General features: G+C 72.4%; 38 protein-coding genes and 1 pseudogene. 13 read left to right on the forward strand and 26 right to left on the reverse strand.

Annotation, left to right across the window (positions count from 1 at the left end; all coding sequences use genetic code 11):
• Window positions 1–255 precede the first annotated feature (255 nt).
• Genes ACZ61E_RS24715 through ACZ61E_RS24725 form a run of 3 tightly spaced genes read left to right on the forward strand, consistent with a single transcriptional unit; the run spans window position 256 to window position 7,180 of the window.
• Window positions 256–1,434, forward strand: a complete 1,179-nt coding sequence (locus tag ACZ61E_RS24715) for an ATP-binding protein (RefSeq protein ID WP_469702041.1) — start codon at window positions 256–258, stop codon at window positions 1,432–1,434.
• Between the two features lie 14 nt (window positions 1,435–1,448).
• On the forward strand, window positions 1,449–5,231 hold the full coding sequence (locus ACZ61E_RS24720) for a vWA domain-containing protein (protein WP_469702091.1): 3,783 nt from the start codon (window positions 1,449–1,451) through the stop codon (window positions 5,229–5,231).
• Window positions 5,228–7,180, forward strand: a complete 1,953-nt coding sequence (locus tag ACZ61E_RS24725; RefSeq protein ID WP_469702042.1) for a hypothetical protein — start codon at window positions 5,228–5,230, stop codon at window positions 7,178–7,180. The genes ACZ61E_RS24720 and ACZ61E_RS24725 overlap by 4 nt, the downstream gene beginning before the upstream one ends.
• Before the next feature lie 88 nt (window positions 7,181–7,268).
• On the opposite strand, the gene ACZ61E_RS24730 is transcribed toward ACZ61E_RS24725, so the two are convergent.
• The 15 genes and pseudogenes from ACZ61E_RS24730 to ACZ61E_RS24800 all read right to left on the reverse strand — a co-directional run bounded on the left by ACZ61E_RS24730 (window position 7,269) and on the right by ACZ61E_RS24800 (window position 24,879).
• The gene (locus ACZ61E_RS24730; protein ID WP_469702043.1) at window positions 7,269–8,783 is read right to left on the reverse strand and encodes a PH domain-containing protein; all 1,515 of its coding nucleotides are present in this window, start codon (window positions 8,781–8,783) and stop codon (window positions 7,269–7,271) included.
• Window positions 8,780–9,277, reverse strand: a complete 498-nt coding sequence (locus tag ACZ61E_RS24735; protein ID WP_469702044.1) for a PH domain-containing protein — start codon at window positions 9,275–9,277, stop codon at window positions 8,780–8,782. Before ACZ61E_RS24735 ends, ACZ61E_RS24730 begins: the two co-directional genes overlap by 4 nt.
• A gap of 4 nt (window positions 9,278–9,281) precedes the next feature.
• Complete coding sequence (gene pgi / locus ACZ61E_RS24740) at window positions 9,282–10,961, reverse strand: glucose-6-phosphate isomerase (protein ID WP_469702045.1); 1,680 nt, start codon at window positions 10,959–10,961, stop codon at window positions 9,282–9,284.
• Window positions 10,962–11,030: 69 nt separating this feature from the next.
• Window positions 11,031–12,212, reverse strand: coding sequence for an MFS transporter (locus ACZ61E_RS24745; protein WP_469702092.1), 1,182 nt, complete (start codon window positions 12,210–12,212; stop codon window positions 11,031–11,033).
• 193 nt (window positions 12,213–12,405) lie between these two features.
• Complete coding sequence (locus tag ACZ61E_RS24750) at window positions 12,406–12,741, reverse strand: RNA polymerase-binding protein RbpA (RefSeq protein WP_003957010.1); 336 nt, start codon at window positions 12,739–12,741, stop codon at window positions 12,406–12,408.
• A gap of 179 nt (window positions 12,742–12,920) precedes the next feature.
• Window positions 12,921–13,157, reverse strand: coding sequence for a preprotein translocase subunit SecG (gene secG, locus ACZ61E_RS24755; RefSeq protein WP_469702046.1), 237 nt, complete (start codon window positions 13,155–13,157; stop codon window positions 12,921–12,923).
• Between the two features lie 155 nt (window positions 13,158–13,312).
• On the reverse strand, window positions 13,313–14,113 hold the full coding sequence (tpiA, locus tag ACZ61E_RS24760; RefSeq protein WP_469702047.1) for a triose-phosphate isomerase: 801 nt from the start codon (window positions 14,111–14,113) through the stop codon (window positions 13,313–13,315).
• Between the two features lie 7 nt (window positions 14,114–14,120).
• A complete protein-coding gene (locus ACZ61E_RS24765) occupies window positions 14,121–15,332 on the reverse strand; it encodes a phosphoglycerate kinase (RefSeq protein WP_469702048.1) in 1,212 nt (403 codons plus the stop codon).
• Between the two features lie 158 nt (window positions 15,333–15,490).
• A complete protein-coding gene (gene gap / locus ACZ61E_RS24770; protein ID WP_469702049.1) occupies window positions 15,491–16,495 on the reverse strand; it encodes a type I glyceraldehyde-3-phosphate dehydrogenase in 1,005 nt (334 codons plus the stop codon).
• A 305-nt stretch (window positions 16,496–16,800) separates the two neighbouring features.
• Window positions 16,801–18,996: pseudogene (locus tag ACZ61E_RS24775) on the reverse strand (M14 family metallopeptidase); the annotation flags it as partial.
• A gap of 188 nt (window positions 18,997–19,184) precedes the next feature.
• A complete protein-coding gene (whiA, locus tag ACZ61E_RS24780) occupies window positions 19,185–20,174 on the reverse strand; it encodes a DNA-binding protein WhiA (protein WP_023542507.1) in 990 nt (329 codons plus the stop codon).
• Entirely contained in the window at window positions 20,165–21,199 is a 1,035-nt protein-coding gene (locus ACZ61E_RS24785; protein WP_469702050.1) for a gluconeogenesis factor YvcK family protein, read from the reverse strand. Before ACZ61E_RS24785 ends, whiA begins: the two co-directional genes overlap by 10 nt.
• Entirely contained in the window at window positions 21,196–22,236 is a 1,041-nt protein-coding gene (gene rapZ / locus ACZ61E_RS24790; protein ID WP_469702051.1) for an RNase adapter RapZ, read from the reverse strand. Before rapZ ends, ACZ61E_RS24785 begins: the two co-directional genes overlap by 4 nt.
• Entirely contained in the window at window positions 22,229–24,346 is a 2,118-nt protein-coding gene (gene uvrC / locus ACZ61E_RS24795) for an excinuclease ABC subunit UvrC (RefSeq protein WP_469702052.1), read from the reverse strand. Before uvrC ends, rapZ begins: the two co-directional genes overlap by 8 nt.
• Window positions 24,347–24,450: 104 nt before the next feature.
• Window positions 24,451–24,879: a Rieske (2Fe-2S) protein gene (locus tag ACZ61E_RS24800; RefSeq protein ID WP_469702053.1), complete on the reverse strand. Its 429-nt coding sequence runs from the start codon at window positions 24,877–24,879 to the stop codon at window positions 24,451–24,453.
• 144 nt (window positions 24,880–25,023) lie between these two features.
• Between ACZ61E_RS24800 and ACZ61E_RS24805 the strand changes: the two genes are divergently transcribed.
• Window positions 25,024–25,950, forward strand: coding sequence for a carbohydrate kinase family protein (locus ACZ61E_RS24805; protein WP_469702054.1), 927 nt, complete (start codon window positions 25,024–25,026; stop codon window positions 25,948–25,950).
• On the opposite strand, the gene ACZ61E_RS24810 is transcribed toward ACZ61E_RS24805, so the two are convergent.
• The 4 genes from ACZ61E_RS24810 to uvrA all read right to left on the reverse strand — a co-directional run bounded on the left by ACZ61E_RS24810 (window position 25,898) and on the right by uvrA (window position 35,639).
• Entirely contained in the window at window positions 25,898–30,538 is a 4,641-nt protein-coding gene (locus ACZ61E_RS24810; protein WP_469702055.1) for a non-ribosomal peptide synthetase, read from the reverse strand. The genes ACZ61E_RS24805 and ACZ61E_RS24810 overlap by 53 nt on opposite strands.
• Window positions 30,539–30,634: 96 nt before the next feature.
• Window positions 30,635–32,269 (reverse strand): amino acid adenylation domain-containing protein, encoded by a 1,635-nt coding sequence (locus ACZ61E_RS24815; protein ID WP_469702056.1) that lies wholly within the window; start codon window positions 32,267–32,269, stop codon window positions 30,635–30,637.
• Window positions 32,270–32,300: 31 nt separating this feature from the next.
• Complete coding sequence (locus tag ACZ61E_RS24820; RefSeq protein WP_469702057.1) at window positions 32,301–32,546, reverse strand: acyl carrier protein; 246 nt, start codon at window positions 32,544–32,546, stop codon at window positions 32,301–32,303.
• 105 nt (window positions 32,547–32,651) lie between these two features.
• A complete protein-coding gene (uvrA, locus tag ACZ61E_RS24825; protein ID WP_469702058.1) occupies window positions 32,652–35,639 on the reverse strand; it encodes an excinuclease ABC subunit UvrA in 2,988 nt (995 codons plus the stop codon).
• Window positions 35,640–35,868: 229 nt separating this feature from the next.
• Here uvrA and ACZ61E_RS24830 point away from each other — a divergent pair, with 229 nt between their 5' ends.
• Window positions 35,869–36,555, forward strand: coding sequence for a maleylpyruvate isomerase family mycothiol-dependent enzyme (locus ACZ61E_RS24830; protein ID WP_469702059.1), 687 nt, complete (start codon window positions 35,869–35,871; stop codon window positions 36,553–36,555).
• A 10-nt stretch (window positions 36,556–36,565) separates the two neighbouring features.
• Entirely contained in the window at window positions 36,566–37,222 is a 657-nt protein-coding gene (locus ACZ61E_RS24835) for an MBL fold metallo-hydrolase (protein WP_469702060.1), read from the forward strand.
• Window positions 37,223–37,247: 25 nt separating this feature from the next.
• Here ACZ61E_RS24835 and ACZ61E_RS24840 read toward each other — a convergent pair whose 3' ends face one another.
• From ACZ61E_RS24840 to ACZ61E_RS24860, 5 genes are all read right to left on the reverse strand, one after another.
• On the reverse strand, window positions 37,248–38,261 hold the full coding sequence (locus tag ACZ61E_RS24840; RefSeq protein WP_469702061.1) for a TerC family protein: 1,014 nt from the start codon (window positions 38,259–38,261) through the stop codon (window positions 37,248–37,250).
• A gap of 217 nt (window positions 38,262–38,478) precedes the next feature.
• Window positions 38,479–40,509 (reverse strand): TerD family protein, encoded by a 2,031-nt coding sequence (locus tag ACZ61E_RS24845; protein WP_469702062.1) that lies wholly within the window; start codon window positions 40,507–40,509, stop codon window positions 38,479–38,481.
• Window positions 40,510–40,691: 182 nt separating this feature from the next.
• Entirely contained in the window at window positions 40,692–41,258 is a 567-nt protein-coding gene (locus ACZ61E_RS24850) for a TerD family protein (RefSeq protein WP_031231966.1), read from the reverse strand.
• 184 nt (window positions 41,259–41,442) lie between these two features.
• Window positions 41,443–43,563, reverse strand: coding sequence for an excinuclease ABC subunit UvrB (uvrB, locus tag ACZ61E_RS24855; protein WP_469702063.1), 2,121 nt, complete (start codon window positions 43,561–43,563; stop codon window positions 41,443–41,445).
• A gap of 40 nt (window positions 43,564–43,603) precedes the next feature.
• Window positions 43,604–44,518, reverse strand: a complete 915-nt coding sequence (locus ACZ61E_RS24860; protein WP_469702064.1) for an MHYT domain-containing protein — start codon at window positions 44,516–44,518, stop codon at window positions 43,604–43,606.
• 236 nt (window positions 44,519–44,754) lie between these two features.
• Between ACZ61E_RS24860 and ACZ61E_RS24865 the strand changes: the two genes are divergently transcribed.
• From ACZ61E_RS24865 to ACZ61E_RS24880, 4 genes are all read left to right on the forward strand, one after another.
• Entirely contained in the window at window positions 44,755–45,663 is a 909-nt protein-coding gene (locus ACZ61E_RS24865; protein ID WP_469702065.1) for a glycerophosphodiester phosphodiesterase, read from the forward strand.
• A gap of 49 nt (window positions 45,664–45,712) precedes the next feature.
• The gene (locus ACZ61E_RS24870; protein ID WP_469702066.1) at window positions 45,713–46,255 is read left to right on the forward strand and encodes a methylated-DNA--[protein]-cysteine S-methyltransferase; all 543 of its coding nucleotides are present in this window, start codon (window positions 45,713–45,715) and stop codon (window positions 46,253–46,255) included.
• Between the two features lie 125 nt (window positions 46,256–46,380).
• Complete coding sequence (locus ACZ61E_RS24875; protein ID WP_469702067.1) at window positions 46,381–47,289, forward strand: pseudouridine-5'-phosphate glycosidase; 909 nt, start codon at window positions 46,381–46,383, stop codon at window positions 47,287–47,289.
• A 71-nt stretch (window positions 47,290–47,360) separates the two neighbouring features.
• Complete coding sequence (locus ACZ61E_RS24880) at window positions 47,361–48,242, forward strand: carbohydrate kinase family protein (RefSeq protein ID WP_469702093.1); 882 nt, start codon at window positions 47,361–47,363, stop codon at window positions 48,240–48,242.
• A gap of 287 nt (window positions 48,243–48,529) precedes the next feature.
• Here the strand turns inward: ACZ61E_RS24880 and ACZ61E_RS24885 are convergent, their stop codons facing one another.
• Both ACZ61E_RS24885 and ACZ61E_RS24890 read right to left on the reverse strand, forming a co-directional pair.
• Window positions 48,530–49,171, reverse strand: coding sequence for a nucleoside/nucleotide kinase family protein (locus ACZ61E_RS24885; RefSeq protein ID WP_469702068.1), 642 nt, complete (start codon window positions 49,169–49,171; stop codon window positions 48,530–48,532).
• A gap of 67 nt (window positions 49,172–49,238) precedes the next feature.
• The gene (locus tag ACZ61E_RS24890) at window positions 49,239–50,693 is read right to left on the reverse strand and encodes an amidohydrolase (RefSeq protein WP_469702069.1); all 1,455 of its coding nucleotides are present in this window, start codon (window positions 50,691–50,693) and stop codon (window positions 49,239–49,241) included.
• 161 nt (window positions 50,694–50,854) lie between these two features.
• Between ACZ61E_RS24890 and ACZ61E_RS24895 the strand changes: the two genes are divergently transcribed.
• The 3 genes from ACZ61E_RS24895 to ACZ61E_RS24905 all read left to right on the forward strand — a co-directional run bounded on the left by ACZ61E_RS24895 (window position 50,855) and on the right by ACZ61E_RS24905 (window position 53,356).
• Window positions 50,855–51,364: a DUF3574 domain-containing protein gene (locus tag ACZ61E_RS24895; RefSeq protein WP_469702070.1), complete on the forward strand. Its 510-nt coding sequence runs from the start codon at window positions 50,855–50,857 to the stop codon at window positions 51,362–51,364.
• A gap of 116 nt (window positions 51,365–51,480) precedes the next feature.
• Entirely contained in the window at window positions 51,481–52,020 is a 540-nt protein-coding gene (locus ACZ61E_RS24900) for a hypothetical protein (RefSeq protein ID WP_469702071.1), read from the forward strand.
• A gap of 160 nt (window positions 52,021–52,180) precedes the next feature.
• Window positions 52,181–53,356 carry a S1 family peptidase gene (locus ACZ61E_RS24905; RefSeq protein WP_469702072.1) on the forward strand — a complete coding sequence of 392 codons (1,176 nt, stop codon included), beginning with the start codon at window positions 52,181–52,183 and terminating at the stop codon, window positions 53,354–53,356.
• Window positions 53,357–53,469 lie beyond the last annotated feature (113 nt).

A 53,469-nucleotide genomic window follows, 5' to 3' on the forward strand; every position in this document is an offset into this window, starting at 1 on the left:
GACGGCCAGGGGGGGGGGGGGCTCCCCCCTCCCCTCCCCCCCCCTCCCCCCCCCCCCCCCCCCCCCCCCCCCCCCCCCCCCCGGCCGGGGCGGCGCGCCCCCCCGGCACCCCGAACGGTCACACCCCACTCCCCCGCTCGACACCGCACGACATCCGGGACCGGCACTCCGGCCCGGCCGGAACCCATCACCCCGCGGGACACGGCGCCGTGCCGCGCGCCACGCCCCGCCCCTCGACGAACAAGGAATCAGCGCATGACGACCCGGACAGACACCCTGACAGCGAGCCGGGAGACCGCCCCCGCGACCCGGCAGTCGCTGCCGGCCGAGGAGCGGTACGCCACCGAACTCGCCTTCCTCGCCGCGTACGACGACGGCCCGCGCCCGCCCGGCTGGGCACTGACGCCGCGCGCCGTGGTCACCTTCATCTGCGGCAGCGACGGCGAAGCCCTGCGGCTCCCCGGCACGCACGCCGGACTGCCCGCCCGGCTGACCGTCCCGGCCAAGTTCATCGGCGAACGCGCCCTGGTGGAACGGTGCGTGGTCACCCTCGTCGGTGAACGCGGTCTGCTGCTGGTCGGCGAGCCGGGCACCGCGAAGTCGATGCTCTCCGAGCTGCTGAGCGCCGCCGTGAGCGGCACCAGCGCCCTCACCGTGCAGGGCACCGCCGGCACCACGGAGGACGCCTTCCGCTACGGCTGGAACTACGCGCTGCTGCTCGCCCAGGGCCCCACACCGCAGGCGCTGGTCGCCTCCCCGGTGCTCACGGCCATGCGGACCGGCCGGGTCGCCCGGATCGAGGAGATCACCCGCTGTCTGCCGGAAGTGCAGGACGCGCTCGTGTCGATCCTCTCCGACCGGCGGCTCAGCGTGCCCGAACTCGCGGGGACGGACGACGCGCAGGCCGCGGCCGTCCCCGGTTTCAGCGTGATAGCGACGGCCAACCTCCGGGACCGGGGCGTCTCGGAGATGTCGGCCGCGCTCAAGCGGCGCTTCAACTTCGAGACGATCCACCCCATCGCCGACGCCGACGCCGAGACCGCGCTCGTACGGGATCGGGCGACGGCCGCCGTGGAGCGGGCGGGCACGGCGTACGCGGTCGACGACGCCGTACTGGACGTGCTGGTGACCGTCTTCCGCGATCTGCGGAACGGACGCTCGGCCGAGGGCTGGGACGTGGAGCGGCCCGGCACGGTGATGTCCACCGCCGAGGCCGTGCAGGTCGCCGCCTCGCTCGGGGTGGCGGCGGCCTATCTGCCCGGCGGGGATCCGCTCGACCTGGTGCCGGGCCATCTGCTCGGTGTGGTCCTCAAGGACGACCAGACGGACCACGGGCGGCTGCTGGGTTACTGGGACGGTCCGGTACGGCGCCGCGCCGAGGACGGCGCGGCGATGTGGCGCCGCCTCTGGGACCTGCGGGAGAACCTGCGTTGAGCGCCGCCCCGGCGGTGGACGCCACCGCACACGACACCACCGCACACGGCAGCGGCGGCGACCCGCGGGAGGCGGTGGACGCGCTCGCGGGCTCGCTGGAGCCGTATCTGCTCGGGATACGGCACCACAGCCCCGCGCTGGCCGCCGCGCTGCCCGCGTTGCTGGACGCCTCCGGCGCCGACGTGCTCTGCGTCGAGTTGCCGGCAGACTTCCAGCCGTGGCTGGCCCATCTCGCCGACCGGGGCACCGTGGCGCCGGTGGCGCTCGCCGGGGCCGATCCCGACGGGCGGCTCGGCTTCTACCCGTTCGCCGACTTCTCACCGGAGCTCGCCGCCGTCCGCTGGGCCAGGGACCACGACGTCGAAGTGCGCTGCTGCGACCTGCCGTTGTCCGATCCGGGCTGGACGGCGACGGGGCCGGACACCGGCCGTGACGACGGTCCGGGGTTCGCCGCCGCGCTCGGCTCCGCTGGCACCGGCCGCGAGGGGGACGACCTCTGGGACCGGACGGTCGAGGTCCGGGCGCCCGGCTGTGAACCGGAGGCCGTACGGCGCGCCGCGCTCGGCGTGGGCTGGGCGCTGCGCCGCGACGCGTCGGCGCGGGGCGGGGTGGCCGCGTCCGACCTCGCCCGTGAGGCGCACATGCGCCGTGTGATCGCCGAGGCCGCGGGCGGCAGCCGCCGGGTGGCGGTGGTCGTCGGCGCCTTCCACGCACCGGCGCTCCTGACACCGCGCGGGGAGTTCCCGACCGGGACCGGCGGGGCCGACGGGACCGGCGGGCAGTGCGGGACGAGCATGCAGGGCCGGACCGGCGACGCGGAAGGGGAGGCCCGCAGCGGCGGGGCTCCCGCGCCCGGCCCGCTCGCGGCGGCCGGGCGCGGCGGGCGGAGCGGTCCGTCGCCGAAGGCCGGTGGCGGGGCAGGGGCCGGTGACGCCGTCACCGCTCCCGTCACCTCTCTCGTGCCGTACACCTTCGCCCTGCTCGACTCCCGTTCCGGCTACCCCGCCGGGATACGGGATCCGCGCTGGCAGCAGGCCGTCTTCACGGCCGGCGGGGTGCCCGAGCGGGTGCGTGACGCCGCGGCGACCGCCATCACCGGGCTCTGCCGGACGCTGCGGTCCGCCGGGCACACCGCCGGCACCGGCGAGGCCGTGGAGACGCTGCGCCTCGCCGACGACCTCGCACGGCTGAGGTCGCTGCCCGCCCCGGGGCGCGGCGAGCTGCTGGAGGCGGTCACGACCGTTCTCGGCCAGGGCGAACCGCTGGGCCGCGGCCGGGCCCTGGCACGGGCCCTCGAAACGGTCCTGGTGGGTACCGACCGGGGCCGTGTCGCGCCCGGTACGCCCCGTTCCGGCCTGGGCCCGGCCGTGGAGGCCGAACTGACCGCGCTGCGGCTCCCGGGCCCGGAGAGCCCCGAGTCCCGGGAGGTACGTCTCGACCCGCTCCGGTCGGAGCTGGACGGCCGCCGCGAGGTCCTGCTGAACCGCCTCGACGTGTGCGACGTCGGCTACTGCACCCCGGGTGAGGTGGCCCGTACGGGAGATTCCACCGGACTGAGCACCCGGTGGCAGGCGTCGTGGACACCGGTCGTCCCGGCCCGGCTCGATCTGGTGGGCGTCCGCGGCGTGACCGCAGCCGTCGCCGCGGCCGGAAAGCTGCGCGAGACCGCTCACGCGCGGTACGCGGAGGGCGGGCCCACCGCCGCGTCGATACTCACCGGGCTGCGCGACGCGGCCCGGTGCGATCTGCCGGAGCTGGTCGCCGAACGTCTCGACGAGGCCGCCGACGTACTGCCGTCCTCGGCCGCGCTGCCCGAACTCCTCACGGCACTCGACCTGTTGCACTCCCTGCGGCAGGGGCATCTGCCGGGCACCACCACCGGCACCCGGCGCGCCGCCGCCGAACTCGCCGTGGTGCTGCTGGAGGCCGCCGTACGGGGGCTTCCCGGTCTCGCGGGCAGTGACGACCCGCAGGACGCCGCCGCCCTGGTCGCTCTCGCCACCCGGGCCGGCGAACACCGCCTCGGTCTGCGGATGGACGACGCGCTGGGCACCCTCGCGGCGTCCGGTTCACCGGTCATCCAGGGAGCCGCGGCGGCGACGCGTGTCCTGCTCGACCTCGACGCGCCGTCCGCCATGGGCGACCGGGTCGCGAGCTGGATCGACCGGGCATCCGGGCCGGACGAACGCCGCCGTCTCTCCGGGCTGCTCACCGGTCTGCTGACGGCCGCCGGACCGCTCCTCCAGTCGGCCGAGGCCGCTCTCGCACCGCTGTTGGACCGGATCGACGCCCTCCCCGACCAGGGTTTCCTCCACCGGCTCCCGGCGCTGCGCGGTGGGTTCGACGTCCTCACGCCCGCCGACCGGGGCCGGCTGCTCCGTACGGTCACCGAACGCCTCGGCGACCGCCCGGACCTGACACTGAGCGCGCCACCGGAACTGGTCGCGCTCTGGACGGCGGCGGACGCCGCGGGACTCGCCGCGCTGACCGCGCTGAAGCTGCCCGTCCCGGTCCTGCCCGAGAGGGCGCCGTCGGGGACGGCTCCGGAGTCCGCGTCCGGGCCGCCGCCACAGGGCACGCCGGAGGAGCCGTCGCGGTCGGCGTCGCCGCTTCCTTCGACGGGACCCGTACCCGCGCGTACCCGCGGCCCCGTGGACGAGACCCGGCGTCTCTCGCCCGCCGACCGCTGGCGGCTGCTCCTCGGCAGGGAGAGCGACCGGCTGCCCGACGACGCCCGCCGCTACGCGTACGCGCTGGACGAGCTGTACGGCGCCGGGCGTGGCGAGGGCTCCGCGGACATCGCGTCGGGGCCGCCCGGCGCGGGCGGCGACGCGGGCGGCCGGGGCAGGTCCTTCCCCACCGCCCGCGAATGGGCGGAGGAACTCGACGCCCTGTTCGCGACGGACGTGCGCGAGGAGGTCCTCGCCAGGGCGGCGGACGCCGGCCGTACGGAGGTGATCGCGGAACTCGACCCCGCGCACGTCAGACCGTCGATCGAACTGCTCACCTCGGTCCTCTCGCTGGCCGGGGGCATGCCCGAACAGCAGCTGGCGAAGCTCCGGCCGCTCGTGCGCCGGCTGGTCGACGAGCTGGCGAAGGAGCTCGCCACCCGGCTGCGACCGACCCTCACCGGTCTGGCCGGCCCCCGCCCGACGCGCCGCTCCGGCGGGAAGCTCGATCTGCCGCGCACGCTGCGGGCCAACCTGGCCCACACGCGCCGTCTCGACGACGGGCGGACCGTCGTCATCCCGGAGAATCCGGTGTTCGGCACCCGCACGAGCCGTGAGTCGGACTGGCGGCTGATCCTCGTGGTGGACGTCTCCGGATCGATGGAGGCGTCTGTCATCTGGTCGGCGCTGACCGCCGCCGTCCTGGGCGGCGTGCCCACCCTCTCCACCCACTTCCTCACCTTCTCCACCGAGGTGATCGACCTGACGGACCGGGTCGCCGACCCGCTGTCGCTGCTCCTGGAGGTACGGGTGGGCGGCGGTACGCACATCGCGGCCGGGCTCGCCCACGCCCGTTCCCTGGTGACGGTGCCGAGCCGCACCCTCGTCGTGGTCGTCAGCGACTTCGAGGAGGGCTACGGGGTGGGCGGGCTGCTCGGTGAGGTCCGTTCACTCGCCGCGTCCGGCGTCCATCTCATGGGCTGCGCGGCGCTGGACGACACCGGCGCACCGCGCTACTCGGTGCCGGTCGCGCAGCAGCTCGTGGCGGCCGGGATGCCGGTCGCCGCCCTCAGCCCTCTCGCCCTCGCCCGCTGGGTGGGCGACCGACTCCGCGGGGAGAACCGATGACGCCGTCCGTCCAGACCGTCGTGCTGCCACCGGTCGCCGCGGAGGTGGTTGCCGGTGCGGTGGAGGGTCTGACCTCCCGGCTGAGCAGGAAGCTCGACGCGGCGATCGAGCGGTTCGGCGCCGTGCCGCCGACCACGGCCGACCCCGACGGCGGGGGTGACGGCGGCATCAGTGTGAGATGCGGCGAGGACGCGGTGGTCGTGCTCTCCCCCGGCCCGTCCGGGACGGTCAGCGATCCCGCCCAGGCGCGGTGCAGCTGTCTGCTCGCGCCGCGCTGTCTGCATCTGGCGGCCGTCCTCGGGGCGTGCCCGGTGGCCGATCCGCTGGACGCGCCCGAAACGGCCGCCGGGGACACCGAGGGCACCGGAGGCGCGGGAGTCACCGGAGGGGACGGCGCCGCGACGCCGGTCGGCGCCGGTGCCGGTGCCGGAACACCGGCGCCCGGCGAGCCCGGAGCGTCCGTGGCTCCCAACGGGCCCGCCGCACCGCCCGCCCCTCTCAGCCCCGCCCGGATCGCCGCAGCGGCCGGGCTGTGGTCAGCCGCGACGGCCGTGCTCGCGGCCGGTGTCCCCGCCGCGGGCGCGATACCGCAGGCGGAGCTGTTGCGCGCCGCCCACACCGCCCGGCTGGCCGGACTGCACCGTGCCGAGGCCGCCGCCCTGCGCGTGGTGCGCGGCCTGCGCGAAGCGCGGGCGGGCCACGCGGGGCACCGGCTGGCCGACCTGGTCTCGGCCCTGCGTGAACTCCTGCTGACCACCGGCCTGTTGGCGGCGGGCGACGGCTCCCCCGAACTCATCGGCACCGCCCGGCGCGGCTACCGGCCGGGGGGCGCGCTGCGGGTCCACGGCGTCTGCCGGGAGCCCGTGATCAGCGCCACCGGGTACGGGGGCGTGGTCACCCATCTGCTCGGCGAGGACAACCGCTGGTTCTCGGTCGCCGACGTCAGACCCGGCGGTTCGGCGCGTGCGCGAGGCGCGGCGACGGCCCCGGTCTCCGTCGGTGCGACGGTCCTCGACCACGCCCGGCTCTCGCGCGGCGGTCTGCTGATCAACGGGGCGACGGTCTCGCACGACGGCCGGCTCGGCTCCGGCAAGGGGGTCAGGTCGAGCCCGGTCGCCGGTCTGCCCTGGTCGTCCGGACCTGCCGCCGCGCTGTTCGCCCGCCGGCCGGCCGAGACCGTGGCCGGGCTGCTCTCGGCCGGGGACGGCACGGAGGAGGAGCGGGCCGCGCGGATCGGCGAACTGATCGGCTGCGACCTGGTGATCACGGGAGCCGTGGGGGATCAGCTGCTCGCCCGTGAACTCCCGCGTCCGGACGCCGGCACGGCGAGGGGGCCGCTGATCCGGCTGATGGCCGCACACCCGCATCCGGACCTCGCCCACACGGCCAATCTGCGGCGGCTCGCCACCCGCCCCGGTCTCCGTGTCCGGGTGGTGGGCCGGATCGACCCCGATCGCGCCGCCACGCTGCGGCCCCTGGCCGCCGGGCCGGTGCCGGGCGCCGAGGCGACCCTGCGGCTGCCCGAGGAGTGGCTGGACCGCGCCGACCTCGGCTACGACCGTCTTCAGGGGGCGCATCTCCCGCCGGCCGACCTCTGCCCCCCGACGGAGCCGGAGTCCACGGGGCCCGACGTGCTGGCCGACTCCCCCGTCTGGCGGGTCCGACGTCTGACCGAACTCGCCGTCACCGGCGGGCGCCGGGCGGTCGCCGAGTCGGCCCGTGACGGTGGCTCGCGCGGTGACGCCGCCGCACTGCGGGCCACGGGGTTCCACACCGCCGCCGAGCTGAGCGGGACCCTGAGCTCCGAGGCGGACCGCCGCACCCGCGACACCTTCGGCCGGATCCGCGACGACGGGGCGGACCGCTACGCGTCCGCGTGGCTCGCCGCAGCTTTCCATCTCACCAGTACGGAGCGGGCGTTGGTCGAGGCGAGCTGGGCCGGGCGGTAGTACCACCGGGCGGTGGCAGCACCGGGCGGGCCGCCTCGCGGCCCGCCCGGCGAGCGACCTGAGAGGGGCGGCGCCCCGAGGCCCCCCGCTACTTCTCCAGGAACGGTTCCAGCAGCCCCGGCACGGCCCGCGCCGCGAACTCCAGCCCCTCGCCCTCCGCGGCGTCGTACACGTCGTACGCCCCGGCTCCCGCCGCCGTCGTCGCCGTGAGCGTCAAGAGCCCGGCCCGGCGCTGGAAGTACGACTGCTTGACCGTCCAGCCGATCACACCGCCGCGCTGAAGGGCGACGGTGGAACGGCGGACCGTGCCCGAACGAGCCACCAGATAGCCGTCGCTGAGGCCGTGGCCGAGACTGCGGTACGCGTCCAGCGCGAGCAGCACCGCGAGGGGCAGCAGCACCACCGCGCAGCCGGCGGCGACGGCGAGCAGTACGTCGCTGAGGAGCAGCCCGGGAATCAGCAGGAGAAGCACCGGCGCCAGCGCGGAGCCCACCGCCCAGCGCAGCCGTCTGCCGCGCGCGGCGGGCGGGTGCGCGGTCAGCCCGGCCGCACCGGTCGGGGACGTGGTCTCGCGCAGGACCCGCGCGGCCACCTCGTCGGCGGCGGCCCTAGGCGCGGCCGGCAGCAGTGTCCTGAGGTCGGTGTGCTTGTCGTCGTCGTCCTGGGTCAGCCCCGTGGCGACGGCGTCGACACGTGCGGCGCCGACGAGCCGCACGCCCAGCGGCTCGACCAGTTCCACGCCCCGCAGCCGGCGTTCCTCCATGGAGACGGAGCGTGCGGTGAGGAGACCCCGCCGGACCCGCAGGGTGCCGCCGGGCTCGCGATCCAGCCGGTAGTTCCACCACATCTCGACCCAGAGGCCGAGCGAGCCGGCTATGCCGGCGAGGAGTGCCGCGACCACGAGCACCAGGACCATCATGGGGATCGACGTGTCGCGGAACCGGTCGCCGATCCAGTCGATCACCTCGTGCTGCACCCCGAACCACTCGCTGACCTGCATCACACCGCCCGCCGCCGCCCCGCCCAGCAGGGGCGCGACGAAGGAGAGGGGCGCGTACCGGATCCAGCGGGGGTCGAGGACGGCCAATGTGCCGTCCCCGTGGGCTCCGGCGGTGCCGGAGGGGGTGCGGTCCAGCAGTTCCGTACGGAGCCGTTCGCCCTCCGCGCGGGTGACCGGGTCGAGTTCCAGGGTGGATTCGCCGCCGGTGTGCTCCCCCGTCCCGATCCGGACCTTCACCAGGCCGAGTATCCGCAGCAGGGGATTGGCCGTGAGATCGACGCTCCTGATCCGTTCGCGGCCCAGTGAGCGGCGTTTGACCAGGAGCAGCCCGGTGTGGAGTTCGGCCCGGTCGGGGCCGATGCGGTAGCGGGTCCGGCGCCAGCGGACGTAGTCGCCGCCGATGCCGCAGACGATCAGCAGGAGGGCCGCGGGCAGTACCCAGGCGAGCGCGCGGCCCACCCCCGTACCGCCGGACAGGCCGACCGCGGTGGGCACTCCCGCGCCCGTCGCCACGCCGGTCATGACGGCGGCGGTGACCAGCAGGGTCCGCCGGTCGAGCTTGCGCCACTCCTCACCGGGCGCGGGGTCGGCCGCCGTGCTCACGTCGCGTCCCCGGGCGTGGCCCGGGTGATGTGGGTGAGCCGCTCGGCCAGTTCGGCGGCCAGCTCATGGCCCAGCCCCTCGATCCGTACGGCTCCCTTGGAGGACGCGGTGGTGACGATGACGGTGGAGAGCTTGAACAGCTGCTCCAGCGGCCCCCGTACGGTGTCGACGGTCTGGATCCTGGACATCGGCGCGATCCGCCACTCCTGCCAGAAGTAGCCGGTGCGGACGTAGACCGCCTCGTCCGTCACCTCCCAGCGGTGCACCCGGAACCACCAGACCGGCATGACCACCGCGCAGGCGAGGCCGAGCACGGCCAGGACGGCGGCGGGCCCCAGCAGCCAGACACGCGCCGGGGCTATGAGCGCGCCCAGCACCGCGAGGACGGCGACCGGCGCCAGGGTGAGCAGCAGCCACTGCGCCCGCCACCAGGCGACCGCCCTCTCGTTCAGCGTGTTGTTGGGCGGCCTGAGCCGCCGCTCCCCCTCCGTCATCGGCTCAACGCCCCCGCAGCGCCCGGTACTTCTCGACCAGCTCCGCCGTCGAGGCGTCCAGCGGCCTGTCGGCCTCGCTCTCCCGTCCGCCGTCGATCTGGGTGAGGATCGGCTCGATCTCCTTGGCGAGGACCTTGCCCAGCTCCACACCCCACTGGTCGAAGGAGTCGATGTTCCACACCGCCCCCTGGACGAAGACCTTGTGCTCGTAGAGCGCGATGAGCTGGCCGAGCACGGAGGGGGTCAGCGACTCGGCGAGGACGGTGGTGGTCGGGTGGTTGCCCCGGAACGTCTTGTGCGGCACGAGGTCGTCGGGGACGCCCTCGGCCCGGACCTCGTCCGGTGTCCTGCCGAAGGCGAGCGCCTGGGTCTGGGCGAAGAAGTTGGCCATCAGCAGGTCGTGCTGGGCGACCAGCCGGTGCGGGAGGTCGTCGACGGGCCGGCCGAAGCCGATGAAGTCGGCGGGGATCATCTTCGTGCCCTGGTGGATCAACTGGTAGTACGCGTGCTGGCCGTTGGTGCCGGGGGTGCCCCAGACAACCGGTCCCGTCTGCCACTCCACGGGCTCGCCGTCGCGGTCCACGGACTTGCCGTTGGACTCCATGTCGAGCTGCTGGAGATACGCGGTGAACCGGGACAGGTAGTGGCTGTACGGCAGGACGGCGTGCGACTGGGCGTCGAAGAACGCCCCGTACCAGACCCCCAGCAGGCCGAGCAGCAGAGGCGCGTTGGACTCGGCGGGCGCGGTGCGGAAGTGCTCGTCCACGAGGTGGAAGCCGTCGAGCATCTCGCGGAAACGCTCGGGTCCGACGGCGATCATCAGGGAGAGCCCGATCGCGGAGTCGAACGAGTACCGGCCGCCGACCCAGTCCCAGAACTCGAACATGTTGGCGGTGTCGATGCCGAAGTCGGCGACCTTCTCGGCGTTCGTGGAGAGCGCGACGAAGTGTCTGGCCACCGCGTCCTGATCGCTCCCGAGCTCGGTCAGCAGCCAGTTGCGGGCCGAAGTGGCGTTGGTGATGGTCTCGATGGTGGTGAAGGTCTTGGACGCGATGACGAACAGTGTCTCGGCGGCGTCCAGATCGCGTACGGCCTCGTGCAGGTCGGCGCCGTCGACGTTCGACACGAAACGGACCGTCAGATCGCGGTCGGTGAAGGACCTGAGCGCCTCGTAGGCCATCGCGGGGCCGAGATCGGAGCCGCCGATCCCGACGTTGACGACGTTACGGATGGGGCGGCCCGTGTGGCCGAGCCATTCGCCCGCCCTGACCTTCTCGGCGAAGGCGGCCATCTTGTCGAGGACGGCGTGCACACCGGGCACGACGTTCTCACCGTCGACCTCGACGACCGCGTCGCGCGGGGCGCGCAGCGCGGTGTGCAGCACCGCCCGGTCCTCGGTGGTGTTGATCCTCTCACCGCGGAACATCGCGTCCCGCAGCTCGGCGACGCCGGTGGCCGCCGCCAGTTCACGCAGCAGCGTGAGCGTCTCGTCCGTCACCAGATGCTTGGAGTAGTCCAGGTAGAGGTCACCGACCTGGAGCGTGTAACGGGTGCCGCGCGCCGGGTCATCGGCGAACAGCTCCCGCAGACCCGTCTCCCCCAGCTGCTCACGATGCTTTCCCAGGGCGCTCCACTGGGGCGTCCGGTTGAGCCTGGCGCGGCCATCTGCCTTGTTCTCGGACATCTTGCTTCAGCCCACTTCTTCTCGTACGTGACTGCCTGCGTGAGTGCGGTGCCCAGCTGCCCTCCCAACCTAATTGATCAGAGCGCCGAGCGACGCGACACCGAGCGTGAAGGCACCGGCCGCCAGCAGCGCGGGCGCGTTGAGCCCCCAGGCCCCCGCCACCAGCCCGCCGAGCAGCGCGCCGAACGGTGCCCCGGCGACGGCGAGCGTACGGAAGGCGGAGCTGATCCGGCCGAGCATCCCGGCGGGGCTGCGCTCCTGGACCAGCGTCGCCTGGTTCACGTTCCAGACCATGCCCATGACCGCGAAGACCGCCATGGCCGCGATCGCCGCCGTGAGTTCACGGACGGTCCCGAGCACGGTCAGCGCACAGATCTGGACGATCCCGGCGACCAGGACGCCGCGTATCCGCCCGATCCGGGCCGAGAGCCGCGGTGCGACCAGTCCGCCGACGACACTGCCGGCGCCGAACGCCGTGATGACCGCCGCGTATCCGCCGCTGCCCGCGTCCAGCCAGCCGGTGACGTGCAGGACCAGGGTCGCGATCAGGGCGCCCATGCCGACGTTCGACAGGGCGGTCGCGACGGACAGGCCGCGCAGCGCGCGGTCCCGCCACAGGGCGCGCATGCCTTCGGCCATCTCCGCGCGCAGCGTGCCGCCGGCCGCCTTCGGTGCCCTGGCCGGTGCCTCGGTCCGCAGGGAGGCGATGAGCAGCGCGCCGACGGCATAGGTGGCGGCGTTGGCCGCGAACGGCGCGGAGGCGCCGAGGACCAGCAGGGCGGGCACCAGCGGAGCCGCGAGGAAGCCGCCGGCGACCTGCTGTCCGGTCATCAGGCGGGCGTTGGCGGCGGCCAGCGTGTCCCGGGGGACGACGGCGGGCAGCAGGGCCGTGGCCGCGTTGTCGAAGAGTGTCTGGAAGGTCGTCAGCAGGAAGGCGAGGACGAGCAGCAGGGCGATCGTGCCCTGTCCCAGCGCGACGGCGAGTGCGAAGCCGGCCATCAGCACACCGCGCGCCAGGTCGACGGCCCACATCGCGCGCCGTTGGTCGACGCGGTCCGCGACGGCGCCGCCCAGCAGGCCGAACAGCAGCCAGGGCACATAGCCGCAGGCGGTCACCGAGGCGATGAGCAGCGGATCGCCGGTGAGCGAGGCCGCGAGCAGCGGCAGCGCGGCGGTCCGCAGCGAGTCCCCGAACCGGGAGACGACGGCGGCGCCCCAGAGCCGTCCGAATCCCCCGCGCCACGCGGGCACCCGTGCCCGCGCCGCGGTCTTCTCCGCCGGCGCCGCTCCGTCCGTCGCCGGCCCGCTCGCCGCCGCCTCGTCCGTCGTCACAACTCTCCCTTTCGGTCCTCCTGTCCGGACCGTAGGGGATGGCACTGACAACCGGCCGTCGCCGAGAACGGCTCCGGCCGGACACCCCTGGGGTGTCCGGCCGGATCAATTCCTAGATCTCGCCGCGCAGTTTGGCGAGGGCCTCGGCGAGGATCGCCTCGCCGTCGGCGTCGCTGCGCCGCTCCCTCACATAGGCGAGGTGGGTCTTGTACGGCTCTGTGCGCGGTGGGTCGGGCGGGTTGTCCCGGTCCTGCCCGGCCGGGAAGCCGCACCGCGGGCAGTCCCACGTGTCCGGAACCTGTGCGTCGCTGGCGAAGCTCGGCTGCGTCTCGTGCCCGTTGGAGCACCAGAAGGAGATGCGCAGGCGTGGCGCGGACTCGCCACGCTCGGCCTCACCCATCGGCCCCGCTCCGACCCGGCTTCCCCGGATCGCGTTGCCACTTGCCACGGTCGTAACTCCCTGCGTGAATGGTGCCGCAAGCATCAAGCGTCGAGAGGCAGCTCCGCTGCGAGCGCCCCAGTCTACGTATGGCCCAACGCGCGTCCAGTGAGTGGAGTTACACCCCCACCGCCGGGACGCAGGGCCTCATGATAGGCCGCACCCCCGGCGCCGTACCGTACGACTGGTCAGTTGTCCAGCTTCATCAGCAGACCGAGCACGACAATGCAAGCGAACCAGGCCATACCGACCACGATGGTGATGCGGTCGAGGTTGCGCTCGGCGACCGAGGAACCACCGACGGACGACTGCATACCGCCACCGAACATGTCGGAAAGGCCGCCGCCCTTCCCCTTGTGCATCAGCACCAGCAGCATCAGCAGCAGGCTGAAGACGATCAGGGCGATCGAGAACCCCATAATCACGGCTGGACCCTACTTTCCGGAATTCTCTCGAAATGAATTAAATTCGGCATTTGACCGCGTTGAACAGGACCGCGACGGACAACGGGGGCCGGCGGCACGGGTGAGATGCCGACTCGGCCCCCGTCAGGGTACGACGGATCCGCGCCGTCGCATACTTACTGGTCGCGGAACCTGACGATCTTGACGAACTCCTCGGCGTCCAGCGCCGCACCGCCGACAAGGGCGCCGTCCACATCGGGCTGCGCCATGATCGCGGCGACATTCCCGGACTTCACCGAGCCGCCGTACTGAATGCGCACCTGGTCGGCCAGTTCCTGTGAGTACAGCTCCGCGAGCCGGGCGCGGATCGCTCCGCACACCTCCTGCGCGTCCTCGGGGGTGGCGACCTCGCCGGTGCCGATGGCCCACACCGGCTCGTAGGCGATCACGACGGACTCGGCCTGGTCGGCCGGGACCTCCTTGAGACCGCCGTCGAGCTGCGCGAGCGTGTACGGGACCTGCTCGCCCGCCTTGCGGACGTCCAGGCCCTCGCCGACGCAGAGGATCGGGGTCAGGCCGTGCTTGTACGCGGCCCGCACCTTGGCGTTGCACAGCTCGTCGGTCTCGGCGTGGTACTGACGTCGCTCGCTGTGACCGACGGCCACGTACGTGCACTTCAGCTTGGCCAGCATCGGCCCGGAGACCTCGCCGGTGTAGGCGCCGGAGTCGTGCGAGGAGATGTCCTGGGCGCCGTACTTGATCTTGAGCTTGTCGCCGTCGACCAGCGTCTGCACGGAGCGCAGATCGGTGAACGGCACCAGGACGGCCGTCTCGACCGCGTCGTGGTCCTTGTCACTCAGGGCGAACGCGAGCTTCTGGACGTGCGCGATGGCCTCGAGGTGGTTGAGGTTCATCTTCCAGTTGCCCGCCATCAGCGGGGTACGGGCGTTCTTCTCGGTCGGGGTTTCAGCTGCCATCAGTAGGTCAGTCCTCCAGTGCGGCGAGGCCGGGAAGCGTCTTGCCTTCGAGGTATTCGAGGCTCGCGCCGCCACCGGTCGAAATGTGGCCGAATGCGTTTTCGTCGAATCCGAGGATCCGGACGGCGGCGGCGGAGTCGCCGCCACCGACGACCGTGAAGGCGTCGGAGTCGATCAGGGCCTGGGCGACGGCCCGGGTGCCCTCGGCGTAGTCGGGGTGCTCGAAGACACCCATGGGGCCGTTCCAGAAGACGGTCGCCGCGTCGGCGAGCTTGGACGCGTACAGCCGGTTGGTCTCCGGGCCGTTGTCCAGGCCCATCGCGTCCGCCGGGATGGCGTCGACGGTGACCGTCTCCGGGTTGGCCGGCGCCTTCGTCCTGAGGTCCGGGAAGGAGGGCGCGACGAGTACGTCGACCGGCAGGACGAACTCCACGCCCCGCTCGTCGGCGCGCTTCAGATACTCCTGGACCGCGGGGATCTGGTCCTCCTGGAGCAGCGAGGCGCCGACCTCGTGGCCCTGGGCCTTGAGGAAGGTGTACGCCATGCCGCCGCCGATCAGGATGCGGTCGGCCTTCTCCAGGAGGTGGTCGATGACGCCGAGCTTGTCGGAGACCTTGGCGCCGCCGAGGACGACCGCGTACGGCCGCTTCACGTCCTCGGTCAGCTTCTTGAGCACGCCGACCTCGGTGGCGATGAGCCCGCCCGCCGCGTGCGGCAGCCGGGCCGGCAGGTCGAAGACCGAGGCGTGCTTGCGGTGCACGGCGCCGAAGCCGTCGCCGACGTAGAGGTCGGCGAGTTCGGCGAGCCGGTCGGCGAAGGCGCCGCGCTCGGCGTCGTCCTTCGACGTCTCACCGGCGTTGAAGCGCAGGTTCTCGACGACGGCGACCTGTCCGTCCCCGAGCGCGGCGACGACGGCCTTCGCGGAGTCGCCGACGGTGTCGGTCGCGAACGCGACGTCGGCGTCCAGGAGTTCACCCAGACGAGCGGCGGCGGGGGCCAGCGAGAAGGCGGGGTCGGGCGCGCCCTTCGGACGGCCGAGGTGGGACGCCACGATCACCCGGGCGCCGGCCCCGGCGAGCCTGGCGACGGTCGGCAGCACGGCGCGGATCCGGCCGTCGTCCGTGATGGTGGTGCCGTCGAGCGGCACGTTGAGGTCGGCGCGGACGAAGACACGCTTGCCGGCGACCCCTTCGTCGAGAAGTTCGTCGGTCGTCTTCATGTATCAGTGACTCCTTGAGAGCGGCTCCACGTCCCGCGACGTAGCGAGCACACAGAAGCGCGAGCACACACAGCACACAGACGACAGGGCCCGGTCAGCGCCACGTCGCGCCGCACGAGCCCTGTCGTTCACATCGGGAGTTGTCTACCGGACCGGCGTCAGAGCTGACCGCCGACGAAGGTGGTCAGGTCGACCAGACGGTTGGAGTAACCCCACTCGTTGTCGTACCAGCCGATGACCTTCACGCTCTTGCCCTGGACCATGGTCAGGGAGGAGTCGAAGGTGCAGGAGGCCGGCCAGTTGACGATGTCCGAGGAGACGATCGGGTCCTCGGTGTACTCCAGCAGGCCCTTGAGCTGCCCCTCGGCGGCCTTCTGGAACGCGGCGTTGACCTCGTCCCTGGTCACCTCGCGCTCCAGCTCGACGACCAGGTCGGTGACGGAGCCGGTCGGGACCGGGACGCGCATCGCGATGCCGTCGAGCTTGCCCTCCAGCTCCGGGATCACCAGGGCGGTCGCCTTGGCGGCACCCGTGGTGGTCGGGATGATGTTCTCGGCGGCGGCACGGGCGCGGCGCAGGTCCTTGTGCGGGAAGTCCAGGATGCGCTGGTCGTTGGTGTACGCGTGGACCGTCGTCATCAGGCCCTTGACGATGCCGAAGTTCTCCAGGAGGACCTTGGCCATCGGCGCCACACAGTTGGTGGTGCAGGAGGCGTTGGAGATGACGTGGTGGTTGGCCGCGTCGTACTTGTCCTGGTTGACGCCCATCACGACCGTGATGTCCTCGTCCTTGGCCGGAGCCGAGATGAGGACCTTCTTGGCGCCGCCCGCGATGTGCTTCTCGGCGTCGGCCTTCTTGGTGAAGATGCCGGTCGACTCGACGACGATGTCGACGCCCAGCTCACCCCAGGGGATGTCGGCCGGGTTGCGCTCGGAGAGCACCTTGAACGTCTTGCCGTCGACCGTGATCGTGTCGGCGGTGTGGCTCACCTCTGCCTTGAGGCGACCCATGATCGTGTCGTACTTCAGCAGATGAGCGGTGGTCGCGGTGTCACCCAGGTCGTTGACAGCCACGATCTCGATGTCGGCACCCTGCTCCAGCAGCGCGCGGAAGTAGCTGCGACCGATGCGGCCAAAGCCGTTGATGCCTACGCGGATCGTCACGAACCGATCTCCTCGTTGGTACGCCGGGTTTCGACGCCGGCGAGTGCGTATGGGATGTCCCCGACCACTTATGACCCTACCTCCCCCCGGACTCCTCGGTGACATCGACCGGGCGGTACGGACCGGCGCCGCCCCGTACCGCCCGGTAGGGGTAGGGGGCGGCGCGGGCGGGGTCAGCCGCGCAGGGCCCGCAGCGCCTTTCCGAGCAGCGCCGCGCGCCGCTCCGCGTCCGTGACCTGCTCCAGCCCGAAGCCGAGCAGGACGGTGTCCCTCGTGGTGACCGCCGCCGCGCCGGTCCCGGTGTCGTACGTCCCGGCCGCCACACTGGCGAACTGCGGGAAGAGGTCCGGGGCGAGCACGGAGGAGGTGACGGTGTACGCACCGGCCTGGTCCAGCGGGTTGCCGGGCACCGCGCCGAGCGGTCCCGACGTCCCGAGGAGGGCGCCGGCCCCGGTGAAGGCGGTGACGCCGGCCGCGGAGGTCCGCCCGTACGCGCCGAGGTAGTACTGGCTGAAGTCGTTCGTACGGGTACGCCCGACCTGCGCGTTGCCGCCCGCCTGCTCGCCCGCCTCGATCAGCTTGCCGCCCTCGTTGAGGTAGTCGCGGACCGCCGGCTGGGTGTCACCGCCCGGGGCGACGGCGCCGGTGTGGTGGACGACGGTGGCGAAGTGGCCCAGGACGCCCAGGTGGTGGGGTGCGCCCTGTTCGGCGACGTCCCAGACGGCGGCGGTACGGCCGTTGGCGCGCAGCGCGTCGACGTACGCCTGCGCGTACTGCGCGGGCGCGCCCTCCTCGGCGACGACGAGGGTGTCGGCCCTGGGGCGTTCGGCGACGGTGTAGGTGAAGCGCTCGCTGGTGGTGGGCTTTCCGCTCTTCGTGCGGCCGGTGAACCAGACCTCGACGCGGTCGCCCGGGCCGGCGTCCTCGACCTCGGCGCGGTACTCGTCGAAGTGGAGGTTGTCCTCACCGCCGTAGGTCTCGCCGCCCCGCCAGGCGCGGAGCCTCTCGTCGTGTGTCCGGCCGCCGTTGACGCGGTAGTTCAGCTCTTTCTGCCGTACCGACTTGCGGGCCGTGACGGCGACCTCTTGGTCGGCGCCGCGTCCGTAGGAGGTGGTGAAGGTGTCGGGGGTGAAGTCGGGTGCGCTCAGTCCGACGGGGGACGACGGCCGGTCGGGGTGCGACGCGGTCTCGGCGACGGAGAGCGCGAAGGGGATGTTCTTGGCGAACTCCGCCTGGATCAGCTCCTCGTCGTCGGGGAAGTTGAAGCCGGACCGGCAGTCGTCCGCTTCCCAGGCGTCGTCGGGGATGCTGTCTGAGACCGTCTCGCAGGTGGTCATCTCCGGGGTGAACATCATGATCCCGTTGACGTTGGCGCCGTGTCCGTCGGCCTCGCCGTTGGTGGTGTACAGCTCGGAGGAGACCTGGGGGTAGTAGCCGGGGACGGCGGGGTTCTCGGGGGTGCCGGCGAGCGACCGGTAGAGGACGTCGTCGGGGGTCGGGGTGGCGACCTGCCAGCCCACGCCGTAGAGGAGCAGTTCGGCGGCGGAGTGGTAGTTGATGCCGTAGTCGAACCCGACGCGCTTCTGGAGGCTGTCGATCGCCCGGGTCTCCGGCTCGGAGCCGGGGGACGCGCCCCGGTAGGTCTCACTGGTGGACAGCGGGGACGAACCCTCGTTGTCGTAGCCCCACTTGTAGGTGAAGTTCCGGTTGAGGTCGATGCCGTCGCCGCGGGAGATGACGCCGTCGCCGTTGACGTCGCGGAGGTTCTTGCGCCAGAGGCGGTTGGCGTCGGCGGCGTGTGTCCAGTCGTAGCCGTCGGGGTTGGCCGACAGGACGAACCACAGCTCGGTGGAGTCGACGATCTTCGTGATCCGCCGGTCCTTGCCGTAGTTGTCCAGATAGTGGTGCATCAACCGCCGTGTCATCTCGGGAGTGATCCACTCCCGGGCGTGCTGGTTGGACATGTAGAGCACGGAGGGCCTGGCGCCGTCCTTGCTCCTGGCCGCGCCCTTGGTGAGCTTGAGGGCGAGGATGTCCTTGCCCTGGACCGTCCTGCCGATGGAGACGACCTTGGTGAGCCCCGGGTGGGCGGCGGCGGTCTCCCGTATCTCCTCCTGGAGATTGCCCGGACCGCTGTACGGGCGGTAGACACCGTCCCCGGCCGCCCTGAGCCGGGATTCCGCTTGCGGGTCGACCGTGCGCTCGGCGACCCCGACGCCCCGGGTCTCCAGATCGCGCGCCTGGTCGTCGGTGAGGAACAGCTGCACCTTCGCCCTGCCGCCGGGCGGGACGGATTCGCCCAGCTCATGGGCGTCCTGGCCGGCCGCGAGCAGCAGCGACACCTGGTCGGCGGTGACCTGTGCGTCGAAGACCTTCAGGGTGTCAGCGGCCGGGGCCGGGGACTCCCCGGCCGCGGTCCCGGCGTGTGCGCCGGGCGCCGCCGTTATTCCGCTCAGCAACAGCGCGCCCGCCGCGAGGATCGATCTCGCTCCGCGTCTCATGTGCCCCCCTTGCCATGGTCCGTCACAGGCGTGACGGGACGCCGCCAGGCTCGCCAAGCCGCATGGTCATGTCAAGAGCGCGTCGGGGGCACGAGAAATGCCGCTGCCGGCCCCCGTGGGGTACCGGCAGCGGCATCGGCGCGGCCCGGTCCGGGCGCGGCGCATCCTCCGTACGGAAGGGGGGCCGGTCAGCCGACGAGACCGTCCGCCATCTCCTCCGAGAGCGTCGACTCGGTCCCCGGAATGCCCAGGTCCTGGGCCTTCTTGTCCGCCATCGCCAGCAGCCTGCGGATCCGTCCGGCCACCGCGTCCTTGGTGAGGGCCGGGTCGGCGAGCGCGCCCAGTTCCTCCAGCGACGCCTGCTTGTGCTCCATCCGCAGCCGGCCGGCGGCGGCGAGGTGCTCGGGCACCTCCTCGCCCAGGATCTCCAGCGCCCGCTGCACCCGGGCCCCGGCCGCCACGGCCGCGCGTGCCGAACGGCGCAGGTTCGCGTCGTCGAAGTTGGCGAGCCGGTTGGCCGTCGCGCGGACCTCGCGGCGCATCCGCCGCTCCTCCCACGCCAGCACCGACTCGTGCGCCCCGAGCCGCGTCAGGAGCGCGCCGATCGCGTCGCCGTCCCGTACGACGACCCGGTCCACACCCCGGACCTCGCGGGCCTTGGACGGAATCTGGAGCCTGCGGGCCGCGCCGACGAGCGCGAGGGCCGCCTCCGGCCCGGGGCAGGTCACCTCCAGCGAGGAGGAGCGCCCCGGCTCGGTGAGCGAGCCGTGCGCGAGGAACGCGCCCCGCCAGGCCGCCTCGGCGTCGCAGGTCGCGCCGGAGACCACCTGGGGAGGCAGTCCGCGGATCGGCCGGCCCCGGCCGTCGACCAGACCGGTCTGACGGGCCAGCTGGTCACCGCCGGTGATCACCCGTACGACGTAGCGGCTGCCGCGGCGGAGTCCGCCCGGGGCCATCACGACGAGCTCCGAGTTGTGCCCGAAGATCTCCAGGATGTCCTTGCGGAGCCGGCGCGCGGCGATGCTGGTGTCCAGCTCCGCCTCGATCACAATGCGTCCGCTCACGAGGTGGAGACCACCCGCGAACCGGAGAATCGCCGAGACTTCCGCCTTCCTGCAGCACGTACGGGTGACGGGAAGCCGGGCGATCTCGTCCTTCACCGCTGCCGTCATCGCCATGGGCCGATCCTTCCATGCATCCGGAAAATACGGTCGTACGCGGCGGCCAACAGCTCCGGGTCGTGCTTCGGAACCCCGTCCGGCCGGGCCACGGGAGCCAGCTCGACCGCGGCACCGAGCCGTCGCGCGGCATCGGAGAGTGATTCGCTGTCGGGCACGGCGGCCTCGTCGGCAAGCACCACGTCCAGGGCGAGTTTAGGGGCGTGTCGTCCCAAAACCTCCAAATGACGCTGCGGTGAGAAGCCATCGGTTTCGCCGGGTTGCGGCGCGAGGTTGAGCGAGAGGACCCGGCGGGCCTTCGTCTCGACGAGCGCGTCGAGCAGCTCGGGCACGAGCAGATGGGGAATCACGGAGGAGAACCAGGAGCCGGGGCCGAGCACCACCCAGTCGGCGTCCAGGACGGCGGCGACGGCCTCGGGCACCGCCGGCGGGTCGTTCGGCACGAGATGCACGGACTGCACCTCGCCACGGGTCAGGGCGACCGTGGCCTGTCCGCGTACGGTCTCTATGTCGTCCGGGCGGGCCGGGTCGTGGCCCCGTACGAGCGCCTGGAGCTCCAGCGGCACCGCCGACATCGGCAGCACCCTGCCGTGGGCGCCGAGGAGCTTGCCGACCAGGTCCAGGGCCAGCACGTGGTCGCCGAGCTGTTCCCAGAGGGCGACGATCAGCAGATTGCCGACGGCGTGCTCGTGCAGGTCGCCCTTGGACTGGAAGCGGTGCTGGATGACACGGGCCCAGGTCTGGCCCCAGTCGTCGTCGCCGCACAGCGCGGCCAGCGCCTTGCGCAGATCGCCGGGCGGCAGCACGCCCAGCTCCTCGCGGAGCCGGCCGCTGGAGCCGCCGTCGTCGGCGACCGTGACGACCGCCGTGAGGTCGCCGGTGATCCGGCGCAGCGCCGTCAGGGAGGCCGACAGCCCCATCCCGCCGCCGAGTGCGACGACCTTGGGCTGGGCGCCGCGCCCACGCCCGGCCAGCGTCGGCGCGGTCCTGCGCAGCCGACGCAGCCGGAAGTTGCGTCCGGTCACTCGCGCCCCATGTCCCGGTGGACGACCACGGTCTCCATTCCCTCGGCGGCCAGCCGGGCGCCGAGCTTCTCCGACATGGCGACGGAGCGGTGCTTGCCGCCGGTGCAGCCGACGGCGACGGTCACATAGCGCTTGCCCTCACGGCGGTAGCCGGTGGCGATCAGCTCCAGCAGTTCCGTGTAGCGGTCGAGGAACTCCTTGGCTCCCGGCTGGTTGAAGACATAGCCGGACACCTCCTCGTTGAGGCCGGTGAAGGGGCGCAGCTCGGGGACCCAGTGCGGGTTCGGCAGGAAGCGGCAGTCGACGACGAGGTCGGCGTCGACGGGCAGGCCGTACTTGTAGCCGAACGACATGACGGTGGCCCGCAGCTCCGGCTCCTCGTCGCCGGCGAACTGGGCGTCCATCTTGGCGCGCAGCTCGTGGACGTTGAGGCTGGAGGTGTCGATCACCAGGTCGGCGTCGCCGCGCAGCTCGCGCAGCAGGTCGCGCTCGGCCTCGATGCCGTCGACGATCCGGCCGTCACCCTGGAGGGGGTGCGGGCGGCGTACGGACTCGAAGCGGCGGACCAGGGCCTCGTCGGAGGACTCCAGGAAGACGATCCGCCGGGTCACCTGCTTGGCGTCGAGGTCGGCCAGGGACTCACGGAGGTTGTCGAAGAAGCGACGGCCCCGTACGTCGACGACCACGGCGATCCGTGCCACGTTGCCCTGCGAGCGGGCACCGAGCTCCACCATCGTGGGGATGAGGGCGGGCGGCAGGTTGTCCACGACGAACCAGCCCAGGTCCTCCAGGCACTTGGCGGCCGTGCTGCGGCCCGCTCCCGACATGCCGGAGATGATCACCAGCTCGGGGATGGCGGACTCGGGGGCGCTCCCCTCGGGGACGGCGGGGCCGCCCGCCGGGCCGGCCCCCGCGCCGGACCGACCCGCGGTCGCCCCGGTGGTCCCCCCGCCGGTCCTCTCGGCCGCCGCCCGCGCGGCCTTCTCGGGCTCACCCGTACTCACGTCCGCCACTCCGTCCCGGTCTCGCTCAGTCATGCGTGCTGCCCCCGTCGTCTTCCATGATCTCTCCTGTCGCCGTGTTCACAGCGGGCGCGGCGGGTGCCGCCTGCGCGAGGGCCACGGCCACGGACTCGGCCGTCTTGCGGCCGAGCCCCGGCACCTCACAGATCTGCTCGATTGTGGCCTGCCGGAGCTTCTTCACCGAGCCGAAATGCTTGATGAGCGCCTGCTTCCGGGTCTCGCCGAGGCCGGGCACGTCGTCCAGCGGGCTGCTTCGAATGCGTTTCGCCCGTTTCGCCCGCTGATAGGTGATGGCGAAGCGGTGGGCCTCGTCGCGGACGCGCTGGAGGAGGTACAGGCCCTCGCTGGAGCGGGGCAGCACCACGGGATCGTCGTCGTCGGGCACCCAGACCTCTTCGAGGCGCTTGGCGAGGCCGCAGACGGCGACGTCGTCGATGCCCAGTTCGTCCATGGCGCGCTTGGCGGCGGCGACCTGGGGCTGCCCGCCGTCCACGACGACCAGCTGGGGCGGGTAGGCGAAACGCCTGGGCCTGCCGTCGTCGTCCTTCAGGGAAGGCCCGGAGCGCCCGTTCCGGCCGTCCTCGCGGTCCGCGCCGGTCGCCTCCGTCGCCCCGGTCGCGCCGTCCGCCCCGGTCGCGCCGTTCCCCGCGGGTGAGTCCGGGTCCGGGCCCGGGTCGGCGGGTCCCTCCGCCTCCTCCGTCCACTCCCCCGTCCGCTCCTTCTCGGCGAGGTAGCGCCTGAACCGCCGGCCGATCACCTCGTGCATGGAGCGGACGTCGTCCTGGCCCTCGAAGCCCTTGATCTGGAAGCGGCGGTACTCGCCCTTGCGGGCGAGGCCGTCCTCGAAGACGACCATCGACGCGACGACGTCGTCACCCTGGAGGTGCGAGATGTCGAAGCACTCGATGCGCAGTGGCACGCTGTCCAGCCCGAGGGCCTCGGCGATCTCCTCCAGGGCGCGGGAGCGCGTGGTCAGGTCGCTCGCCCGCTTCGTCTTGTGCAGGACGAGGGACTGCCGGGCGTTGCGCCCCACCGTCGCCATCAGGTCCTTCTTGTCACCGCGCTGCGGGACGCGCAGCGACACCTGCGAACCCCGGCGCTCGCTCAGCCACTGGCCGAGCGCCTCCGTCGCCCGGGGGTCCTCCGGCAGGGCCGGGACGAGCACCTCCTTGGGAACGGAGTCGCCGATCTCCTCCCCGTACAACTGCTGGAGCGCGTGCTCGACGAGACCCGCCGTGTCGACCTCCTCGACCTTGTCCGTGACCCAGCCGCGCTGGCCGCGGACACGTCCGCCGCGGACGTGGAAGATCTGTACGGCCGCCTCCAGTTCGTCCTCGGCCACCGCGATCAGATCGGCGTCGGTGGCGTCGGCGAGGACGACGGCGTTCTTCTCCATCGCCCGGCGCAGCGCCCCTATGTCGTCGCGCAGCCGGCCCGCCTTCTCGTACTCCATGTCCTCGGCGGCGATCGCCATCCGCTGCTCCAGGCGGCGGATGTAGGCGCCGGTGCGGCCGGCCATGAAGTCGCAGAACTCCTCGGCCAGTTCACGGTGCTCGTCCGGGGTGACACGCCCGACGCAGGGCGCCGAGCACTTGCCGATGTAGCCGAGGAGGCAGGGGCGTCCGGTGCGCTCCGCGTTCTTGAACACCCCGGCGGAGCAGGTGCGTACGGGAAAGACACGGAGCATCAGGTCGACGGTCTCGCGGATGGCCCAGGCGTGGCCGTACGGACCGAAGTAGCGCACGCCCTTCTTCTTGGCGCCGCGCATCACCTGCACGCAGGGGAACTCCTCGTTCAGCGTGACCGCGAGATACGGATAGCTCTTGTCGTCGCGGTACTTGACGTTGAACCGGGGGTCGTACTCCTTGATCCACGAGTACTCCAGCTGGAGCGCCTCGACCTCCGTGGAGACGACGGTCCACTCGACGGACGCGGCCGTGGTGACCATCGTGCGGGTGCGCGGGTGGAGGTTCGCGAGGTCCTGGAAGTAGCTGGAGAGCCGCGGGCGCAGGCTCTTGGCCTTCCCGACGTAGATCACCCGGCGGTGATCGTCGCGGAATTTGTAGACCCCCGGGGAGTCGGGGATCTGTCCCGGCTTGGGACGGTAGCTGGAGGGGTCGGCCATGTCCTCCACCCTACTTGCGGGCACGGACAGTCAGGCCGTGGCGGGTGGGAGCGGGGAGGTGTCACGGGGGTGCGCGCGGAGCGTTCCGGGGCCCGCGACGGGTGTCAGGCGTCGGGGCCCGCGACGAGCCTGCCGCCCTTGACGGCTATCGGCACCTCGGGCAGCGGCTCCGTCGCCGGGCCCTTGGTCGCCTCGCCCGTCGTGACGTCGAACCGGCTGCCGTGGCAGGGGCAGTTGCCCTCGGTGCCCTCCACCTTGTCGAGCGCGCAGCCCGCGTGGGTGCACTGCGCCCTGAACGCCTTGTACTGGCCCTCGGCGGGACAGCTCACCACCAGACGCTCCTCGCGGAAGAGCTTGACGCCGCCGACCGGCACGGCGTCGGCCGCGCCGAGGTCGACCGGGGCCGTCGGGGTCGGCTCCACGGCACTGCCCAGCTCCGAGTCGGTGGAGCAGGCCGCCGCGCCGACGCCGGCCGCACCGGCCAGTGCGACCCCCTTCAGGACGGTACGACGGGGGGTGGGCCGGGCGGGCATGGTGCCTCCACTCGTAAGAAGGACGGCTCGGAAGGACGGCGCTGCGCCCGACCCTACCCAGCGCGGTCGCGGGACAGTCCTCCGGTACCGGCCCGGCCGCTCACACGCTGTCCCTCGCGAGCACGACGGGTTACCTTCGGCGGTGTGATCGTCGTCGCCGGAGAGGCCCTGATCGACCTCGTGCCGCTGACCGCCGCCGGGAACCCGGGCGCACCGCGCGGGGAGACCGGGGAGTCGCTGGAGCCCCTGCTGCCCCGGCTCGGCGGCGGCCCGTACAACACCGCCGTCGCCCTCGGCAGGCTCGGCACCCCGACCGCGTTCTGCTCGCGCGTCTCCACGGACGGCTTCGGAACGGCCCTGTTGGACGGTCTGCGGTCGGCGCGCGTCGACACCTCCCTCGTACAGCGCGGCCCCGAACCGACGACGCTCGCCGTCGCCTCGGTGGGAAGCGACGGTTCGGCAGGCTACGGCTTCTACGCGCGGGGCACCGCCGACCGGCTCTTCGAGCTGCCGGCCCGACTGCCGCCGTCGGCGCGGGCGCTCGCCCTCGGCACCTGTTCGCTGGTACTCGAACCGGGCGCGAGCGCCTACGAGGCACTGCTGCGGCGGGAGGCGGACCGCGGGGTCTTCACGCTGCTCGACCCGAACGTCCGGCCACCGGTGATCGCCGACGCCGACGCCTACCGCGCCCGTTTCGCGACATGGCTGCCGTACGTGTCGCTGCTGAAGCTCTCCGAGGAGGACGCGCGGTGGCTCGGGGGTGTGCCGCGCGGTCCCGCGGCCGTGGTGCTGACGCGGGGCCGCGACGGGCTGACCGTACGGACACGGGCCGGGGCGGAACTCACCGTGCCCGCCGCCCCGGCGGAGGTCGTCGACACGATCGGCGCGGGCGACACGGTCAACGCCGCGCTGCTGCACCGGCTGGCGGCCCTGGACGCCCTGTCGGAACGGGCGCTGGAGGCGCTCGGCGAGGACGGCTGGCGGGACGTCCTCGGCTTCGCCGCGCGTGCCGCCGCCGTCACCTGCTCCCGCACCGGCGCTGAGCCTCCTTACGAGGACGAGCTGCCGTAGCGGGCGACGGCGGAGCCGGCTGTGGCTTCGCCCCCGCGGCGGCGAGCCGGCCGGCGGCACCCCGGGCGGCCGGTGGCGGCAGGAATCCCGTTCGGGTGAAGTACTCCACGTACGTGGCGAAGAGCGCCTCGTCGATGTCGCGGCAGCGGATCCCGGTGCCTTCCAGCGCCCGCCGGGTGTCCTGCGCGTCGAAGAGCACGCTGCCCTCCGAGCCCCCGCCGCGCGTCTCGGCGGCCATGGCCGCGAGCAGCGGGAAGGCCGCGTTGCCGGGGTCCGCCTCGGTGGCGGCGAGCCAGTCGGCGGCCGGGACGTCGTCGACGGCGTGGCCCCGTGCGCGCAGCCGCGCCACGGCGGTGTCCATGCGCAGTGGCCGCTCCCCCGCGATGTGGAAGGTCCGCCCCGGCGAACGGTGCTGGCGCGAGAGGGCGACCACGGCGGCGCTGACGTAGTCCACCGGCACGAGGTCGAAGGCGGTGTCGATGTCCGAGGGGGCCACGCCCGCCTGGAGGCAGCCCTTGAGCAGCAGCCACATGAAGTCGCCCGTCTGGCACACGCCGGTGGCCGAGTCGCCGGTGATCCGGGTCGGCCGGTAGACGGTGACCGGCAGCCCCCGGGCGCGCGCGGCCTCGGCAAGCCGCTCCGCGGCCCACTTGCTCTGTGTGTAGCCGTGCTCCAGGGCCGAGGGCGGTCCGGTCGGGTCCAGGGGGCGTACGGGCCGTACGGCGCCGCCGGGACCCTCGCCCGCGCCGTCGGGACCGCCGCTGCCGCCTCCGTACACACCGACGGTCGAGACATGGTGGACGGGCACGGTGCGGTGAAGGGCGGCCAGCCGCAGGATCTCCTGTGTGCCGTACACGTTGGCGTCCCGCAGCTGTTCGTAGGAGAAGACCAGGTTGACGGCGGCCCCGGCGTGGTAGACGGCGTCGACGGTGCGGGCGAGCCGGTCGAAGGCGGCGGTGGACAGGCCGAGCCGGGGCCGGGCGAGATCACCCGTGACGACGGTGACGCGGTGCTCCGTCGACGGATCGGTGAGGCCGTACGACTCACGGGCGGAGCGCAGCCTCTTCTCCGCGTTCGCCCGGTCGCTGCCGCGCACCAGACAGTGGACGGTCGCACGGGTCTGCCGGAGCAGCTCCCTCAGGAGGAAGGCGCCGAGGAAGCCGGTGGCGCCGGTGAGGAGTACGTGGTCCGGGTCGGGGACGACGGCGCGGACGTCGGCCGCGGCAACGATGTCGGGATCGAGCCGGACGTCACCGCCGATGTCGGGGGTCCGTGCCGTCCGCCCGGCGTCGTCCACGAGAGCGGCGAGGCCGGCGACGGTGGGTGAGGTGAAGACCGAGCGCAGCGGCACCTGTACGTCCAGCTCCTCACGGAGCGCGAGGACGAGCCGGGTCGCCAGTAGGGAGTCGCCGCCGAGCGTGAAGAAGTCATCGTGCGCGCCGATGGGGTCGGGGACGGGTCCGAGCAACCGCGACCACAGGTGCGCGATCCGTTCCTGCGTGGCGGTGAGGGCGGCGGTGGCCCGCCCGGTGCCGCTGCCGCCGGCCCTGTCGTCGCGGTCCTCGCCCGGGACGGGGCCGGTCCCGGCGAGCGCCGCGCGGTCCACCTTGCCGCTCGCCGTGAGCGGGAAGCGGTCGACCGGTACACAGCGCGCCGGCACCAGCGGGGCGGGCAGCCGGGTGCGCAGCGCACGCCGTATCTCCTCGGGCCCGGCCGGACTCCGGTCAGCGGCGATGTAGTACGCGAGGAGCCGCTTCCCGGCTCCGGGGCCGAGGTCCTGGGCCACGACGGCCGCGTCGGCCACGCCGGGCTGGGCGCGTACGGCCGCCTCCACCTCACCGGTCTCCACCCGGTGGCCGCGGATCTTGACCTGGCCGTCGCTCCGGCCGAGGTACTGGATCCGGCCGTCGGGCAGCAGCCGGGCAAGGTCGCCGGTGCGGTAGAGGCGGCCACCCGCCCCTGGGTCCGCGGCCGCGCCGGCGCGGGAGCGGATGGCGGGGATGCCGGCCGCCACGAACTTCTCCGCGGTCAGCTCCGGGCGTCCCACATAGCCGCGGGCCACCACCGGTCCGCCCACGCAGATCTCCCCCACGGCGCCCGGCGGCACCGGCCGCAGCCGCTCATCCAGCAGCAGGACGGTCGCGCCGTCGACGGGCCGTCCGATGCTCGGCAGATCGGGCCAGGAGGCCGGGTCGGGCCCGAGGCGGTCCGCCGTCACGACATGTGTCTCGGACGGGCCGTACTGGTTCTCCAGGGTGGCCGAGGTGAGCGAGCCGAAGAACCGCCGCAGCGCGGGCGTGACATGGAGCTGTTCGCCCGCCGTGAGCACCTCCCTGAGGGAGTCGCAGCGCCGGCCGGTGGCGCACGCGTACTCCACCAGTTGCTGGAGTGCGACGAACGGCAGGAACAGCCGCTCGATCCGCTCCGACCCGATCAGGTCGAGCAGTTGGTGCGGGTCCCTGCGGACCTGTTCGTCCACCAGGACGAGCGCGCCCCCGGCCGCCCAGGTGGCGAAGATCTCCTGGAACGCGACGTCGAAGCCCAGGGGCGCGAACTGAAGGGTGCGCGCCCCCACGCGGGTGTCGGGGTCCGTCGCAGACCGGCGGCGCTGCCACTCGACCAGGTTGGCCAGCGGACCGTGCTCCATGGCGACGCCCTTGGGCTCCCCCGTGGAGCCCGAGGTGTAGATGACGTACACGAGGTCGTCGGCGCCCACCGGAACGACCGGTGCGGCAGGCCCGGCCGCGGGTCCGTCCGGCCACTGCTCCGGCGGACCGTCGACGAGCAACGCCTCGACCCCCGGGGGCAGTCCGGCCGGCCGGCACCGCCGCTGGGTGAGCAGGACGTCGATCCCGCTGTCCCGCACGGTGAACGCGATCCGCTCGGCCGGGTGCTCCGGGTCGATCGGCACACAGCTGCCGCCCGCCTTCAGCACCCCGAGTACCGCCACCGGCAGATCCTCCGTCCGCCCCACGCAGACGCCGACCGGGCGGCGTACGGCGCCCCGCGCGACAAGGAGCGCGGCGACCCGGTCGGCGGCGGCGTCCAGCTCCGCGTACGACAGGGTCCGCCCCCGGGTGACGACGGCGGGCGCGTCCGGTGTCAGCCTGGCCGCGCGTGCGAACGCCTCGTGGACGAGCGGGACTTGGTGCGGGGGCGGCGCGCCGTGCGCCCACTCGGTGAGCGCGAGCCGCTCCTCGTCGGCCGGCAGGACCGCGAGATCCTGGAGGGCGGTGTCCGGCCGGGCGACGGCGTCGGCGACGAGCGTACGGAACCGGGCCGCCAGGCGCTGCGCCGTCGCGTGGTCGAAGAGGTCGGCGGAGTACTCCCACCGCCCGTGGTACCCGTCGCCGTCCGGGACCAGGTGCAGGAACACGTCGTACTTGGCGGTGCCGCCGTGCACCTGGAAGCGCTCGGACTCGACGCCCGGCAGGGTCAGCGCCGACGGCGGCGCGTCGTCGACCGCGAACACCACCTGGAACAGCGGGAACCGGCTGAGCGTGCGCTCGACGCCCAGCTCGCGCACCAGATGGCTGTACGGCACGTCCTTGTGCCGGACGGCCGATCGCACCCGCTGCTTCGTCTCCACGACCAGGTCCGTGAACGACCGGTCGTGGCGCGGCCGTCCGCGCAGCGGCAGCACATCGGTGAGACAGGCGATCAGGTCCTCGATCTCCGGCTCGTCGCGGCGCGACACCGGTGTGCCGATGACCAGGTCCTCCTGGCCGCTGTGCCGGCCGATCAGCGCGGTGAGCGCGGCGGCCAGCACGACGAAGCGGGTCGTGCGCAGCCGGGCGGCGAGGCCGCGTACCAGCGATCCCGTGGCGGCGTCGAGGGTGAAGTCGACCTGACCGCCGTGGTGGCTCAGGGCCGGCGGGCGCGGCCGGTCGGCGGGGAAGGACGACTCGTCGGGCGCGCCGGCCAGTTCGGCCCGCCAGTGCCCGATCAGCCGCGCGCGGTGGTCGCCGCCTGTGCCGCGCTGGCGCCTGGCGTACGGCCCCGACTGGAGGGGCAGTTCGGGCAGCCGGGGCGCCCTGCGTTCGGTCTCGGCGCGGTACAGCTCACTGAACTCCCGGTCGAGGAGGCCGAAGCACCAGCCGTCGATCACGGCGTGGTGGATCGCGACGGCGAGTACGGACTCGCCGTCGGCGACGGCGGGCGGACCGTCGCCGCCGCTGCGGTCCTCACCGCCGTTCCCGCCGTTCCGGTCCGTCCGGTCCGTCCGGTCGGTGGTCACCAGCAACGTGGCCTTCAGCAGCGGCGGTTCGGCGAGGTCCGTCTGCCGGGTGACCGCCTCCCTCAGCGCCGTCTCCCGCTCGTCCGCGGTGATCCGCCGTACGTCGACGGGAATCCGCATCGGCGGCAGGACGATCTGCCGCGGGTCGCCGTCCACGAGCGTCAGCCGGCTGCGCAGCGCCTCGTGCCGGGCCACGATGCCGGTCAGCGCGGCCTCGACGGCAACGATGTCGACCGGCCCCCGCAGCCGGTGGACCCACGATTCCAGATAGCGGGACGTGCCCTGCTGGTACTGGTCGTTGAGCCAGATCGACTCCTGCTCGAACGACATCGGATAGGTACGCGGTTCCATCGCTTCTCGCTTCGTGGTGCGAACGACTGGGACGGACCTCTGGGGGGTGGCGAAGGAGGCCGGTACGGCGATATTCAGACACCGATCATGCGTCGCTCAGCCCGGCAGGTCCAACAGAGCGGCGATGTCGATCTTTCCGTTGGGCGTCCGGGGGAAAGAGCCGATGCGCCGGACCCGGTCGGGCACCTGGGCACGCGGAAGCACGGCCGAGAGCGCCTTGCGCACGGCGTCCGGCTCCGCGGTGCCGCCGGCCGCGCCGCCGGCCGTCCCGTCCTCCCCGGAGGACGACCGCGTCCCGGCGAGCGGTTCCTCGGTGTAGAACATCGCGAGGCGCTCGAACGCACCGCTCTCACCGGCCACGGGAAGCACGGCGCACTCGCGGACCCCCGGCAGCCGGAGGGCCGCGGCCTCCGTCTCGGCGGGCTCCACACGGTGCCCGGCGATCTTGATCTGCCGGTCGGCCCGGCCGTGGAAGTGCAGCACCCCGTCGCCGTCCAGCCTGCCGAGATCGCCGGTGCGGTAGATCCTCCGGGGGCCGGTGCCGGGGTCGAACACGGCGAAGCTCTCCGCCGTGGCCCGCTCGTCGCCGAGGTAACCGCCGGCCAGCCCCTCCCCGGAGACACAGATCTCGCCGAGCGCGCCGCGCGGGACCTCGCGGGCGCCGTCGAGGATGTGAAGCGTGGTGCCGGGGACGGCCGTGCCGAGCGGGATGCCGTACTCGGCCTCGCAGTCGGCCGGTCGGATCCGGTGGGTGGTGACGAAGACGCAGCACTCGACCGGGCCGTAGCCGTTGAGCAGCGTGATCCCGGGGTGGCGGGCGAGGAAGGCCCGGACGTGCGGGGCGGAGAGCCGCTCACCGCCGGTGAACACCTGGCGCAGTCCGGTGAAGCAGTCGGGGTCCTCGTCCACGAAGAGGTTGAAGAGCGCGGCGGTGAGCCAGACGGTGTCGAGGCCCGTGGACCGGACGAGTTCGGCGAGGTCGTCGGGGAGGAAGTAGTCGCCGTCGACGAGCACGACCGTGCCGCCGGTGGTCAGCATGCCCCACAGTTCGAGGGTGAACGCGTCCCAGGAGACGGGGGCGGCCTGGGTCATCACACGGCCGGGGCCGAAGTCGGCGAAGCCGTCCGGGCCGAAGAGCCGGGTGGTGGCGCGGTGCGGGGAGAGCACGCCCTTGGGGGTGCCGGTGGTGCCCGACGTGAAGAACACGGTGGCCGGCGCGGCGCCGTCGGGCTTCGGCGCCTGCGCGGGCTCGGAGTCGGGCTCGGAGTCGGGCTCGGAGTCGGGCGCCGGGGCGCGGACGGCCGCCTCGCTCAGCTCCTCGTCGGGCGGACTCCAGACGGCGCGCCCGCCGATGGCCGCGCCGGCGGACGGGGCCTCGGCCGCCGGCCGGCCCACCACGACGGGCGGCGCCAGCATGCCGAGCACGGTGCGCAGCCGGTCGGCGGGGAGTTTCGGGTCCAGCGCCGCGTAGGCGGCGCCGAGCCGGAGTACGGCGAGGAGCACGGCGACCAGCCGCGGGGAACGCGGCAGCAGCACGGGCACCAGCTGTCCTGGGCCCACACCGAGGCGGCCGAGTTCCACGGTGTACGCCCGCGCCGCCAGGTCGAGCGTCCGGTAGCTGACATGCCGGCCCTCGAAGACGAGTGCCGTGGCGTCCGGCCGGAGCCGGGCCTGTGAGGCGACGGCCTCATGGATGAGCCGCACCTCGGGGATGCGGGACGAGCGGGCCACGCGAGCCATGAGAAGTCGGTCCCCGTCCCCGTCAGACGGCTTCGCCACTGGCGATCACAGCGGCGGTGAAGTCGGCGACCGTGTCGCTGTCGAAGACCGTGTCGGGAGAGACCCTGATGCCCAGCTCTCTCTTGACGCGGGTGCATATTCGTACCGCTTGGAGGGATGTGCCGCCGAAGTCGTAGAAGCTGTCGGACGGCTTCAACTCATCGGCTTCGAGGACTTCTGCCATGATCCGGACGACGGAGTCGCTGTCGCCGCGCTGCTGCTCGGACACCTTCATCTCTCATCCTGCCGATTGATGGAAGGTGCCCATTCTGACCCAGATCTGGCGCGTGAGTCGGGCCGAGGCGCCGCACGGCGACACCTCGGCCCGCCGGGGTCAGGACTTGCGTGACCGTGCCGCGGTCTTCTTGGCCGGGGCCGTGCCCGCGGCGGACTTCGCCGTGCCCGCCGCGGCCCTCTTGGCCGCCGTCTTGCGGGCCGGCGGCTTCGTCCGGGCGGAGGGGGCCGCGTCGCTGATCCGCTCCGCGTCCAGGATCTCCCGGAGGAACTTGCCGGTGTGGCTGGTCGCCACTCCGGCCACCTGCTCCGGTGTGCCCTCGGCGACGACGAGCCCGCCGCCGCTGCCGCCCTCGGGACCCATGTCGATGACCCAGTCCGCCGTCTTGATGACATCCAGGTTGTGCTCGATGACGATCACCGTGTTGCCCTTGTCGACCAGTCCCGACAGCACCGTGATCAGCTTGCTGATGTCGTCGAAGTGGAGACCGGTGGTGGGCTCGTCCAGCACGTACACCGTGCGGCCCGTGGACCGCTTCTGGAGCTCGCTGGCCAGCTTCACGCGCTGCGCCTCGCCGCCCGAGAGGGTCGGCGCGGACTGACCGAGCCGCACATAGCCCAGACCCACCTCGTTGAGCGTCTTGAGATGGCGCGAGATCGTCGGGACGGCCTCGAAGAAGTCGAGCCCCTCCTCGATGGGCATGTCCAGCACCTCGGCGATGGACTTGCCCTTGTAGTGGACCTCCAGGGTCTCCCGGTTGTAGCGCGCGCCGTGGCAGACCTCGCACGGGACGTACACGTCGGGCAGGAAGTTCATCTCGATCTTGATCGTGCCGTCGCCCGCGCAGTTCTCGCAGCGGCCGCCCTTGACGTTGAAGGAGAAGCGTCCCGGCAGATAGCCGCGGACCTTCGCCTCCATCGTCTCGGCGAAGAGCTTGCGCACATGGTCGAAGACACCGGTGTAGGTGGCCGGGTTGGACCGGGGCGTACGGCCGATGGGCGACTGGTCGACATGCACGACCTTGTCGACCAGGTCGTCCCCGTCGACCCGGGTGTGGCGCCCCGGCACCGACTTGGCGCCGTTCAGCTCGCGGGCCAGGTGCGTGTAGAGGATGTCGTTGACCAGGGTCGACTTGCCGGATCCGGAGACACCCGTGACCGCGGTGAACAGGCCGAGCGGGAACGACACGTCGATGTCCCGCAGGTTGTTCTCCCGCGCTCCGTGGACGGTGAGCCCGCGCCCGGGGTCGACCGGCCTGCGGACGTCCGGGGTCGGGATGACCTTCTCGCGGGCGAGGTACTGCCCGGTGATCGACTCCTCGTTGGCCAGCAGCCCCTTCAAGGGGCCCGAGTGGACGACCTTGCCGCCGTGCTCGCCGGCGCCCGGGCCGATGTCGACGATCCAGTCGGCCACCTTGATGGTGTCCTCGTCGTGCTCCACGACGATCAGGGTGTTGCCCATGTCGCGCAGCCGGATGAGGGTCTCGATCAGCCGGTGATTGTCGCGCTGGTGCAGACCGATCGACGGCTCGTCCAGCACGTAGAGGACGCCGACCAGACCGGAGCCGATCTGGGTGGCGAGCCGGATGCGCTGTGCCTCGCCGCCGGAGAGGGTGCCGGCCGCGCGGTTGAGCGAGAGATAGTCCAGACCGACGTCGACCAGGAACCGCAGCCGTTCGTTGACCTCCTTGAGGACCCGCTCGGCGATCTTCTTGTCCCTGGCGTTCAGCGTCATCTTGCCGAGGAAGTCGGCGCACTCGCTGATGGACATCGCGGAGATGTCGGCGATGGACCTGTCCATGACCGTGACCGCCAGGACGAGCGGCTTGAGGCGGGTGCCCCGGCAGGTGGGGCAGGGCACCTCGCGCATGTACCCCTCGAAGCGCTCCCTGCTGGTGTCGCTCTCCGCCTCCGAGTGCCGCCGCTTGACGAAGGAGACGGCGCCTTCGAACGCCGGGGTCGTGTAGGCCCTCTCGCGGCCGTACCGGTTCCGGTACCGCACCTCGACCTGGGTCTTGTGGCCGTACAGCAGGGCCTTCTTGGCACGCTGCGGCAGTCCGGCCCACGGGATGTCCGTACGGAAGCCGACGGCCTGCGCCAGCCCCCCGATCATCCGGCCGAAGTACTCCTTCGTGTGGCCGTGCGACCAGGGGTGGATCGCGCCCTCGTCGAGCGACTTCTCCTCGTCGGGGACGATCAGCTCCGCGTCGACCTCCATGCGGGTGCCGATGCCCGTGCAGTCCGGGCAGGCGCCGAAGGGCGAGTTGAAGGAGAAGGAGCGGGGCTCCAGCTCCTCGAAGGACAGGTCGTCGTACGGGCAGTAGAGATGCTCCGAGTACATCCGCTCGCGCTCGGGGTCGTCCTCCGGGAGGTCGACGAAGTCCAGGACCACCATGCCGCCGGAGAGTCCGAGCGCGGTCTCGACCGAGTCGGTCAGCCGGCGCTTGGCGCTGCCCTTGACCGTGAGGCGGTCGACGACCACCTCGATGGTGTGCTTCTCCTGCTTCTTCAGCTTCGGCGGCTCGCTGAGCTGGATGGTCCGCCCGTCGACGCGAGCCCGGCTGTACCCCTTGGTCTGGAGGTCGGAGAACAGGTCGACGAACTCCCCCTTGCGCTCCCTGATCAGCGGCGACAGCACCTGGAAGCGGCTGCCCTCGGGCAGCTCCAGGACCTTGTCGACGATGGCCTGCGGCGACTGGCGGGCGATCGGCCGGCCGCACTCGGGGCAGTGCGGCTTGCCGATACGGGCGAAGAGCAGCCGGAGGTAGTCGTAGACCTCGGTGATCGTGCCGACCGTCGACCGGGGGTTGCGGGACGTCGACTTCTGGTCGATGGAGACGGCCGGCGAGAGACCCTCGATGAAGTCGACGTCGGGCTTGTCCATCTGGCCGAGGAACTGCCGGGCGTAGGAGGACAGCGACTCGACATAGCGACGCTGTCCCTCGGCGAAGATCGTGTCGAACGCGAGGGAGGACTTGCCCGACCCGGAGAGCCCGGTGAAGACGATCAGGGAGTCACGGGGGAGGTCGAGCGAGACGTTCTTGAGATTGTGTTCGCGAGCGCCACGGACGATGAGACGGTCGGCCACGCCGGTCCGCACCTTTCTAGAGAGAAGCAGGGGCGGAGCCCCCGTCCCAGGGTAATGGGGGTCGCCAGAGCGATGGACTGCCAAACGGGGAGACCCGGGTCACTGGGGCACCGGGCTGCGAGGGCTCCCCAACCAGGATGCCTCCGACGAGCCTATAGCACGCGCATTCGATTTACGGCCGCCGGTCGCCACCTTCACCCGAAGGAGTGGTGGGGCTATCGTCGGCCCCATGCTCGATCATGTGCGCGACCTGGAATCCCTACGCGAAGCGACCGAGCGGCTCCTCGGCGCGGTCACCCGACTGGACAACGCCTCCGCCGCCGAGGCGTCACGGCTGCCGGGCTGGAGCCGCGGCCATGTACTGGCCCATATCGCCAGGAACGGTGACGCACTGGTCAATGTGCTCGAAGGGCGGCCGATGTATCCGGACGCGGTCACCCGCGACGCCGACATCGAGCGCGACGCCCCCCGGCCCCTCGACGCACAGCTCGCCGACGTACGCGCCACCGCCGACCGCTTCCAGCGCGTGGCCGCCGTCCCCGCCGACTGGACCCGTACCGTCGCGCTCCGCAACGGTGTGACCGACGTGGCCGCCCGGGTCCCGTTCCGCAGGCTCGTCGAGGTCGAGCTGCACCATGTCGACCTGGGCATCGGCCTGGAAATCGAAGACCTCCCGGGCGGATTCGTCCACCGCGAGATCGACTTCCTGACCGAGCGCTTCGCCGGGCACCCGGACGTACCTCCGCTGACCCTGACCACGCCCGAGGGTGCCACCTGGCGCACCGGCCGCGCCGACGGCACCCCGGCCGCCGTCACCGGCCCCGCGCCCGACCTCATGGGCTGGCTCGCCGGCCGCCGGGACGGGGCGGCCCTCAGTACGCCGGAGGCCACCCTGCCCGTACTGCCCCCGCTATAGGCTGGACCGTATGACTTACAGCGGAGCCGTGAAGCTCGACGGACCGGCCGACGTGCACGAGTTGACCGACCTGATGATCTCCAAGGTCGCCGTCGGCCCGATGAACAACAACGCCTATCTGCTGCGCTGCCGGGCCACCGGGGAGCAGTTGCTGATCGACGCGGCGAACGACGCGGCGACGCTGCTGACGCTGATCGGTGGCGACGGCATCGCGTCCGTCGTCACCACCCACCGGCACGGCGACCACTGGCAGGCACTGGCCGAGATCGTGGCGGCCACCGGCGCCGTGACGTACGCCGGGCGGTACGACGCCGAGGGGATCCCGGTCCCGACCGACGTCCTGGTCGAGGACGGCGACACGATCCGGTTCGGCCGCGTCGAGCTGACCGCCCGGCATCTCGTCGGCCATACGCCGGGCTCGATCGCCCTGGTCTACGACGACCCGCACGGCCACCCGCACCTCTTCACCGGCGACTGCCTCTTCCCCGGCGGTGTGGGCAACACCCACCAGGACCCGGACGCCTTCGCCAGCCTGCTCGGCGACGTCGAGACGAAGCTCTTCGACCGGCTGCCGGACGAGACCTGGGTGTATCCGGGACACGGCGACGACACCACGCTCGGCAGCGAGCGCCCGCAGCTTCCGGCCTGGCGCGAACGCGGCTGGTAGCGGCGGGCGCTCGCGCGCCGTGGCGTCAGGCCCCGATGCCGGTCTTGTCCGCGCCGTCCCTGTGGTCGCCGTCCCCGCCCTCGGCAGCCTCGCGCTCCGCCTGCTTCCTGGAGGCGATCAGGCTGGTGATCGTGGTGATGATCAGCACGCCGCAGATCACGGCGAGCGAGAACGGGATCGAGATCTCGGGGACATGGACCCCGCTCTCGTGCAGCGCGTGCAGCACCAGCTTGACGCCGATGAAGCCGAGGATCACCGACAGGCCGTAACTGAGGTGGACCAGCTTCTTGAGCAGGCCGCCGATCAGGAAGTACAGCTGCCGCAGACCCATCAGGGCGAAGGCGTTGGCGGTGAAGACGATGTACGGGTCCTGGGTCAGGCCGAAGATCGCGGGGATCGAGTCCAGCGCGAACAGCACGTCGGTGGTGCCGATGGCGAGCATGACCACCATCAGCGGGGTCAGCACGCGCTTGCCGTTGTTCCGGATGAACAGCTTCGTACCGTGGTACCTGTCGGCGACACCGAAGCGGTTCTCGATCGACTTCAGGAGGCGGTTCTCCTCGAACTCGTCCTCCTCCTCGTCGGAGCGCGCCTCCTGGATGAGCTTCCAGGCGGTGTAGATCAGGAACGCGCCGAAGATGTAGAAGACCCACGAGAAGCTGGCGATGATCGCCGCGCCCGCCGCGATGAAGATCGCCCGCAGCACGAGGGCGATGAGCACACCGACGAGCAGCACCCGCTGCTGGAGGTGTGAGGGCACCGAGAACTTCGCCATGATCAGGACGAAGACGAAGAGATTGTCGACACTGAGCGACTTCTCGGTGATGAATCCGGCGAAGAACTCGCCCGAGGCCTGGCTGTCGCCGAACACCAGCAGCCCGATGCCGAACAGCACCGCGAGGACGATCCAGACGATCGTCCAGGTTCCGGCTTCCTTGATCGACACGTCATGGGGCTTGCGCCCGATGAAGAAGTCGACCGCGATCAGGGCACACAGACCAAGAATGGTCAGCACCCACAGGGTCAATGAAACGTCCACTGTGCCTCCGGCTTCGTACGGCTACTGATCAGCGTCGTCGCTGCCGGAGGTCTCTTCCACCCGAGACTGTCTCGTCTCTGCGCGGGCCGACGCCCCGGGACCGATGGCGGTCCGTATTGACGGGTACGTCGCGGTGCGGGAGTACTCCCCTCCGTTCAATGCAGAGTACAGGAAAACCCAAGAGATGGTAAAAGACCAGGTCAAGTGAGGCCAGGGGTCAGCGGCGCCAGGCCCGGCGCGCCTCGGCGACCTGTTCGAGAACCCGCCGCAGTATCTGGGTGCCGGGCGGCATCGTCAGCGGCTCGAACGTCCACGCGTGCCCCACCCAGGGGTCGGCGAGGTGGTCGTCGGCGACCGGCGTGATGCGCAGCAGCGACCGCCAGAGCGGGTCGAGCACCGGGCCGTAGGCGGTGGCGTCCTCCCGGTCGGCGACCATCATCAGATGGACCCCGACGGCCGGGCCCTCGTCGGCGAGGTAGCGCAGCTGGGTGACCGCGCGGTCGTCGAAGCCGTGCGGGAAGTCGTTGACGATGAGCAGTTGCTCGGCGGTGTCGAGACCGGGCGGCAGGGAGTCGGCCGCGCCGCCCCTGATCGCCATCTGCACCAGGTCCACGCGCTGGGTGAGCTGAGCGAGGACGGCGGCGACGCCTCCGGCACCGGTCGCCGGCGGCTGGCCGAGCACGCCTGCGGCCACCAGCGGGGCGAGCGAGCCCGCGGCCGAGCCCGCCGCGTCGATCACATGGACGGTGAACTCGCCCGGCGGGTACGCCGCGAGGAGCCGGGCCGCGTGACCGACCGCGTTGTCCATGGCGAGTGCCCGCAACTGACCCTCGTCCAGCATCAGGGCGGCCTCGGAGCCCGACCGGCCGCTGTCGATCCACAGACCGCGCTCCAGCGGGAGCCTGACCAGCATGGGGATGCGCAGGTCGGTGCGCTCGGGCAGGTGCAGATCGCCGAGGCGCAGCGCCATCGGGTTGTCCATCGGAACGCGGTAGGCGTGCCAGACGGGGTTGTCCCAGCGGGCGTACGCGGGCGGCAGTGCGGGCTCGACGACCTCGGATTCGGCGGCGAGCTGGCCGAGGTCGCGGTCGAGGGCCTCGCGGGCCTGATCGGTGAGCCGGTCGCGCTTGGCGCGGGCGGCCTCGCGGGCCGCGTCGCCGGTGCCGCCGATCCGGCTGCGCGGGTCGGACAGGACACGGTCCAGCTCCTGGTCCATGCGGGACTCGGCGAAGTCGACGGCGCTGCGGTAGGCGGCGGTGGCGCGGGCCAGGTCCTCGAACATGCCCCACACCTGGTTGTACAGGCGCTCCTCCATCGACCAGCCGGTCGCGTCGCCCGCGACGGGGCGCGGCGGCTCGCCGGGCTGGGCCGGGGGTGACGCGGGCGGCGGGGTGGGCGGGGCTGTGTTCTGCCGGCGCGGGTGGGTGTAGTTGACCCGTCCGCCGGCGGCGCCGTGGGCGGCGGCGGCCGGCTGCTGTCCCTGGCCGTCGGCGGTGCCGCCCGGCTGTGGGCCGGGGGTGCCGGGCAGTTGGTGCGGTGCGACGCCGGGGCCGGGTGTCGCACCCGCGCCCGGCGAGGGTGCCGCTCCCGCGGCGCCGCCGGCGGTCTGGCCGGGCTGGGCGGCCGCGGCCGTTCCGTCGGCGCGCACCCGTACACCGTCCGGTGTGCCGGTCAGGGGGGCCTGGATCGCGCTGGACATGTGCCGGGCCACCGCTTCCTGGATCCCGGCGGCGAACTCGCGGGCCTGCGGCACGCCCTGGTCGCCGAACAGCTCGGCGAGCCCGCCCGCGTAACCCTGGCCGACCGCGCGGACCTTCCAGGCGCCCTGTCTGCGGTAGAGCTCCAGGGCGATGACGGCGGACTCGGCCTCCAGGCCGGTGATGGTGAAGCTGGCGATCTCCGTGCCGTCGGTGGCGGTGACGGCGGCGAACGGGGAGGCGGTGGTGCCGAACCTGGCCGGTCCGCCACCCCCCTCGGGGAGCGCGAGCAGGACGTGCACGAGATGCGCGCGGTCGGGCACGGCCTCCAGGTCGACGTGGAACCGCAGCCCGGCGGCGGCCTGCCGGGACACCTCGATGCCGGGGAGGGTGGGCGAGCCCGGGTGGGCGATCCACTCGGCGCCGAGGACGGTGCCCCGCTCGTCGCCGAGGGTGGCGCACGCGAGGACGGGCGCTCCGGCCGTCACCCGGATCTCCAGTCGGCTGTGGGGCAAGGGATGGTTCTGCCCCCGGACCAGTTCGGCAGTCATCGCCTCTGTCCCCTCGTCGGTCACGCGTGGTGCCCCGTAGTGATGTCGTTGCGTGGTGGTGCGTGGTGATACGTGGTGCGTGACGCGGGGCGGCGCGCCGCCCCGCCGGGCCGTCCGTCAAGCGGTGCAGCTCCCGGCGGCCTTGCCTCCGGGAGCTGCGCGTGCGCTGGCGGGAGCCGCGCCTACAGGTGCGGCAGGATCGCCGGCATCAGGTCCTGGAACGTGCGGCCGTTGGCCGGGTTGCCCAGGGCGGTCATCTGCCAGCCGGCGCCGGCGCGGTGCACCTTCGCCATGATCTGCGCGGTGTACTGACCGCCGCCGTCGAGCGTGTAGCGGGCGAGCTCGTCGCCGTTGGTCTCGTCGACGATGCGGCAGAAGGCGTTCTGCACCTCCTGGAACGTCTGGCCGGTGAACGAGTTCACCGTGAAGACGATCTGGTCGATGTGCACCGGGACCCGCTGGAGATCGACGAGGATCGCCTCGTCGTCGCCGCCCTGTCCGGCGCCGCCGACGAGGTTGTCACCGGTGTGCCGTACGGAGCCGTCGTCGCTGACAAGGTGACGGAAGAAGACGACGTCGACCGGCTGCTTGTCGGCGAAGAGCACGGCCGACGCGTCCAGGTCGATCTCGCGGGTGCGGGACCCGAACAGGCCACGGCGCGGGGCGGCTTGCCAGCCGAGCCCCATGCGCACCGCGGTCAGCGTGCCGCCGCCCCTCTTCTCCAGGCTGATGGCCTGACCCTTGGTCAGGTTGACCCCAGGGCCCCCGGGCGCACTGCCCTTGGATACGTCCACCACGCGCTGTCCCCTCTCGGAAGTTCCCCCGCAACCGTCCATGTGTGCGGTTGTCCAGTACCCTACGCAGTCACTCGGACAGCGCAGGAGACTTCGGCCGTTTTTGTGTCGGTCTTGCAACACACCACGGCCCACCGCGTCAGGCGAGCCCCACTTCCCTCATCTGCCGCAGCTCCTTCTTCAGTTCGCCCACTTCGTCGCGGAGTCGCGCGGCCACCTCGAACTGGAGATCCGCGGCCGCCGCGCGCATGCGTTCGGTCATCTCCTCGATGATCCCGGCCAGTTCGGCCGCGGGCCGGTCGGTGGCCACGGCGGCCTGCTTGCCGGCCTTGCCGGACCGGGCGGAGAGCGACGGGACCGGTGCCTTCGCGGGCCTGCCCTCCTTGCCCTGGCGGTAGCCGGTGCCGAGCAGTGCCTCGGTGTCGACCTCCTCGCGCGCGATGGTCGCGACGATGTCGTTGATCTTCTTGCGCAGCGGCTGCGGGTCGAGACCGCGCTCGGTGTTGTACGCGATCTGCTTCTCGCGTCGGCGGTTGGTCTCGTCGATGGCCTGCTCCATCGCCGGGGTGATCTTGTCCGCGTACATGTGGACCTGGCCCGAGACGTTCCGCGCCGCGCGGCCGATCGTCTGGATCAGCGACGTCCCCGAGCGCAGGAAGCCCTGCTTGTCGGCGTCGAGGATCGCCACGAGCGACACCTCGGGAAGGTCGAGACCCTCACGCAGGAGGTTGATGCCGACCAGGACGTCGTACTCCCCCGCGCGCAGCTCGCGCAGCAGCTCGATACGGCGCAGGGTGTCGACGTCGCTGTGCAGATAGCGGACCTGCACGCCCAGTTCGAGGAAGTAGTCGGTCAGGTCCTCGGCCATCTTCTTGGTGAGGGTGGTGACCAGGACGCGCTCGTCCTTCTCGGTGCGGGCGCGGATCTCGTGCACCAGGTCGTCGATCTGGCCCTCGGTGGGCTTGACGACGACCTCCGGGTCGACGAGCCCGGTGGGGCGGATGATCTGCTCCACATGGCCGTCGCCGCGGGAGAGTTCGTATTTGCCCGGGGTGGCCGACAGATAGACGGTCTGGCCCACGCGCTCCTGGAACTCCTCCCACTTCAGCGGGCGGTTGTCGAGCGCGGAGGGCAGCCGGAAGCCGTGGTCGACCAGGGTGCGCTTGCGGGACGCGTCGCCCTCGTACATCGCGCCGATCTGCGGGACGGTGACGTGCGACTCGTCGATGACCAGCAGGAAGTCCTCGGGGAAGTAGTCGAGGAGGGTGTTGGGCGCGGTGCCCGGCGAGCGGTCGTCGAAGTGCATCGAGTAGTTCTCGATACCGGAGCAGGAGCCGATCTGGCGCATCATCTCGATGTCGTACGTGGTGCGCATGCGCAGCCGCTGGGACTCCAGGAGCTTGCCCTGTCTGTCCAGCTCGGCCAGGCGCTCCTCCAGCTCGCGCTCGATGCCGTTGACCGCCTTCTCCATGCGCTCCGGGCCCGCCACGTAGTGGCTGGCGGGGAAGACGTAGAGCTCCCGGTCGTCGCTGATGATCTCGCCGGTCAGGGGATGCAGCGTGGACAGGGCCTCGATCTCGTCACCGAACATCTCGATGCGGACGGCCAGCTCCTCGTAGACCGGGAAGATCTCGATGGTGTCGCCGCGGACCCGGAAGGTGCCGCGGGTGAACGCCATGTCGTTGCGCGTGTACTGGATGTCGACGAAGCGGCGCAGCAGCTCGTCCCGGTCGTACTCCTCGCCGACCCTCAGCGGCACCATCCGGTCCACGTACTCCTGCGGCGTACCGAGGCCGTAGATGCAGGAGACGGAGGCGACCACGACCACGTCACGGCGGGTGAGCAGCGAATTCGTCGCCGAATGGCGCAGCCGCTCCACCTCGTCGTTGATCGAGGAGTCCTTCTCGATGTAGGTGTCCGACTGGGGGACGTACGCCTCGGGCTGGTAGTAGTCGTAGTACGAGACGAAGTACTCGACGGCGTTGTTGGGCAGCAGCTCGCGGAACTCGTTCGCCAGCTGGGCCGCCAGCGTCTTGTTCGGAGCCATCACCAGGGTCGGGCGCTGGAGCTTCTCGATCATCCAGGCCGTGGTGGCCGACTTGCCGGTGCCGGTGGCGCCGAGCAGCACGACATCCTTCTCGCCCGCGCGGATGCGGCGCTCCAGGTCCGCGATCGCCGTCGGCTGGTCGCCGCTGGGCTCGTAGGAGCTGATGACCTCAAAAGGCGCCGAAGTACGTTCGATCTTGGAAACTGGCCGCATGCATCCACCGTACGACCACCCACTGACAGTCGGGTGTGGATCACCAGTCGTGGACGCCCCGCGACCCGCCCCCGGACGGCCCGGAGACCGCCTCGTCGGCGGTCGCCCCGTACCGGGGCTCCGGGCGGGTCCGCTGGGCCGGTACGCCGGGCAGGGGGCGCTCCTGGCGCCCCCGCCCGCCGGGCGGCACCGGTCCGGGCCGTTCCTGGCGGCCCGTGACCATCAGCGGGTCGAAGATCACGACGACGGCCGCGAGCAGCAGGAAGACGCCGGGGCCCACCAGCATCGGCCCGAGGAGCGTCGCGGCCGGTTCGGCTCCCTCGGCCCCCTCGGCGACGGCGCCGGGCGCACGCAGATGGACATGGACGGCTGCCATGCCCATGTAGTGCATGCCGGTCACGGCGATGCCCATCGCCACGCTGGCCGCCAGGCTCATCAGGAGGCTGTGGAGGGACGTGGCGGCCCAGAGCGCCGTGGTGGCCGCGACGACGGCGATCACGACGGAGCCGACGACGGTCGGGGTGTCGTACTCGACGTGGCCCTCCAGCCGGATTCCGGCCATTCCGAGGTAGTGCATGCTCGCGATGCCGAGGCCGGTGACGGTACCGCCGGTGATCAGGGCCATGGTGGTGGTGCCGCGGTATCCCACGATGAAGAGGCCGACGCCGACCATGACGATCGCGAGGGCGAGGCTGGCGAAGGTCGTGGCCGGGTCGTAGGCGACCGGGGTCTCCGCCACCGCGAAGCCCATCATGGCGATGAAGTGCATCGTCCAGACGCCCGAGCCGATGGCGACGGCGGCGAGCCCGAGCCAGCCGGCCCTGCGTCCCGGTTCCGGTGTGTGCAGGGATCTGATGGCGCAGCGCAGGCCCAGCGCGCCGCCGAGGCAGGCCATGAGGAAGGCCGCCACGGGGGTGATCAGGCCGTAGCTGAATTCGTCGGTGGTGCCCTGCATGCGGTACGCCCTCCGCTCCTGGGGAGCCGTCTGCCGAAGCGTTGGCTTCGGGGGCGAGGGTATGGCCAGCGGCACGGCAAGCAAACATCAGGTCACCCTTATGTCGACTTGGAGACCGCCTCCGGGGCCTCCTCGGGCGCATTCCGTTCACGTTGTGGCCAACCTTCGCCTGTCGCGTGTTGGCCGCCGACTGTCACTCTCGGCCCGTCTGTGATCGATCGACGCAAGGAGTCCACGTGTACGCACGCACCTCTGTGACCACGGCCGTCGCGCTGCTGGGAGCCGCCGCGCTGGTTCTGCCGGGGACCACGACGGCCGCCGCGCCGCGCGTCACGGCCCCGGAGACGTCCCCCGTCTCCGCCCGGCACGGCGCCGATCCGCTGGTCATCGCGCACCGCGGCGCCTCCGCCTACGCGCCGGAGAACACGCTCGCCGCCGTCGACAAGGCGGACGACCTGGGCATCGACTGGGTCGAGAACGACGTCCAGCGTACGAAGGACGGCGAGTTGGTCGTCCTGCACGACACCGATCTCAAGCGCACCACCGACGCCGAGCAGGTGTTCCCCGACCGCGCTCCATGGAGTGTGAGGGACTTCACCGCCGCCGAGATCGCGCGGCTGGACGCGGGCAGCTGGTTCGGCGCCGAGTGGGCGGGCGCGCGGGTGCCGACGCTGAAGCAGTACCTGGACACCGTCGGGGAGAACCGGCAGAAGCTCCTTCTGGAGATCAAGGCGCCCGAGCTGTACCCGGGCATCGAGAAGGACGTCCTGCGGGTGCTCCGCGCGGAGGGCTGGCTCGACCGGGCGCACGTGCGGAGCAGGCTCGTGATCCAGAGCTTCGGCGCGGCCAGCGTGAAGGCGGTGCACGAGCAGCGACCCGATGTGACCACCGGATTCCTCGGTACGCCGGCGGTGGCCGACCTGCCGTCGTACGCGGCGTTCACCGACCAGATCAACCCGACGCACTCCTCGCTGACCGCCGAGTACGTGGCCGCCGTGCACCGGCTGAAGGGCGCGCACGGCAAGCGGCTCCAGGTCAACACCTGGACGGTCAACGACGCCGCGGGCGCGCTGCGCGTGGACGGGTTCGGCGTGGACGGCATCATCACCAACAACCCCGACATCGTTCGGGACGCGGTGAGCTGACTGAGCAGGCCGGAGCGCGTTGTCGGACCCGGCCCGTAGCGTGGTCGGCATGGACAGCAACGCGCAGTCGCTGGAGTGGGCCGTCGTCGGAAGCGACATCGGCCCACTCCTGCTGGCCGCCACCGGTGAAGGACTTGTGACGGTTGTCTTCCACGCCACGACCGGGCGTCGGGACGCGGCACTTCGGCAGCTGAGGGGCCGGCTCGGCGCCGAGCCCGTCGAGGATCCGGCGGGCCGCCTGGCCGAGCCGATACGTCAGCTGGCGGCCTTCTTCGACGGCACTCTCCGGGAGTTCGGGCTGCCGCTGGACTGGTCGCTGTCGGGGGGCTTCAACCGGCAGGTGCTGCGGGAGCTGGCGGCCGGCGTTCCGTACGGGACGGTGGTCGGGTACGGCGATCTGGCCGACCGTGTCGGCAGTCCGGGCTCGGCCCAGGCGGTCGGCGCGGCGATGGGGTCCAACCCGCTGCCGATCGTCGTGCCGTGCCACCGGGTGGTGGAGAGCGGCGGCGGCCTGGGCGGATTCGGGGGCGGTCTGGAGACCAAGCGCCAACTGCTGGCGCTGGAGGGCGTGCTGCCCGCACCGCTGTTCTGACGGGCCGTCCCGCGCCTCCCCGGCCCGCCCGCCGTTCGCACAGGCAGGTCTCCGTCCCGTCCCGCCCCCGGCTCCCGGCGGAGGCGGGACGTTTGCGGGGCCCCGTCCCGTGCCAGGGATGGGACATGCCTGACACGACACTGCTGCTGTCCTCCGAGGTGCGGGACGCGCTCGACGCCCGCCGACCCGTCGTCGCCCTGGAGTCGACGATCATCGCGCACGGTCTGCCGCGTCCGCGCAATCTGGCCGTCGCCGAGGAGCTGGAAGCGCTGGTACGGTCCGGCGGCGCCGTCCCCGCCACCGTCGCCGTGCTGGACGGCCGGGCCCATGTGGGCTTGGACAAGGACCAGTTGGAGCGGATCGCCGGTGATCCGTCCGTCCGGAAGCTGGGCCACCGCGATCTCGCGCCCGCGCTGGCCACCGGGGCCAGTGGGGCGACGACGGTGTCCGCGACGGCGTTCCTCGCCGCCCGCGCCGGTGTCCGGGTCTTCGCGACCGGCGGTCTGGGCGGTGTCCACCGCGACTGGATCGGGGCGCAGGACGAGTCGGCGGACCTGCGGCTGCTCGCGCAGACCCGGATCACGGTGGTCTGCGCGGGCGTGAAGTCGATCCTCGACGTACCGGCGACCCTCCAGCGCCTGGAGACCCTGGGCGTGGGGATCCTCGGGTACGGCACGGAGTACTTCCCCGGGTTCTATCTGACGTCGTCCGGCGAGCCCGTCGACTGGACGGTGGACACCCCGGAGGAGGTGGCGGCGGTGATGGCCGCGCAGGACGCGCTCGGCGGGCCGGAAGCCGCGCTCATCGTCGCCAATCCGGTGCCGGAGGCGGAACAGCTCGACCCCCGGCTGCACGACCGGGTGCTCGCCGAGGCGCTGTCGGAGTGCCGGGAGCGGGGCATCGGCGGGCAGGCGGTGACGCCGTTCCTGCTGGGTGAGTTGATGCGGCGTACCGACGGAGCGTCCCTGGAGGCGAATCTGGCCGCCGTACGCGGCAATGTGCGGCTGGCGGCGCTGATCGCGGCGGCGCGGTGAGCGGTCCGGGCCCCGTCGGCGGCTCCTGTCCCGCCGGGGGCCCCGCCCGCCCCGGTGACGGCGCGGGCGCGCTGCTGATCGTCGGGGACGTGGTCACCGACGTGGTGGCCCGGCACCGCACGCCGCTCGCGCACGGCACGGACACCGCCGCCGAGATCCGCACCCTGCCGGGCGGCGCGGGGGCCAACGCGGCGTGCTGGGCGGTCTCCACGGGATGCGCGGACGTCCGGCTGCTGGGCAGGGTCGGCGCGGACGCCGCGGACTGGCACGACGCACAGCTCAGATCGGCGGGCGTCAAGCCGCTGCTCGTCGTCGACGACGACGCGCCGACCGCGACCGTCGTCTCGCTGGTCGACCCCTCCGCCGAACGCACCTTCCTGACCGACAGCGGTGCCGTCCTGCGACTCGCCGCCGCCGACTGGTCGGCGGCGCTGCTCGACGGGGTGGGCCGGCTGCACATCTCCGGCTATCTCCTCTTCGCCGCCACGAGCCGTCAAGTGGTGCGTGCCGCCCTGGAGTCGGCGGCGGCGCGCGGTGTCCCGGTGAGCGTGGACCCCGCGTCCGCGGGCTTCATCGCGCGCCTGGGCGCCGACCGGTTCCTCGCGGCGGCGGACGGGGTCGGCTTACTCCTGCCGAACGCGGACGAGGCACGGCTGCTCGCCGGAGTCCCGGACGCGGAGAAGGCGGCGGCCGAGCTGAGCCGCCGGTTCCCGCTCGTCGTCGTGACACTCGGACCGGACGGCGCGCTGGTGGCGTCGGACGGCGCGGTGACGGCGCGCGTTCCGCCGGAACCCGCGCGGGCCGTCGACTCCACCGGGGCGGGCGACGCGTTCAACGGCGCGTTCCTGGCGACCCTGTTGACGGGCGCCGACCCGGTGACGGCCGCTGCGGCGGGCTGCCGGGCCGGCGCGCGGGCGGTCGCGCTGCCCGGCGGACGCCCGCCAGTGCCATGACACCGGCGCAGACGGCCGACGCGCCGTGACATCCGTGAGGACGGGCGGGATGCCGTGACATCCCAGGGGACGGACGGCATCCCAGGACATCCGTGCCACGGGCAGGGTCCCGGCGCGCGGGCAGTCGCGCTGCCCGGCCGACGCCCGCCAGTGCCATGACACCGACGCCGACGCCGACGCCGACGGCCAGCGTGCCAAAACACCCCAGTGGACGGGCGGCATCCCATGACATCCGTAGGACGGGCAGGATGCCGGCGCACCCGGCGGGCGCCGTGCACCGGCTCTGGTCAGCCCTCCCGGAGCGCCCAGGCGGGGTGGCGCGGATCATCGGTCCGTACGAGGACGTCGGCGGCCTCGGCCGGTCCGACCTCCCGCTCGTACCGCTCGAAGGCGGGCAGGGTCCACTGCTCGGTCTCGTCGGTGCGGCGGCGGAGCGCGCCCGGCGACAGCCGCAGATGCACCGTGAGGTCGAACGGGAACCAGTGCCCCAGCAGGAGCGGGCCGTGCACCACCAGCACACCGCCCGGCGGGAGTTCGACCCGTTCGCTGCGCGTCGCGCGGTCGGTCGCCGGATCCCACAGATCGGGCAGCACCCGGCCGGTCCCGCCCGCCTCCACCGGCCCGAACACCTCCCGCCACAGGGCGCCGGTGTCGAACCAGCCGTCGTAGTACGAGTCGGGGTCGTGCCTCCCGTACTCGTACCGCAGCGACGCGGGCCGCAGGAAGCCGCCGGCCGCGACGACGACCACCGAGCGGCCCCGGAGCCGCAGGGCGTCGGCGAGCGCCCCGGCCGGTACGTCCGGGTGCGCGGCGGGCGCACCGTCCACGGCGATACGCACCCAGGCGCCGCCGTCGCCGGCCTCGGTCTCCAGGGCGCGCTCCGCCAGGGTGTCGGTCAGCCGCTCCCAGGTGATCGCTTCGAGTCTCACCGCCCCATCATGGTCCAGCGGCGGGTGGGGACGCCCGCGGCGGCTCCCCGCCGGGCCGCTGTCGGGGTCACGCCGGGCCGTAGTCCTGGATGCGGCGCCCGTGGCCGCGGTATGTCAACGCCGGGAGCCGGGGGGTCAGTTCTCCGACGATCCCGGGCACGTCCAGGGTCAGGAGCCTGCGGTCGCGCATGAGGACCCTCCCGTCCACGATCGTGGTCAGCACGTCGGCGGAGCGCGCGCTGTACACGAGCGTCGCCGCGTGGTCGTGGACCGGCTGGGTGTGGGGTCCCGTGAGGTCCACCAGGATCAGATCGGCGCGCCGTCCCGGCGCGAGGGCGCCCACCCGGTCCCCCAGGCCCACCGCGCGGGCGCTCTGGGTGGTGGCGTGGTCGAGCGCCTGACGCGCGGTCAGCCAGCCGGGGTCGCGCTCCGACGACTTCTGGGTCAGCGCGGTGAGCGTCATGCTCTCCCAGACGTCGAGGGTGTTGTTCGACGCCGCCCCGTCCGTCCCGAGGCCGACGGGGACGCCGATCCCGGCCAGCGCGCGCAGCGGTGTCTGGTCCCAGCCGAATTTCAGGTAGCCCTTGGGTGCGGTGGCGAACGCGACACGCCCCGTGCCGCGCCGGAGTACGGCGAGGTCGCCGTCGGTCAGACCGGTGCCGTGGGCGACGAGCAGGTCGGCGTCGAGCAGTCCGGCCCGGTGCAGGGTCTCGATGGGCGTACGGCCGGTCGCGGCGACGGCGGCGGCTGTCTGCTGCTTGTTCTCCGCGGCGTGGATATGCACCAACAGGCCGTGCTCGCGCGCGAGTTCGGCGGTGGCGGCCAGATCGTCGTCGTCGACGGTGTAGGGGGCGTGCGGTGCGAGCGACGTGGTGATCCGGCCGTCGGCCGCGCCCCGCGACCGGAGCGCGAAGTCGAGGGACCGCTCCCGTCCTGCGGGGCCTTCGCTGGAGAAGTAGCCCTGGCCGAGGACGGCCCGCAGCCCGCTCACCTCGGTGGCGGCGGCGACCCTGTCCATGGCGAAGTAGTGGTCGGCGAAGGTGGTGACGCCGCCGCGGATCATCTCGGCGCAGGCGAGCAGGGCGCCGAGTTCGATGTCGCGGTCGGTCAGATTGGTTTCGATGGGCCAGACCCAGTCGTTGAACCACTCCTCGATCGGCAGGTCCTCGGCGATGCCGCGCAGTGCCACCATCGGTGTGTGCGTATGGCAGTTGATCAGTCCGGGCATGGCGAGCAGCCCGCGCGCGTCGATGCGTTCGACGGCGGGCAGACCGGCGACGGCCTCGGCGGTGGTGACGGTCTCGATGAGACCGTCGCGTACGACGATCGCGCTGTCGTCGAGAAAGCCGATGCCGTCCGGGGCACCGGTCCGAGCGGGGTATCCGGGGTCCGTGAGGCCGGAGGGAACGGCGGGGTCATTGGGGGCGGAGGAGGCGGTGGCGTCGCCTGCCCGGCCGTGCGTCAGCGTGGTGCAGCCCGTGATGACGAGATCGGCGGGCCGGCTCCCGGGAGCGGTGGTCATCGCAGCAACGTACTGCGCGAGAGGGGCGGTGGTCCCGCGCTCGTGCGGGTGGTTTCGGGCCGGGGCCCGTGTTCCGGCGGGGTCGCGCGACGGGTGCTTGCCACAGTGAGTCCCCACCCGGCAGCCCGTCTGCGGGCCGCCCGAGAGAGAGCGACACTCCCGTGCCCATCGCCCCGGACACCTCCCGGCTCCCCCACCGCCCGCGCACGCCCCGCTCCGCCGGCCAGCGTGTGCCGGTCGCCGTCGCCGCCGCCGTCACCGCCGTGCTGGCGGTGGGCGCGCCCGCCGCGTACGCGAGCCTCGACAGCGAACAGCGGTCGCCGGCCCAGACCCGTCGCGGCGCGTCGTACATCGAGACCCGGCTCTTCTTCGGCACGGAACGGCCGGACGGCGGAGTCGCGGTGACGGATCGTCAGTTCATGGCGTTCATCGACCGGCATGTCACACCGGAGTTCCCGTCCGGCCTGACGATCCAGGAGGGCCGGGGCCAGTGGCGTGACTCCAGGGGTGTGATCGAACGGGAGCGTTCCTACGAACTGATCCTGCTGTACCCGGCGTCCGAGGCGACATCCCGTGACGCGCGCATCGACCGGATCCGGCAGGCGTACCAGCGCGTGCACGCCCAGGACTCGGTGGCCAGGCTGGACGAGCGGACGTTCGCCGACTTCTGAGCGCGGAGGCCGGCGGGAGAGCGCGGGACGGTGACAGCGGACCGCGGCGGGGCCGCGGCGGCGCGTGGGGGCGCGTGGGGGTCGTAAACGGCCCCCACGGCGGGCATTTCTCCTCCATGACGGTTCATCCACGCCCCTTGCTGCTCCTCGATGTCGACGGCCCCCTCAACCCGTACGCCGCACGGCTGTCACGGCCGCGCGGGTACACGACCCACCGTCTGCGTCCCTCGGGCTGGCTCTCCCGCCAGACACCGGGCTCCCGGTCCCACAGGCGCGGGCTACGGGTCCGGCTCAACCCCGCCCACGGCCCGATACTCACCGGGCTGCCCTTCGAACTCGCCTGGGCCACGGCCTGGACGCACGAGGCCAACAGCATGATCGCGCCGACTGTCGGGCTGCCGACCGATCTGCCGGTGATCGAGTGGCCCGAGCCGTTCGCGAAGGATCCGGACGGCCTCTTCTGGAAGACGCGCCCGCTGCTGGAGTGGGCGGACGGCAGACCCTTCGCCTGGGTCGACGACATGATCACCGAGCTGGACACGACCTATGTCGCGACCCACTACGACGGGCCGGCGCTGCTGCTGCGGATCCATCCGCGACGGGGGCTGCGGGAGCGGGACTTCGCGACGCTCACTCGGTGGGCGGAGCTGCTCTGATCCGGCGGTCGCACCGTGCGGGATCCCGTTCCGTCATTGGCATGGACCTGCTCATGATCCTTGGATACGCTCCCGCCGAGGCGATTGAGAGCGCTCTCACTCGCCTGCTGTTCCACTGTTCCATCCCCACGATCGCTGGAACAACCGAAGGGCGAATGCCTTGAGACGCAAGACTGTTGTACGCACCGGCCTGTCCGCACTCCTCCTCGTCGGCACCTGGGCGACCGCCGGGCTCGCCCCCGCGTCGGCCGCGGCCCCCGACTCCGCCCCGACATCGATGTCAGCATCGGCCGCGAAGAAGGCGCCCGCGTCCGCGGGCGTACTCACCGCCATGCAGAAGGAATTCGGCCTCACCAAGAGCGAGGCCGTCGCCCGGCTCGCCGCCGAGAAGACGGCGACCGCCATCGAGACCAAGGCGGAGCGCGCGGCGGGTGCCGCGTACGGCGGCTCCTGGTTCAGCGCCGCCGACAACTCACTGACCGTCGCCCTCACCGACGCGGAGAAGGCCACCGCCGTCCGCGCGACAGGTGCCACGGTCAAGCTCGTGAAGCACAGCGAGCGGGCGCTCGACGCGACCATGAAGCGGATCGACGCGCTCTCCGCACCGGCCGGTGTGGGCAGTTGGCGCGTCGACCCGCAGAACAACCGGGTCGTGGTGGACGTCGTCGCCTCGGAACGTGACTCCAAGGCCGTCACCGCGTTCCTCGCGAAGGCCGAGAAGACCGGTCCGGTGACCGTCGCCGAGACGACCGACGCGCCCTCCACCGTCGCGGCCGGGACCGTCGGCGGAGACCCGTACTACACGGGCAACGTCCGCTGCTCCATAGGCTTCTCCGTGCACGGCGGCTTCGTCACCGCCGGCCACTGCGGCCCGCGTGGCCAGTCGGTGCGCGGCTGGGACAACTCCGCCATCGGCAACTTCCAGGGCTCGTCCTTCCCGGGCAACGACTACGCGTGGGTGAACGTCGCCAACGGCTGGTGGACCGTGCCCGTCGTCCTCGGCTGGGGCTCCGTGTCGGACCAGTTGGTACGTGGCTCGAACGAGGCGCCCGTCGGCGCGTCGATCTGCCGCTCCGGCTCCACGACGCACTGGCGCTGCGGCAACCTCCAGGCCAAGAACGTGACGGTCAACTACGCACAGGGCGCCGTCCACCAGATGGTGCAGACGAGCGCCTGCGCGGAGGGTGGCGACTCGGGTGGCTCGTTCATCAGCGGTGACCAGGCACAGGGCGTGACGTCCGGCGCCTCGGGCAACTGCTCCAGCGGCGGGCGGAGCTTCTACCAGCCGGTCAACGAGATCCTCAGCACCTACGGCCTGACCCTGCACACGGCCTGACCCGCACCCCGCGAGCCGGAGCCCGGGGGGGGGGGGGGGGGGGGGGGGGGGGGCCACCGGCGTTTTGTGGTTTGGTGGTTCCCCCCATTACCCCGGGGGGGGTTTCCTGGGGT

The sequence above is a fragment of the Streptomyces sp. NPDC104581 genome, from assembly GCF_055583685.1.

Excerpts from the sequence above, each read along its gene's own strand:
- ACZ61E_RS24830 (WP_469702059.1), top strand. The coding sequence starts at position 35,869 with ATGCTCGATCATGTGCGCGACCTGGAATCCCTACGCGAAGCGACCGAG.
- ACZ61E_RS24800 (WP_469702053.1), bottom strand. The coding sequence starts at position 24,879 with ATGCCCGCCCGGCCCACCCCCCGTCGTACCGTCCTGAAGGGGGTCGCA.
- ACZ61E_RS24900 (WP_469702071.1), top strand. The coding sequence starts at position 51,481 with ATGACGGTTCATCCACGCCCCTTGCTGCTCCTCGATGTCGACGGCCCC.
- uvrB (WP_469702063.1), bottom strand. The coding sequence starts at position 43,563 with ATGCGGCCAGTTTCCAAGATCGAACGTACTTCGGCGCCTTTTGAGGTC.
- ACZ61E_RS24845 (WP_469702062.1), bottom strand. The coding sequence starts at position 40,509 with ATGACTGCCGAACTGGTCCGGGGGCAGAACCATCCCTTGCCCCACAGC.
- ACZ61E_RS24715 (WP_469702041.1), top strand. The coding sequence starts at position 256 with ATGACGACCCGGACAGACACCCTGACAGCGAGCCGGGAGACCGCCCCC.
- uvrC (WP_469702052.1), bottom strand. The coding sequence starts at position 24,346 with ATGGCCGACCCCTCCAGCTACCGTCCCAAGCCGGGACAGATCCCCGAC.
- ACZ61E_RS24810 (WP_469702055.1), bottom strand. The coding sequence starts at position 30,538 with ATGGAACCGCGTACCTATCCGATGTCGTTCGAGCAGGAGTCGATCTGG.
- tpiA (WP_469702047.1), bottom strand. The coding sequence starts at position 14,113 with ATGGCAGCTGAAACCCCGACCGAGAAGAACGCCCGTACCCCGCTGATG.
- ACZ61E_RS24835 (WP_469702060.1), top strand. The coding sequence starts at position 36,566 with ATGACTTACAGCGGAGCCGTGAAGCTCGACGGACCGGCCGACGTGCAC.
- ACZ61E_RS24735 (WP_469702044.1), bottom strand. The coding sequence starts at position 9,277 with ATGACGGAGGGGGAGCGGCGGCTCAGGCCGCCCAACAACACGCTGAAC.
- whiA (WP_023542507.1), bottom strand. The coding sequence starts at position 20,174 with ATGGCGATGACGGCAGCGGTGAAGGACGAGATCGCCCGGCTTCCCGTC.
- pgi (WP_469702045.1), bottom strand. The coding sequence starts at position 10,961 with ATGTCCGAGAACAAGGCAGATGGCCGCGCCAGGCTCAACCGGACGCCC.
- ACZ61E_RS24870 (WP_469702066.1), top strand. The coding sequence starts at position 45,713 with ATGGACAGCAACGCGCAGTCGCTGGAGTGGGCCGTCGTCGGAAGCGAC.
- ACZ61E_RS24860 (WP_469702064.1), bottom strand. The coding sequence starts at position 44,518 with ATGCAGGGCACCACCGACGAATTCAGCTACGGCCTGATCACCCCCGTG.
- ACZ61E_RS24875 (WP_469702067.1), top strand. The coding sequence starts at position 46,381 with ATGCCTGACACGACACTGCTGCTGTCCTCCGAGGTGCGGGACGCGCTC.
- ACZ61E_RS24765 (WP_469702048.1), bottom strand. The coding sequence starts at position 15,332 with ATGAAGACGACCGACGAACTTCTCGACGAAGGGGTCGCCGGCAAGCGT.
- ACZ61E_RS24890 (WP_469702069.1), bottom strand. The coding sequence starts at position 50,693 with ATGACCACCGCTCCCGGGAGCCGGCCCGCCGATCTCGTCATCACGGGC.
- rapZ (WP_469702051.1), bottom strand. The coding sequence starts at position 22,236 with ATGACTGAGCGAGACCGGGACGGAGTGGCGGACGTGAGTACGGGTGAG.
- ACZ61E_RS24725 (WP_469702042.1), top strand. The coding sequence starts at position 5,228 with ATGACGCCGTCCGTCCAGACCGTCGTGCTGCCACCGGTCGCCGCGGAG.